51 protein-coding genes and 2 pseudogenes are annotated in these 47,660 nt (G+C 53.4%); 19 read left to right on the top strand and 34 right to left on the bottom strand.

All coding sequences use genetic code 11. From position 1 onward, the window contains the following. Window positions 1–215 (bottom strand): annotated as a pseudogene (locus ACR3FE_RS26615) (DoxX family protein); the annotation flags it as partial. A gap of 264 nt (window positions 216–479) precedes the next feature. Here ACR3FE_RS26615 and ACR3FE_RS26610 point away from each other — a divergent pair. Next, a complete protein-coding gene (locus ACR3FE_RS26610) occupies window positions 480–1,052 on the top strand; it encodes a SprT-like domain-containing protein (RefSeq protein ID WP_458210878.1) in 573 nt (190 codons plus the stop codon). A gap of 298 nt (window positions 1,053–1,350) precedes the next feature. Here the strand turns inward: ACR3FE_RS26610 and ACR3FE_RS26605 are convergent, their stop codons facing one another. After that, window positions 1,351–1,566 carry a hypothetical protein gene (locus tag ACR3FE_RS26605; RefSeq protein ID WP_458210877.1) on the bottom strand — a complete coding sequence of 72 codons (216 nt, stop codon included), beginning with the start codon at window positions 1,564–1,566 and terminating at the stop codon, window positions 1,351–1,353. 345 nt (window positions 1,567–1,911) lie between these two features. Here ACR3FE_RS26605 and ACR3FE_RS26600 point away from each other — a divergent pair, with 345 nt between their 5' ends. Further along, entirely contained in the window at window positions 1,912–2,340 is a 429-nt protein-coding gene (locus tag ACR3FE_RS26600) for a pyridoxamine 5'-phosphate oxidase family protein (RefSeq protein ID WP_458210876.1), read from the top strand. A gap of 1,336 nt (window positions 2,341–3,676) precedes the next feature. On the opposite strand, the gene ACR3FE_RS26595 is transcribed toward ACR3FE_RS26600, so the two are convergent. Together ACR3FE_RS26595 and ACR3FE_RS26590 are read right to left on the bottom strand one after the other, a co-directional pair. Beyond that, window positions 3,677–4,072 (bottom strand): toxin-antitoxin system TumE family protein, encoded by a 396-nt coding sequence (locus ACR3FE_RS26595; protein ID WP_458210875.1) that lies wholly within the window; start codon window positions 4,070–4,072, stop codon window positions 3,677–3,679. A gap of 54 nt (window positions 4,073–4,126) precedes the next feature. After that, the gene (locus ACR3FE_RS26590; protein ID WP_458210874.1) at window positions 4,127–4,624 is read right to left on the bottom strand and encodes a winged helix-turn-helix domain-containing protein; all 498 of its coding nucleotides are present in this window, start codon (window positions 4,622–4,624) and stop codon (window positions 4,127–4,129) included. Window positions 4,625–4,701: 77 nt separating this feature from the next. Here ACR3FE_RS26590 and ACR3FE_RS26585 point away from each other — a divergent pair, with 77 nt between their 5' ends. Then, the gene (locus ACR3FE_RS26585) at window positions 4,702–5,091 is read left to right on the top strand and encodes an SWIM zinc finger family protein (RefSeq protein ID WP_458210873.1); all 390 of its coding nucleotides are present in this window, start codon (window positions 4,702–4,704) and stop codon (window positions 5,089–5,091) included. Between the two features lie 63 nt (window positions 5,092–5,154). On the opposite strand, the gene ACR3FE_RS26580 is transcribed toward ACR3FE_RS26585, so the two are convergent. Further along, window positions 5,155–5,496, bottom strand: a complete 342-nt coding sequence (locus ACR3FE_RS26580) for a type II toxin-antitoxin system PemK/MazF family toxin (RefSeq protein WP_458210872.1) — start codon at window positions 5,494–5,496, stop codon at window positions 5,155–5,157. Then, on the bottom strand, window positions 5,493–5,744 hold the full coding sequence (locus tag ACR3FE_RS26575) for an AbrB/MazE/SpoVT family DNA-binding domain-containing protein (protein WP_435159182.1): 252 nt from the start codon (window positions 5,742–5,744) through the stop codon (window positions 5,493–5,495). Before ACR3FE_RS26575 ends, ACR3FE_RS26580 begins: the two co-directional genes overlap by 4 nt. Window positions 5,745–6,046: 302 nt before the next feature. Here ACR3FE_RS26575 and ACR3FE_RS26570 point away from each other — a divergent pair, with 302 nt between their 5' ends. Continuing rightward, window positions 6,047–6,283 carry a hypothetical protein gene (locus tag ACR3FE_RS26570; protein ID WP_458210882.1) on the top strand — a complete coding sequence of 79 codons (237 nt, stop codon included), beginning with the start codon at window positions 6,047–6,049 and terminating at the stop codon, window positions 6,281–6,283. A gap of 100 nt (window positions 6,284–6,383) precedes the next feature. Here the strand turns inward: ACR3FE_RS26570 and ACR3FE_RS26565 are convergent, their stop codons facing one another. Then, a complete protein-coding gene (locus ACR3FE_RS26565; protein ID WP_458210871.1) occupies window positions 6,384–6,563 on the bottom strand; it encodes a hypothetical protein in 180 nt (59 codons plus the stop codon). Window positions 6,564–7,064: 501 nt separating this feature from the next. After that, window positions 7,065–7,355, bottom strand: a complete 291-nt coding sequence (locus ACR3FE_RS26560) for a DUF378 domain-containing protein (protein WP_458210870.1) — start codon at window positions 7,353–7,355, stop codon at window positions 7,065–7,067. Window positions 7,356–7,575: 220 nt separating this feature from the next. On the opposite strand from ACR3FE_RS26560, the gene ACR3FE_RS26555 reads away from it, so the two are divergent. Both ACR3FE_RS26555 and ACR3FE_RS26550 read left to right on the top strand, forming a co-directional pair. Continuing rightward, complete coding sequence (locus ACR3FE_RS26555) at window positions 7,576–8,778, top strand: AI-2E family transporter (RefSeq protein ID WP_458210869.1); 1,203 nt, start codon at window positions 7,576–7,578, stop codon at window positions 8,776–8,778. 437 nt (window positions 8,779–9,215) lie between these two features. Continuing rightward, the gene (locus ACR3FE_RS26550; RefSeq protein WP_458210868.1) at window positions 9,216–9,932 is read left to right on the top strand and encodes a DUF2270 domain-containing protein; all 717 of its coding nucleotides are present in this window, start codon (window positions 9,216–9,218) and stop codon (window positions 9,930–9,932) included. Window positions 9,933–10,108: 176 nt separating this feature from the next. Here ACR3FE_RS26550 and ACR3FE_RS26545 read toward each other — a convergent pair whose 3' ends face one another. Both ACR3FE_RS26545 and ACR3FE_RS26540 read right to left on the bottom strand, forming a co-directional pair. Next, window positions 10,109–11,164 carry a DUF7972 family membrane protein gene (locus ACR3FE_RS26545; protein WP_458210867.1) on the bottom strand — a complete coding sequence of 352 codons (1,056 nt, stop codon included), beginning with the start codon at window positions 11,162–11,164 and terminating at the stop codon, window positions 10,109–10,111. Further along, a complete protein-coding gene (locus ACR3FE_RS26540) occupies window positions 11,161–11,373 on the bottom strand; it encodes a DUF4177 domain-containing protein (protein ID WP_458210880.1) in 213 nt (70 codons plus the stop codon). The genes ACR3FE_RS26545 and ACR3FE_RS26540 overlap by 4 nt, the downstream gene beginning before the upstream one ends. 111 nt (window positions 11,374–11,484) lie before the next feature. Here ACR3FE_RS26540 and ACR3FE_RS26535 point away from each other — a divergent pair. Together ACR3FE_RS26535 and ACR3FE_RS26530 are read left to right on the top strand one after the other, a co-directional pair. Further along, a pseudogene (locus ACR3FE_RS26535) lies at window positions 11,485–11,730 on the top strand (IS6 family transposase); the annotation flags it as partial. 245 nt (window positions 11,731–11,975) lie between these two features. Continuing rightward, on the top strand, window positions 11,976–13,220 hold the full coding sequence (locus ACR3FE_RS26530; protein ID WP_458210866.1) for an inorganic phosphate transporter: 1,245 nt from the start codon (window positions 11,976–11,978) through the stop codon (window positions 13,218–13,220). A gap of 669 nt (window positions 13,221–13,889) precedes the next feature. Here the strand turns inward: ACR3FE_RS26530 and ACR3FE_RS26525 are convergent. Then, window positions 13,890–14,132: a helix-turn-helix domain-containing protein gene (locus ACR3FE_RS26525; RefSeq protein ID WP_458210879.1), complete on the bottom strand. Its 243-nt coding sequence runs from the start codon at window positions 14,130–14,132 to the stop codon at window positions 13,890–13,892. After that, the gene (locus ACR3FE_RS26520) at window positions 14,132–14,575 is read right to left on the bottom strand and encodes a bacterio-opsin activator domain-containing protein (protein ID WP_458210865.1); all 444 of its coding nucleotides are present in this window, start codon (window positions 14,573–14,575) and stop codon (window positions 14,132–14,134) included. Before ACR3FE_RS26520 ends, ACR3FE_RS26525 begins: the two co-directional genes overlap by 1 nt. A 141-nt stretch (window positions 14,576–14,716) precedes the next feature. Here ACR3FE_RS26520 and ACR3FE_RS26515 point away from each other — a divergent pair, with 141 nt between their 5' ends. Next, window positions 14,717–14,854 carry a hypothetical protein gene (locus tag ACR3FE_RS26515; protein ID WP_458210864.1) on the top strand — a complete coding sequence of 46 codons (138 nt, stop codon included), beginning with the start codon at window positions 14,717–14,719 and terminating at the stop codon, window positions 14,852–14,854. A gap of 273 nt (window positions 14,855–15,127) precedes the next feature. On the opposite strand, the gene ACR3FE_RS26510 is transcribed toward ACR3FE_RS26515, so the two are convergent. After that, a complete protein-coding gene (locus ACR3FE_RS26510; protein ID WP_458210863.1) occupies window positions 15,128–15,457 on the bottom strand; it encodes a HalOD1 output domain-containing protein in 330 nt (109 codons plus the stop codon). Window positions 15,458–15,623: 166 nt separating this feature from the next. On the opposite strand from ACR3FE_RS26510, the gene ACR3FE_RS26505 reads away from it, so the two are divergent. Further along, entirely contained in the window at window positions 15,624–16,445 is an 822-nt protein-coding gene (locus ACR3FE_RS26505; protein WP_458210861.1) for an IS5 family transposase, read from the top strand. A 37-nt stretch (window positions 16,446–16,482) separates the two neighbouring features. Here ACR3FE_RS26505 and ACR3FE_RS26500 read toward each other — a convergent pair whose 3' ends face one another. The 3 genes from ACR3FE_RS26500 to ACR3FE_RS26490 all read right to left on the bottom strand — a co-directional run bounded on the left by ACR3FE_RS26500 (window position 16,483) and on the right by ACR3FE_RS26490 (window position 17,941). Further along, a complete protein-coding gene (locus tag ACR3FE_RS26500) occupies window positions 16,483–16,725 on the bottom strand; it encodes an amphi-Trp domain-containing protein (protein WP_458210860.1) in 243 nt (80 codons plus the stop codon). An 84-nt stretch (window positions 16,726–16,809) separates the two neighbouring features. Then, window positions 16,810–17,238, bottom strand: coding sequence for a DUF7344 domain-containing protein (locus ACR3FE_RS26495; protein ID WP_458210858.1), 429 nt, complete (start codon window positions 17,236–17,238; stop codon window positions 16,810–16,812). A gap of 37 nt (window positions 17,239–17,275) precedes the next feature. After that, a complete protein-coding gene (locus tag ACR3FE_RS26490; protein ID WP_458210856.1) occupies window positions 17,276–17,941 on the bottom strand; it encodes a helix-turn-helix domain-containing protein in 666 nt (221 codons plus the stop codon). 192 nt (window positions 17,942–18,133) lie between these two features. Between ACR3FE_RS26490 and ACR3FE_RS26485 the strand changes: the two genes are divergently transcribed. The 4 genes from ACR3FE_RS26485 to ACR3FE_RS26470 all read left to right on the top strand — a co-directional run bounded on the left by ACR3FE_RS26485 (window position 18,134) and on the right by ACR3FE_RS26470 (window position 19,741). Next, on the top strand, window positions 18,134–18,778 hold the full coding sequence (locus tag ACR3FE_RS26485; protein WP_458210854.1) for a helix-turn-helix domain-containing protein: 645 nt from the start codon (window positions 18,134–18,136) through the stop codon (window positions 18,776–18,778). An 82-nt stretch (window positions 18,779–18,860) separates the two neighbouring features. Beyond that, window positions 18,861–19,211 (top strand): HalOD1 output domain-containing protein, encoded by a 351-nt coding sequence (locus tag ACR3FE_RS26480; RefSeq protein ID WP_458210852.1) that lies wholly within the window; start codon window positions 18,861–18,863, stop codon window positions 19,209–19,211. After that, window positions 19,208–19,393 (top strand): hypothetical protein, encoded by a 186-nt coding sequence (locus ACR3FE_RS26475; protein ID WP_165161539.1) that lies wholly within the window; start codon window positions 19,208–19,210, stop codon window positions 19,391–19,393. Before ACR3FE_RS26480 ends, ACR3FE_RS26475 begins: the two co-directional genes overlap by 4 nt. Window positions 19,394–19,528: 135 nt before the next feature. Beyond that, complete coding sequence (locus ACR3FE_RS26470; protein ID WP_317176068.1) at window positions 19,529–19,741, top strand: hypothetical protein; 213 nt, start codon at window positions 19,529–19,531, stop codon at window positions 19,739–19,741. 346 nt (window positions 19,742–20,087) lie between these two features. On the opposite strand, the gene ACR3FE_RS26465 is transcribed toward ACR3FE_RS26470, so the two are convergent. Both ACR3FE_RS26465 and pdhA read right to left on the bottom strand, forming a co-directional pair. Continuing rightward, window positions 20,088–21,056 (bottom strand): alpha-ketoacid dehydrogenase subunit beta, encoded by a 969-nt coding sequence (locus ACR3FE_RS26465; protein ID WP_458210851.1) that lies wholly within the window; start codon window positions 21,054–21,056, stop codon window positions 20,088–20,090. Next, complete coding sequence (gene pdhA, locus ACR3FE_RS26460; protein WP_458210850.1) at window positions 21,046–22,122, bottom strand: pyruvate dehydrogenase (acetyl-transferring) E1 component subunit alpha; 1,077 nt, start codon at window positions 22,120–22,122, stop codon at window positions 21,046–21,048. The genes ACR3FE_RS26465 and pdhA overlap by 11 nt, the downstream gene beginning before the upstream one ends. A gap of 367 nt (window positions 22,123–22,489) precedes the next feature. On the opposite strand from pdhA, the gene ACR3FE_RS26455 reads away from it, so the two are divergent. Then, the gene (locus tag ACR3FE_RS26455) at window positions 22,490–23,677 is read left to right on the top strand and encodes a CBS domain-containing protein (protein WP_458210848.1); all 1,188 of its coding nucleotides are present in this window, start codon (window positions 22,490–22,492) and stop codon (window positions 23,675–23,677) included. A gap of 589 nt (window positions 23,678–24,266) precedes the next feature. On the opposite strand, the gene ACR3FE_RS26450 is transcribed toward ACR3FE_RS26455, so the two are convergent. The 7 genes from ACR3FE_RS26450 to ACR3FE_RS26420 form a co-directional block, all read right to left on the bottom strand. Further along, window positions 24,267–24,695: a DUF7539 family protein gene (locus ACR3FE_RS26450; protein WP_458210847.1), complete on the bottom strand. Its 429-nt coding sequence runs from the start codon at window positions 24,693–24,695 to the stop codon at window positions 24,267–24,269. Between the two features lie 106 nt (window positions 24,696–24,801). Beyond that, window positions 24,802–25,098 carry a HalOD1 output domain-containing protein gene (locus ACR3FE_RS26445; RefSeq protein ID WP_458210846.1) on the bottom strand — a complete coding sequence of 99 codons (297 nt, stop codon included), beginning with the start codon at window positions 25,096–25,098 and terminating at the stop codon, window positions 24,802–24,804. 521 nt (window positions 25,099–25,619) lie between these two features. Further along, window positions 25,620–26,687 carry a sodium:calcium antiporter gene (locus ACR3FE_RS26440; RefSeq protein ID WP_458210845.1) on the bottom strand — a complete coding sequence of 356 codons (1,068 nt, stop codon included), beginning with the start codon at window positions 26,685–26,687 and terminating at the stop codon, window positions 25,620–25,622. A 1,561-nt stretch (window positions 26,688–28,248) separates the two neighbouring features. Next, window positions 28,249–28,593 (bottom strand): transcriptional regulator TbsP domain-containing protein, encoded by a 345-nt coding sequence (locus tag ACR3FE_RS26435; protein ID WP_458210844.1) that lies wholly within the window; start codon window positions 28,591–28,593, stop codon window positions 28,249–28,251. Window positions 28,594–28,606: 13 nt separating this feature from the next. After that, window positions 28,607–29,035, bottom strand: coding sequence for a hypothetical protein (locus tag ACR3FE_RS26430; RefSeq protein ID WP_458210843.1), 429 nt, complete (start codon window positions 29,033–29,035; stop codon window positions 28,607–28,609). A 436-nt stretch (window positions 29,036–29,471) separates the two neighbouring features. After that, window positions 29,472–29,813: a DUF7344 domain-containing protein gene (locus ACR3FE_RS26425; RefSeq protein WP_458210842.1), complete on the bottom strand. Its 342-nt coding sequence runs from the start codon at window positions 29,811–29,813 to the stop codon at window positions 29,472–29,474. Window positions 29,814–30,263: 450 nt separating this feature from the next. Then, window positions 30,264–30,542, bottom strand: a complete 279-nt coding sequence (locus ACR3FE_RS26420; protein WP_458210841.1) for a hypothetical protein — start codon at window positions 30,540–30,542, stop codon at window positions 30,264–30,266. Window positions 30,543–30,776: 234 nt separating this feature from the next. On the opposite strand from ACR3FE_RS26420, the gene ACR3FE_RS26415 reads away from it, so the two are divergent. Continuing rightward, window positions 30,777–30,971 (top strand): hypothetical protein, encoded by a 195-nt coding sequence (locus tag ACR3FE_RS26415; protein WP_458210840.1) that lies wholly within the window; start codon window positions 30,777–30,779, stop codon window positions 30,969–30,971. Window positions 30,972–31,113: 142 nt separating this feature from the next. Here the strand turns inward: ACR3FE_RS26415 and ACR3FE_RS26410 are convergent, their stop codons facing one another. Next, window positions 31,114–31,368: a HalOD1 output domain-containing protein gene (locus ACR3FE_RS26410; protein ID WP_458210839.1), complete on the bottom strand. Its 255-nt coding sequence runs from the start codon at window positions 31,366–31,368 to the stop codon at window positions 31,114–31,116. A 1,708-nt stretch (window positions 31,369–33,076) separates the two neighbouring features. Here ACR3FE_RS26410 and ACR3FE_RS26405 point away from each other — a divergent pair. Further along, window positions 33,077–33,556, top strand: coding sequence for a helix-turn-helix domain-containing protein (locus ACR3FE_RS26405; protein ID WP_458210838.1), 480 nt, complete (start codon window positions 33,077–33,079; stop codon window positions 33,554–33,556). A 446-nt stretch (window positions 33,557–34,002) separates the two neighbouring features. Here ACR3FE_RS26405 and ACR3FE_RS26400 read toward each other — a convergent pair whose 3' ends face one another. The 5 genes from ACR3FE_RS26400 to ACR3FE_RS26380 form a co-directional block, all read right to left on the bottom strand. Beyond that, window positions 34,003–36,789 (bottom strand): type IV secretory system conjugative DNA transfer family protein, encoded by a 2,787-nt coding sequence (locus ACR3FE_RS26400; protein ID WP_458210837.1) that lies wholly within the window; start codon window positions 36,787–36,789, stop codon window positions 34,003–34,005. An 83-nt stretch (window positions 36,790–36,872) separates the two neighbouring features. Continuing rightward, on the bottom strand, window positions 36,873–37,925 hold the full coding sequence (locus ACR3FE_RS26395; RefSeq protein WP_458210836.1) for a DUF8128 domain-containing protein: 1,053 nt from the start codon (window positions 37,923–37,925) through the stop codon (window positions 36,873–36,875). Beyond that, window positions 37,925–41,143 carry a VirB4 family type IV secretion system protein gene (locus ACR3FE_RS26390; protein ID WP_458210835.1) on the bottom strand — a complete coding sequence of 1,073 codons (3,219 nt, stop codon included), beginning with the start codon at window positions 41,141–41,143 and terminating at the stop codon, window positions 37,925–37,927. The genes ACR3FE_RS26395 and ACR3FE_RS26390 overlap by 1 nt, the downstream gene beginning before the upstream one ends. 56 nt (window positions 41,144–41,199) lie before the next feature. Further along, on the bottom strand, window positions 41,200–42,552 hold the full coding sequence (locus tag ACR3FE_RS26385; protein ID WP_458210833.1) for a TrbL/VirB6 family protein: 1,353 nt from the start codon (window positions 42,550–42,552) through the stop codon (window positions 41,200–41,202). A 24-nt stretch (window positions 42,553–42,576) separates the two neighbouring features. Continuing rightward, window positions 42,577–43,068, bottom strand: a complete 492-nt coding sequence (locus ACR3FE_RS26380; RefSeq protein ID WP_458210881.1) for a hypothetical protein — start codon at window positions 43,066–43,068, stop codon at window positions 42,577–42,579. Here ACR3FE_RS26380 and ACR3FE_RS26375 point away from each other — a divergent pair. Together ACR3FE_RS26375 and ACR3FE_RS26370 are read left to right on the top strand one after the other, a co-directional pair. After that, a complete protein-coding gene (locus ACR3FE_RS26375; protein WP_458210832.1) occupies window positions 43,031–43,438 on the top strand; it encodes a helix-turn-helix transcriptional regulator in 408 nt (135 codons plus the stop codon). The genes ACR3FE_RS26380 and ACR3FE_RS26375 overlap by 38 nt on opposite strands. Window position 43,439: 1 nt before the next feature. After that, entirely contained in the window at window positions 43,440–43,730 is a 291-nt protein-coding gene (locus tag ACR3FE_RS26370; protein ID WP_458210831.1) for a hypothetical protein, read from the top strand. Between the two features lie 12 nt (window positions 43,731–43,742). Here ACR3FE_RS26370 and ACR3FE_RS26365 read toward each other — a convergent pair whose 3' ends face one another. The 3 genes from ACR3FE_RS26365 to ACR3FE_RS26355 all read right to left on the bottom strand — a co-directional run bounded on the left by ACR3FE_RS26365 (window position 43,743) and on the right by ACR3FE_RS26355 (window position 47,392). Further along, a complete protein-coding gene (locus ACR3FE_RS26365) occupies window positions 43,743–45,110 on the bottom strand; it encodes a hypothetical protein (RefSeq protein ID WP_458210830.1) in 1,368 nt (455 codons plus the stop codon). Window positions 45,111–45,414: 304 nt separating this feature from the next. Further along, on the bottom strand, window positions 45,415–46,125 hold the full coding sequence (locus ACR3FE_RS26360) for a phosphoglycerol geranylgeranyltransferase (protein WP_458210829.1): 711 nt from the start codon (window positions 46,123–46,125) through the stop codon (window positions 45,415–45,417). Window positions 46,126–46,360: 235 nt separating this feature from the next. After that, entirely contained in the window at window positions 46,361–47,392 is a 1,032-nt protein-coding gene (locus tag ACR3FE_RS26355) for a DUF7972 family membrane protein (RefSeq protein ID WP_458210827.1), read from the bottom strand. Between the last annotated feature and the right edge of the window lie 268 nt (window positions 47,393–47,660).

Below are 47,660 nucleotides of genomic sequence, written 5' to 3'. Positions count from 1 at the left end.
GTCGCAGCGACGTTGGTAAGGTAGCCGCCAGCACTGAATGGTTCAACTGCGACGATCTTCGTAAATCCGGAGTAGGCGAACGCCCACCCCATCATGAGCCGAAGCGCGAGGACGAACCAAGCTGAGAGGCTGTGCGCACGGGTGCCGACCGTGTAGCCACCGATGGTGCTTTCGAAGGTGTTGCGAGTATCTGGAGAGATGGTGGATGCAGTCATGGTATCGGAAGAAAAACTTCCTACCTTCTAAAACAACGTTAAAGTATATAAGTGTATTTAGATAGGCCGTGTCATGGATTTGTATTGGTTATAGAAATTATTTAGTTTCGCTATCGACTCATTTTTGTCTCGGTGAATGGCGACGAGAGCGGGCCACCAGAGGACTGCGACTGTGACGGCCTCGGTGGCTTCCCGTGCTGGCCCTGCGTGCGAACGGGACGAAAGGAACTGCCGAACTAACCACCCCTTCAGTCTTTTTTATCCATGGCACGCCAATTGACATTCACAGAGATCACCGAGCAGCGAACGCTCACAGAAAGCGCGAGCACTGCGACCGACGATATTTCCGAGACCCCGACGGTCCTCCTCGACCGAGCACGACAGCACGCAACGAATGTCGCCGCCGAGCACTTCCCTGATCTGCCGGTCGAAACGATTGAGTGGGAGGTTTCACACCGAGCCCAACGACAGGCAGGCGTCACGAAGTACAACCCGACAACAGAGGCAATCACGATTGCGCTGACCTGGACGGCCTACGAACAACACGGCTGGGAGCAATTCAGTGCAACCGTCCGGCACGAACTCATCCATGCCTGGCAGTACCACGAGTTCGGAGATGCGGATCACGGTTCGACGTTCACCCGGTGGACGGATCGCCTCGATACCTCACAGCACTGCGAACGCTTCACTGCACCCAAGTGGTGGTCGTCTGCGAGGATTGCGGCGGTCGAATTCCGCGGTATCGACGCTCGAAGACCGTTCGCAATCCTGAGCAGTACTGCTGTAGTGAGTGCGGGGGTCGATTCGCGTCGAAGAAGGCGACGGCCACTGACCTAATTCTCGCTTAAGTAGTTCTCGCGACAAGAGATAGCTACGAGGAAGATTTTCGCGGACTACCGGCTTGTGCGGTATTCTGTATCGTTTCTCTTGCAGCGAGTTCGCTGTTTACGTTGAAGTTAGTATTCTATACTAGCATCTGGATCTCCATCTTTGCATACACTCCTGGACCCATTTAGACGATGCAAAACTGGAGTACCGGTGAATAGCTGATCCTCACTCAAAAGCCACTCATAGACTGGGACGATCCCGAACACAGTGAGGCCGCCACTATTTTCCATCGACTAACGGCAGCCGTTCACCCGATTTCCACGGCGTCAAGCGTAGCCAAGTACTCAGGAAGCCGTCGTGCAGCTGGCGTTGTCATCAGTGCAACCCTCTCCGCTTCTTTTCGATAGGTGACGAGATCGCTTGCAACGAGCCGGGGAAGATGCTTGTGAACGAGGACAGTCCGTGCTTGCTGGAATTCTTGACCGAACATTTCAGAGAGGATTCGATCCTCTTCGTTTTCCATCACAGCGAGTGTGCTATTACCTGTAGTTCTGATTTCTGACCTAAATATTCATGGTTCGTATTCCACTTCGTTATCTGCAGCTGAGAAACCGTTGCTAATAGGGATTAGCAAAAGAGTCCAGACAGTCGCTCAGATAACTTCCCGATATCTGAGATACATATCGTGCAAGATATAGGAAACGGTAAGATACAGGACGCATATTCAGCAAGCATGTGTGAACCGATCCACGCTTGATGGTTTCAATAGCGCCGATTTGCCCACCCAAAGCTTGTTGAGGCTGGAAGTTGACTCGTATAGAGAGCCAAAATGTCGAGTAATCCATACGCTCAGTTCACCGGGGTTCCGATGAGTAGCGAGGACATAGATAAGCTGCTGGTGTCACAAGGCTACGGGATTGTGTCACTCTGCAGAGAAGGAGAACCGTACAGTATCCCAATCTCGTTCGGATACGACGGTGAGCACATCTACTTCGGTTTTCTTGAGGATAGCCCGAATCCAACGAAAATGGAGTATATTGACGAAGGAGTGACCGCTCGGCTCCTGGTTACAGACATTCGTGGCCGGTTCGATTGGCAAAGTATAGCTATCACTGGGTCAGTTAGGTCGCTCGATAGTGAGACCGAGGAGTGGGAACACTTCATCGACACATTAGATGATAACGGCTGGTTCATGAGAGCCTTTGAACAATCTAGCGCTATCGAATCAATCCAAGGGTGGGAACTGCAGATCGACGAACTCCAAGGGATCGAACGGAAAGAAGAAGTCTACGAATGAAGCTCTTCAGAGCTGCACCCTGGAGCTGAATTGAATCAGTCTTTGTTGCTGTAGGTACCGCTGCTGAGTACATCATCCATATTCGTCGCGGACCGAACGTCTATGAAATTGCATCACTCCTCAGATTGGTGGTCAATCACGGAGATGAATTGTTGGCTGACTGACCGTGAAGAATCACAATGCTTTCGAATCGTGACCTGACAGTAAACCACCCCGTCCTACTCGCTTCCTCTCGCCTTGCGGCGGTCGGTCACTCCTTGAGGACTGGGCTTTTCCGCACCGACATTGTGCCCCGGGACCCCATGCATGGACGCGGCCCGGCTTTCTCTTTCCGTCCTGCCACCGGCATGGGTGTGTTTTTGACACGTCCTATTCCGACCGGCGACGAGGATTGTCCCGCCGATTTAATTCCCGGTGTGGCCAGAAATCTCTGATTTCTGGCTGCTAACCAGAACGCTTTGCATTCTGGTGATGTTCTCTCGCTCTGCCCTAAAATGGGGACGGAGAGGCCAAAGGCGTCACGTTCGCGGTCGTCGTTCCGAGTATAGAGTGCGGTACTCCCGCACCACAGGTGCCAGTTTACTCATGACACCTACTTTCTCGGACTTGTGCCAAGGCAGTAGTGAATTATCATATGGTTTCGGGCGTATTAAGCCTTCTCGAACGGGTTTCCTCTCCTCCCTACTCATTTCGTTCGTTGAGGAAGGAGGCTCCACCCTACCGTGTGCTGAAATTTGCTCCGCGAATCGTCCCTGCTCGTCGCGCTCACTCGAAGTATTAGCCTACTATCCAAATAGACGCCACCGAAGACACTCAGCAGAGCTGCAAACGGCAATGGGAGTAGCTGGATCGTTATCATTGATTAAGCATATTCCCGTCAGCTCTCATCGGTTATTGAGCTGATTTAGTTGCTCTCAACCATAATATCACTCTACAAAGTATTTACTATTGACCTACAAATCGTCGGTTGCATGGTGATTAGCAGACGGAAAATGCTTGGCGGACTTGGCGTATTGGCACTTGGTGGGTTTGGGACGACCACTGTAATCACGCCGATTCAAACAGACATCGAATTCGCGACGCGGATCACGGGGCAACGTTCACCCGCTGGACGGACGATCTTGATACCTCGCAACACTGCGAACGCTTCACTACACCCAAGTGGTGGCTCGTCTGCGAGGACTGCGGCGGTCGGATTCCGCGGTATCGACGCTCGAAGACCGTCCGGAACCCCGAGCAGTACAGCTGTGGTGAGTGCAGTGGGTCACTACACGTCGAGAAGGGCGACAGTCACTGACCGAATTCTCGTTTAAGTAGCTCTCACCGAAATTGTACGTTATGGTGGATTTGGTTGCTGGAGGCGTGTAAGGTCATCAGCATCCACCGCATCCCGCCAGAGTTGGAGGACAGCGAGAGTGACAAGTCGTACTGCTGTGACCTCGATACAGGATGGAACAGTATCACCATGGGTTGCATCTGGTGGTTCGTGAAAGTGGTTTGTGGGGAGGTTTCGTCGAGGATGGAAGTCGTAGCGATAGTTGAAGTCGTCTCCTTCGGTGTAATGATAGCGGTAGTAGTGTTTGTCCGTCCACGTGATATCAAACCGGCCGCTATCTGTGGTAATACCGTCTGCGACGTAGAGATGAAGCGTCTCTGGATTCAGAGCGTTATCAAACTCAGAATCGGTAATGAGTGGTTCGTACTCTTCGGCAACTGTTCGTGCTCTCTTCATGAGATCCTGGTCTGGAGCGCCAGTATCAACATACGTCCAATCGTCCGCCATGGATCAGGCTTCCGCAAGCCGATGGGCCTCGTCTACTTGCAGCGCAGCTTTTGCAAGAGCGAGATTTTGTCTCGTTGACCGCCATCTCCCAAGATCGTTCCATCCGTCATCACCGGGTTCAAGCTCGATTGCGAGGTCCTCTGGACTCTCGACGTCGTAGGTTTCTCGAAACTCCTGCAGTGTCTCGTTCATCTCTTGGATGCCTGCAATGAGATCTCGATGCGAGTGGGTCCTGCGGAGTTCTTTAATACGGTTGTCGATGCGGTGGCCTTCATTACGCCTGTATAGTGTCGTGCGCCCATCCTGGTGAGTGCTACCAATACCTTCGTCCACGAGTTCAGTCAGGTATTTTCTAGTGGTTGGCTCACTCACCAGGGCCTGCTTTGCAATGGCACTAGCTTTTGTGTACTCCGTGGTTTCGGTGAGTATCTCTTTGACTCGCTCCCTGCCTGTTGTGGTGGCTTTCCATTCCTCTTTGACTTGCTCGTTGATATCGGTCATACGTAGTACTGCGTGCCACTACGTAAAATATCTTTCTCAAAGTCGTATTTCTTATCTACTGGTGTCGGATTTACTGAGTGCTTCTTGATAATAATGTAGTCAGTGACGCTAACGAGACGGCACAGCAACGCGCACAGACCGAACAATTCTCCTTCGACGTCGAAGCCCCCGGACAGATAGAAGTCACCAACGAGAGTCACGAGAACCCGGCAGACCACCAGTACACCGTCTTCACCGACGACGTGACCGAGAAACTGATGGCCTGCACGTGCCCGCACCACGTCCACCGCAACGCCTTTTGCAAACATATGGCCGCCGTCGAAACCGCAACCGACGACGGGACGCTCGACGCCTTCCCATCGGAGGACGACGACGATACCGAACCTGACAACTGCGACTGTGACAGCCTCGGTGGCTTCCCGTGCTGGCCGTGCGTGAGAACAGGACGGACAGAACTGCCGGACTAACCACCGCTTCAGTATTTATACTGCATATCTTGAAAATCCTATACTCAGTGTATAACGACGGTTTCAGTCTAAACCGAGACTCACTTTGATCGCCGCATCGATTTCAGCCATTTTTTCGTCACTAACCTGCCCAAAGGTTTGCTCAATACGCTTTTCAATATCAACCGTCCGTATTTGATCGAGTTGGACAGCAGAATCCTTGTCGATATCTTCATCGCTTGCACGAAGAATAACCACAAACGGATATTGTGAGAGTGTCCTTGTCATCGGGGCAACGATTGTTGTAGGCGAATACTGATTGCCAGTATCGTTTTGGATAACAACTGCTGGACGAGTCTTTTTGATTTCGGAGCCTTTTGTGGGATCAAGATTTACGAGAACAATATCACCGCGAGAGACGCTCATAGGTAGTCGTTTGCCTCTCTCGATGCCCCTTCCCATTCCTCATTTATTTCCCGTGCTTGTTCGGCGTTGTCCTTGTATGCTTTCGCGAGTTCCTCATGGTCAACGCCATTCGGCTTCCGGATCACGATTTTGCCGTCCTCACGCTCCACGATGACCTCGTCTCCCCCGTGGATATCTTCTTGCTCTCGAATCCACTTTGGGATCGTGACTTGTCCCCGGTCCCCGACGCGCCGTGTATCCTGTGACATTACACAAATTCATATGTTTTTCATATCTATAAGTGCACCGGGTGAGTTATGGAGAAACAACGAGGAGGTCGCCGATTAACCGAAGAACTACAAATAAAATCCAGATAAGAGACATTCTCATCCCCCTGTTTTGCACGTTTGGATGTCATTCGTCCAGTACGGTATCCACCATAGCTTACTATGAGTGCTATGAGCCATGCGATTCCAAGGACAACGAAGAATGAATCTGGGAATGCCATAGTGTCTATAAGAACTATGAAAAGATAAACAATTTGTTAGGTTTAATTGATACAGATAATCTATTGACATTCACAGATATCACCGACCAGCGAACGCTGACGGAAAGCGCGGATACAACGAACGAGTTCGCCGCCTCAACGGCGTTCATGACGCCGGTCGGCTACCAGACGAACCTCTTCGTCTACGGGCCTGGTGGCTACAAATTCTCGGACTTCATCCGCGTTGGTGCGCCGTTACAGTTGCTCCTGTCGGTCGTCACTGTCCTCGGCATCGCGTTCTTCTGGGGTGTCCGTGTATGAGATGTGTTCTACCTCGCTCCTGGATGGCGCAAAGGGCACTGAGAACAATTGTTTTTCGCAGCGCTCTCGTAGAGCTCACAGCATAGACTAGTGAATCAATTCACTCTTCTATGAAGTGTGGGTCCATCATTTTTACCGTATAGACGCGTTCTCTAGGGATGTACGTGTACTCATCATCACCGTGATGGATCTGCCAGTGGTTCTCTCGATAGTTCAGTTTCTCATCGTCGATCTCTTCCGAAACGGGTTCGTCCACGCCTTGATAGACAATCGTCGCCATGAAGAACAGTAGGCGGGCAACGCGCATAACGTGGCGGGTTAATCACCTCACGGACAAAGCCCTATGATGCGGCGATAGTTATCCAGAAACGTGGCTGTATCGTCCCAGGCGAGGGTGTCCCCCAGTGTTATCACCTCTCGAATGACGATGGAATTGTTAAGGTCACACTGTCACAAGATAGACACTAAATAACGAATAACCTATAAACGGAACAGACACCGGAGTTGAGAGCAAGAGACATGTCCCAAGCCAGTACCATCGGTAACATCCAGAACAAGCCAAGACGTATCGGGTAACTGATGAAGAAGCAAATATTCGTACGGCAATGACGTTATCAGCCGGTGGTTTTATTCCTCTGCTTCTCCGGCATGGCGAGCAGACTCACGAGAAGTAATACCACATTGGAAACCCTGTTTCGAAGGACATAGCTCAAATTGTGGTCACTATTTATACATTTGGTAAAGGAGATGTGCAAGACCGAGGCATAGTGACCTAATTCGGTTACTCGGATTGTTGCGGTTCCGTCTGTTGTGTCGTTTGCTGCTGTGTTCGACGGTTTGCACGACGGATTTTGTAACTGGTGTAGATGAAATATAATCCCGCTAGACCGATGAATATGTAGATCAAGTCCGCGACAATTTGCGCGACGTCGGGCAGAAATAACAGCTCCATCGTCTGCCTGACGATGTTGATTCGTGCCGCAGTCAACTCGGTCACTCCGAGAATTCCCCAGTTGAGCGCGCCGATGATGACGAGAAGCATGCTGAACCAGTCCAATCCGTTCGTTCGCATACCATCGTTCGACCTCGTGTTAGAGTTCGTAGCCATAGCGGGAGAACTAAGGAGAGCAAGCAGCATTGTTATTTGCTGATTGTATCTGGTTTGGCCCTGGTATTCCAGCGTTTCCACCTAAAACGAAAAATAATGGATAAATGTAAACCAATCGACATCACCGGTCGTATCAACAGTTGTGAGCGACAGCTATAAAATCAACAGAAAGAAACTATGATTCATGTCTCTTGAGCTATCGCCCACAATTGATCGACAACGCGTTGGGTGGTGGCTCGTTGCCGTCGTATTAGCTGGAGTCGTCGGGCTGTTTCTAGTTTCGTTCATTGGAACATTCATTTTTGGATTGTTTATCTACTACGGAGCGCGGCCAGTCAATCGGCGAATCCAACGATACGTCAACTCCCGGGGAGCGGCCGCGACAATCACACTTCTTTGTATTGTTCTCCCAACGCTAGCTCTGCTTGGATACACTGGCATCATCGCGGTTCAGGAATTCACCGCAACCATTAGCCCCGACACGATGGATTTGCTGCTGGAACACCTGCCAGGCAATCAACAGTCGTTCACTGCGGTTCTCCAAAATCTCCCACAATTTGTGAGTCGCGTTGGTCAATTTTCACAGATTCAACAGGGCCTCACGACGGTGTTAGGGGTTCTCGGAGTGATTTCAACCGGATTGCTTCACCTGACGCTGGCACTGACATTTGCCTTCTTTCTCTACAGCGATGGACACCGTCTCCAGTCCTGGTATCGTACAGAGGTCGGAGGCCGTGACACCGCCGCATACGCGTATCTTGTTGGTGTCGATACTGATCTCGAGGTCGTGTACTTTGGCAATGTCCTCACTGTCCTCGCGGTGACGATCGGCTCGATCATTATTTACAATGGGTATAACTTCCTCGCCCCAACGGTTGTCACTCTCCCATTTCCGACGTTATTGGCCATTCTCACCGGACTAGCGACGTTCATCCCGCTGATCGTAGGGAAACTTGTCTATGTGCCTGCAGTGGTATTCCTGGCATGGCAGGCAGTTCAGTCCAGTACGAGTCTCCTTATCTATCCTGTCGCATTTCTCATTGTAGCCTTTCTTTTACTCGATATTCTCCCCCAGTCAATTGTCCGGCCGTACATTTCCGGGCAAACCATGCACAAGGGCGCAGTGTTGTTCGCCTACATTCTTGGTGCGGTATTATTCGGCTGGTACGGCCTCTTTCTCGGGCCATTCCTGCTCGTGCTCGTCGTTCAATTCGCAAACATCGTTCTGAGCGACCTCATCCACGGACTACCGTTCTCTCCAATACCGACAGAGACAACGGCTATTGGGACGGATCCAACCGACGCAAAGGTCGACGCTGGCGATGAAACGAAGCACAATGATGAGGAGCCCTTCGATGATACGAATGGTAACGACGATGTCGACTAACAGGAGACACACTTCGAGTCGAAATTGACACTAGATGCAATAGGAATTAATGTACCTAAACGCATCTCAGCGAAAGAATTGTGGGACAGTTCGGGCATCCGAGTTGAAGCTGCTTTGCGATCTACCAGTGACACTGGAAACGTAACGACGATCGCTGTTATCAAAGCCTTAATCTTTGCTGGGCTAGCGATGAGAGTCATGGAAATAACAAATACAGTGTTCACTGAACTCTCAAATATAATCCAGCCAGCGTACTACGTTTTTAAGTGATTTTTACAATCTAAATTTTGACAAAGATCTCGAAGATACGCTGGCGAGTGACCCATTCACGTAGTCAGAACAAAAGAAGTCGTTCAATTTTCTCAGTATTCCTATGAATCCGTTCAGATACGCGGGCAGCGGTGTTTTACGAACGTACACTGAATTCTCTGACGATTATGAGTGACGATGACAGGGATTGGGACGAGTTTGACCCGGAAAAGCGTGAAGAACGCGAGATCGGCCGCGAGATGGTTTCAAAGAGTACGGGTCTTGGGTCGGTTGTGGCGCATTTCTATCGTGGGGAGATGAGCGTGGTCACGACATGGCGTGGCCGGCTTGATGAGACAATCAACTGGGCGGTGACGATCATCTCAGCGATCCTTATCTACGCCTTTTCGACCGAGGGCAAGCACGTGATTCTCCTCACTGGAATGGTGGTGATCGCCATGTTCTTGGGGATCGAAGCCCGGCGCTATCAGGCTTACGACGTGTATCGGGCGCGGGCACGGATGCTCCAAGAAAATCTCTTTGCGAACGCGCTTGACCCCTCTCAAGGTGTCGAGCATCGCGACTGGCGGCGTCAACTCAGTGAGGACTATCGAAACCCGACCATCAAAACACCCTATATGGAAGCACTTGCACGGCGGCTCCGCCGGATTTATCTTCCATTTTTCATGCTCATGCTCGCTGCCTGGATCTTCAAACTCACTGCCTTCTCGAACCAGTCACTACTCGAAACGGCTGCAGTGGGAACGATACCAGGAATCGTTGTACTCGGTGCCGTGGGACTGTTCTACACGATAATGGTTTCAATTGCGTTCTGGCCGCGTGAGCGGCAGTCGAAAGGCGAATTCAACGACACTGAACCCGGAGAATGGAAGAAATCAGATTAATATTTTTCTTCAGCCTGAAAGACGGACTGCTCAAGGGAATCCTCGGGATTGTTACTTCTTCGACTGCCGATGATGGATCTTATCGATACGATCGACGGCTGATTCATGATCTGATTCATGAGTGAGTGGACGCATGTACGTTCGAACTCGACAATCAGCGGCCGATACGAGATGGACTATCGCTGTGAATCTCGCAAGATTAGCGGCTCAATTGCCAGCGTTCGCTTTGCGACGGTAACGACTCGTAAGATATACGACGTGAACAGCAAAAAGGGTACCAACGTCACCGTGAACGCAGCACCGATCACCACCGCCATGTGTGCGACCCCAAACGTGGTTCCGGGGAGCGTAGACCCTTCAACGACAGTGAGCATGACGCCAGCAACAACCAGTGCTGGAATCGCTGCATACAGAATCATCTGCGAGAGGCTAACCAGTGCCCATTCGAAATACAGCGTTTTCACGTGCTCTCTCGCCGGCCCGAACAGTGCGAGGGCCGTCTTCAATTCGTCAAGGAGAGTGTTTTCTGGTTCACCGAGATCTTCTGCGTGATCGTGTGCGAGGCGCTCGACTTGGTAGATCTTCCAACCGTAGTTGTAGTTGAGTGCCGCGAAGAGCACGTCAAACGTACCGAACTTCGCACCGTTGAGTTGTTCGCGTACCGTTTCGGAGTTCCCGATCACGCTCTCGGTGAACTCGTCGACTTCCCACTGGAGTTGGTCGCTGTCGATCTTACTCAGGCCGTCACGTACCGCGTTCGCACGCTGTTCAGCGACATTGACAAGCTCACTGAGAAACATCGACGGATCGGCTGGGCTCGGCGCACCAAGCAGCTCTTCCGCATAATCGCGAAAATCCATCGAGTTCTCCATACGGTCACGTTGCTCTCCCAGTGGCCCGTTCTCTTGAGACAATACCAATTGACCGATCGTTACAACGAGAGTAACCCCAGTGATGATCGCGCCAAGCATCGCCGAGAACATTGTCTCGATCGTATCGCCCGAGCTGAGCTGTGGGACCAATGGTGGCGGAATGACAGTCACAAGCGTGACAAACATGACAAACACTGCAAGTGCCAACACTGCAGTAACATATAGACGGTTCGCAGCGAGCAACAGCCAAATCTTAAGTCGGCTCTCCCCAGCGCGCTCACGCATCGTATTCGCTGTGCTGACATCGATATCGGTGTCGACGTTCGTATTTGTGTCGCCATCAATCGGTTCGGGACTCATGGCGGGTCCCGTTCAGCGTCGTTTTCCCGGAGAGGTCGCTCGAACACGAGATATTTGGTCCCACCACCGGTATAGGCGATCGTCTCGACGAATCGCCACCCATCGGCGGCGAGTTCGTTTAACTCTGCTTTCGGATCCTCTGCTTCTTTTTTCGTTTCCCCGCGAGGCGGTCTGAGTGTCTCGTATTCCCAACGGTCGTTCTGATTCATCATCAGTTCTTCACCTTGTGATTGGATAACAGTATCCATTATTGGAGATCGTCCGTTTCAAGCGATTACGTGCCGTTGTAGGCCATCTTGCCCAGATTCCGGACAAATCTTGGCTACGGCTATCGGACTGCCCTCTTTCGAATTGGATTGAGCGGTCAGCTCGACTATACAGAGCGAAACCTGATCGAAAAGTGGTTTCATACGCTCAAACAGCGGATCGACCGCTTTCATACCTCGTGGGTGGGCAGTCGGCCCAGCGTCCAGCAGTGGCTTGAACAGTTTGCACACTGCTGTATCCAGCAGAGGCCGCACCAATCGCTCGACGACCGAACGCCTGTCGAGGAGGAGCTAAACTAGACAGCCAATGGAGAGTAGAAATCAGATATCGAATCATGAAATCCCGACGTTCCGATGCCAGAAGAACAGATCGAGGCATGCAATCGAGACATTCAGCAACGGAATGACCATGTGCATACCTCGGAGTATGGACGAAGAAAGATTGAGGATAGAACAGTGGCTGTCTGTAAGTTGGTCAGAATCATCTCAGAGCTGGCTGCAGGGAATTATATAGGTATCAGCAACGTTGGGTTAGAGAGAAACCAATGGTATCAGTGCTAACCGTCGCCGGGATAGTCGTCGCCGTCTTCGTTGGATTCAATATTGGTGGCTCATCGACGGGTGTAGCGTTCGGTCCAGCAGTCGGCTCACGTCTCCTTCGGAAGGCGACCGCAGCAGTCCTGTTCGTCGGCTTCGGTTTTCTCGGAGCATGGACCGTCGGCCGGAACGTCATCGCGACGATGAGCAGCAGTATCGTGCCGGCAACCCAATTCACGCCTGCCGCAAGCGTCGCCGTCTTGTTCTTCACAGGAGCGTCGCTCCTCATTTCAAATCTCTACGGCGTTCCAGCTTCGACTTCAATGACGGCTGTTGGCGCCATCGTTGGACTTGGCCTCGCGTCGAACACACTCAATCAGGCACTGATGTTTACGATCGTCTCAGCATGGATCGTCGCGCCGCTGATCAGCCTCGGCATCGGAATCGTGGTCGGGCGTTACTTCTACCCGTATCTGGATCGCTATGTCGCGTTCACGAAGTTTGATCTCCACTTCATCCAACTCGACCGCTCTGGGACGATTCCCCGCCTTTACCTGAATCCGAACGCGACACGGCAGGATATCCTTGGATCACTCTCGGTGGTCATCATCGCGTGCTATATGGCGTTTTCGGCGGGGGCGTCAAACGCGGCAAACGCTGTGGCCCCCCTCGTCGGCGAAGGGGGGTCGCTCACCGTCAATCAGGGTGTCATACTCGCGGTGGTGGCCTTCGGTCTAGGCAGTTTTACCATCGCCCGTCGCACGCTGGAGACGGTCGGAGACGATATTACGGAACTACCGATTCTCGCTTCACTGATCGTCTCGATAGTTGGTGGCACAGTCATCACGATTCTGTCCTACCTCGGAATCCCGGCGAGTCTCGCAGTAAGTACGACATCGGCGATTATTGGACTCGGATGGGGTCGAGCAAGCCGAGCAGCGACACTCGTGGAGTTTGCGACGCCGGAACGTGAACATCCGGATTTAGAGGTCGCGACAGGAGCGCTGGTCACCTCCCGTGCTGAGGATATGCCTGCAAGTCCAACGATCGGCGATATTGCCCGTCACGAGGAACCGGCAGAAAAACCGGAGGAACTGCCAGACGTGCCTGACGTTGGTACGGAGGGGCCGGCGGATCTCGATCAGCGGAGCCTGTTCGACTCAGCGGCGGCCAAACGTATCGTTACAATGTGGGTGTTGACGCCCTCGCTAGCGGTTGTTGCCTCCTATCCGGTATTTGTATTTCTGCTCTGAACGTTGCTTAACTGATCTCACGTAAACGAGATAGTGTATTCATTCTCCCTCTGGAATCCATTAGATGACCACCTACGGATTCAACTTCCCCGTTCTAGCTCACCTTGCTCATGAAGCCCCTGGAGTCGCTGCTGTACTGGCCGCTGGTTCATCCCAATCGTATCTGCAACCCAGCGAGCGGTCACAGCCGGAAACTTGGACTCACGAATCACTCGAAGAACATCGTCATCAGTAATCCGAACTAGTAGCCCCTTTCAACTATTCTGCCACTGTTCTTTTGTAGTATTCCATCGGAACGCCTCCTGCAAACATATGGCCACCTCGAAACTGCGACCGACGACGGGACGCTTGACGCATTCCCGTCGGAGGACGACAACGAGCGTGTCAGTGGCCCGTACACTGGGTACGACAAATACGGACATGCCGATCACACCGACTGGTAGTGTGAGGACTGTGGCGCGGAAGCTACTCGGAAGGATGCACTCACCGACTGCTGCTAACCCGCTCACTTCTATTTATCTAACGCCAAACGAAGTTCTCCGATGTTGCCCAGCGAACGCTCACCGAGTGCCTAGAGACGACCGAACGTGAGGATGACACAGTACTGATGTCGTCAACTAGAATTGAAGCGTACACGGCTTGCCAGTTGATGTGCCGAAATTCGAGCAGTCATTCATTTTGTGCTGGTTCAGTATTCAACAAAGATCCCAATGATTGTTCGATGATCTTCTTATTTGCTCGACGGATTCGTTCTGAGGCAGCTTGGTGACTGACATCGAGAAGAGTACCGATCTCTTCTTGATCAATCCCTCGCGGAATCTCATAATAGCCGTGGTTGTATGCAATCCGGATTGCATCCAATTGCTCTGATGTAAGATTGAAGTACGAACTTCCTGGCGGGGATACATCCATCATTCTGTCGAGAGTAAAGTTGATATTGTGATCAGTGCAGTAAGTGTCAACAGAGAGAGGTCTTCTTGTGTGGCGAATCGAAGGCGTAACATCCACTCACCATGTTCACCATACCCCTCAACAATTGTTCCTCCCGTGTGTAGCATCCCATCCAGTAAGCTTACATCCGTAGGCTGCCAGTGGAGACGATATAACCGCTTTTCCGTCACAGTGGTCAACAATTCGAATTCCGTGATATCCGGACTCTCGGTGAAGGCCTCTTCTATCGCTTCTGGGTTCGGTGCTGCTTCTGTGGCTTCCACCCATACGAACGGGAGATATTCGTCTTCACGTCCCATCGGAACGATGCGATCGAACTCGATCCGCAAGGCGGACATTGTTTGGAATATCTGCCCGAAAGCGAACTCATTTGCAGCGAGACGAATGTCGATCTCGACGGTCATACTCCGAGATACGCCGTTGATAGCACTGTTCTTTTCGCCCCGTTGTAGGTTCTGTTTCTTTCAGGAGTTATTCGACGCACCGATAGTAGAAATACCAACGAGAACCCCGCATCTCACCAGGACACCGTTGCCATCGACGACGTGACTGACGACGGCACACTTGACGCCTTCTCGTCGGAGGACAACGATACCGAACCCGACAACTGCGACTGTGAGGGCCTCGGTGACTTCCCGTGCTCGCCATGCGTGCGAACGGGACGGAAAGAACTGCCGAACTAACCACCACTTCAGCTGTTTTTATCCATGGCACGCCAATTGACGCTCAACTGTCTATATTTCACTTGGTCTAAGTAAACGAAGTGACGCTATCGATTCTTTATATTTTGGTTAGTAATCACGGTCAACGATTCGTTTACTGAGCGCGTCAAAAGACACCCTGGGTAAACGATATCCAGAATCGTTTTACCGGTAGTGATCACTCTGATGTCTATAGGGTGGCAACCGATGAATAACGCTTCTACCCTTCTATGTCACGCACTTGCGCCACTAAATTCAGCTGTCCTCATTTGACTTGTGGGAGGAGAGATGGATCGTTCCCCCGCTGTCGACCGTGACGTGATACGCGTCATAGGCGAATTCCACCCGACCGCTGGTTCCACGCAGTGTGCCATCCTCTCGTGGTCGAAAGAGTGCATCAAGCGCTTCTGGATCGATGAAATCCGCAAGAAGTGGTAACTCGACGGGATCTGCGTCGTTGAGTCTTGCGACAGCCTTGATGAGTTCCTCGCTGGCGCTATCTGTACTGGGATCGAACTCCGTACGATGGGTGTCAGTAGTCCCTAGTTCCCCATTCTCGTTGTCCAGCGATGTGTTATCACTCATAATGAGTACGGAAGCATAGTTTGTAGTAATCTCTATAAACAAGACACCGGTTATATTCGGAAACGAGAAGCGAAGAAGTCCAGTCGTGGGTTGGTCCGGCAAAGCGACTTATCTGGCTCTGTTGAAATCCTTGAGAAGATACACGTTTGGCCAGTAGTGTGACCGAATGCAGACTCTCCCGAAGTCACGACTGCTCCGGTTTGTCGAGGAAGCATGTCAGTTAGCCCAACGTGCTGTAGCTCGATACTCCTCGAAATTCTCGAAACAACGCTACACGCTCCATCAGCACATCGTTCTCCTCTGTCTCAAGGTTCGGAAGAACACAACGTATCGTACACTTCTCGACGAACTCATCGAGATGCCCCGCATTCGAAGTGCGATCAACCTTACCGAACTCCCTGCGCCGTCTACGCTATGCAAGGCGTTCGACAGGCTCGATATGGCTGTCTGGCGAGTGCTTCTCGATCTCTCTGTTTCACTGCTCCCGACTAACGGTGTTACGGGGATCGACGCCTCGGGGTTTGACCGCGGTCACACCTCGAAGCATTACACGAAACGGGAGAAGCTGACGATTCAGCAGCTGAAAGTCACGCTCTTAGTCGATACCAAAGCGAACGCTATCCTCGATCTCCACATTACAACGACCCGCAAACACGATACGCAGATCGCCCCATCACTCATCAACCGAAACGCATCTGAAATCGGAGTTTTGCTTGGAGACAAGGAATACGACGATCAGCAGATTCGAGCGATGGCCCGCGAGAACGGGGTTCGTCTACTCGTCAAACACCGTGAGTTTTCCTCACTCCAGAAAGCGTGGAACGCTCGGTTGGATACTGAACTCAACGGCCAACGGAGCCAGAGCGAAACGGTAAACTCTCGACTCAAGCGAAAATACGGTGCGTTCGTCCGTTCACGACGCTGGTGGAAGCAGTTCCGTGAACTCGCCCTTGCGTGTATCGTCCACAATCTTGATCGATCCATCTAACGACCAGTACAGAGGGTGGATGCAGCATATCAACGGGCTAATTCGTCCACCTAATCTCGTATTCGAGTTCGTACCGTTGTTCGCCGGTTTCTGAATCCGTAAGTCGTTCGGGTTCGATTTCGAATCGAGGACGTTCCGGCACAGTCACGGTTTGTTCTTCTGCGTCGCTCACTAACGTGACATCGCCGGATTCGATCTGATCTGCAGCATCGCGTAACGCTTCAGCAACCTCGGTTCTTGGAACCTCTTCCTCGGTTTTGAATAGCTCTTCTTCGGGCATCAGTTCTCACTACCCCCTCGACGGCAATAAGAATACGAAATGAGTTTGAAGCTGAAGCTACTCATCCTCAATCACACCCATCTCTCACACGTGGACGTCGTACGGCTGGATCAGCGTCAGGAGATCTCGTTCCAGTTCGCCGCCAACAAACTGGACGTGCCCCGTTTCAGCCTCATAGTCGATTATCCGAGCCTCGTCCAATTTTGGAAGATGGGTATGGTGAAGTGCGATCCGGACGCGTTGTCGGTGTTCGGCTGACTCTAGGTTCGCATCTTCGTCCCGAACCCGGTCTGCAACGCGATCTACGAGCACATCGTATTCCAGTGTCTTCTCGGAAGCGTTGTCCAACGCGTTGAGGGTGGCGCGTCGGTGTTCGTTCGCTACTGCCGACAGAATCGTATCGGGGGAGATCGATCTCTCACGCCCCGAAGAACCGGTACCCTCATCAATTGACTGTATATCACGTGTCCCCAGCTCTCGACTCTCATCCATACTCACATAGCGTAGTCCCATCTGCCTGGCTCTGTCCCATGGTGCATAATGGAAACAGTCAGTCCATTTCCGCTGCTGACTCGGGCGTGAGAAGTGCGTACTTCCCGAACGTCCCAATGGCACGACGCAGTCGCTCCGTCACTGCTTGATCGGAAATTCCGAGTTCGTCAGCTAGCTCTGCGGTCGTACACCCTCGTGGAATGTCGTAGTATCCCCTTCGAATGGCAAGCGTCAACGCTTCTCGTTGGGGCTCACTCAGGCCGTACCACGGACCGGCCTCAGGGTCCGTCGGATTATATATGCGGGTTAGCTCCAGAGAGATGTGCGCGGCCTCACAGCAGTCCTGGCACTGACTCAATGCCTCGCGGTCTGAGAACCGTATCTCGAAATTCCACCCTTCCGACGATCCAGTCGCACCCAGTATCTGCCCGTCGTGTTCCAAGATGCACTGAAAAAGGTGGTCCTGGCTCGCATCCCAGTCGAGCCTGATTAGCGTCCTGTCGTCGAACACGTCCACCTCTGTGACGCTGTTGACAGTTGGATAGCGTTCGACGGCCTCGAGAAAGCCGTTTTCGACCGGTTCGTAGACCCAGAAGAGCGGCACGGTCACGTCCCCACTCGGGACGAGCGTTTCCAGTTCGATGGCCGAGGCTTGCTCTAGACTGAGGATTTGCCCGAGTTCAAAATCATCGGATGGGATGCGAACCTCCGTTATCACACTCATAATCGCTTGTAAGACTAGATTGTCCGGTTGCACAAAAGGAGATAGCTTGGTGCACCATGGCCATCCGGGTGCCAGAGGTACACCCCCGCTCGCAGCATACACTATCCCGGCCAACAACTGTGCGTTGGCTCGTCTCGAAGCCATGATACACCACCCATGCCGGTTATTTGTCTGCTAGACGAAGGGTTCCGCATGGCGACTGTGATGGAGTTTACGAGTCCGACAGCGGAGTTCCCACTGGGGAGTGTGTTCAAAAACTTGCCGGGTGTGACCGTTGAACTGGAGCGATTGATTCCACACAAGACGCTGATTGTCCCGTATTTCTGGGTGCGCGATGTAGAAACGGAGGATATCGAAGCTGCGTTCGAGGTACATTCCGGCGTGAGCAACATTCGAGTGGTCGATAGCGTCGAAGACGAGTATCTCATGCGTGCCGAATGGGAACCAGAGTACTTCGGCGTCCTGAGTGCGTTGGCCAAGGCCAACGTCGTCGTGCTCTCCGGAATCGGTACGAAAGACGAGTGGCGATTCGAGGTGCGCGGCGAAAGTCAGGAGACAATCGCCGAGTTTCGAGAATACTGCCAGGGAAACGACATTCCGATAACAATCACCGCCGTCCACGCAATGCTTCCGATCCAGGGAGAGGGCTACGAGTTGACCGAGACCCAACGCGAGGCGCTGGTACTAGCCTACGAACGGGGCTACTTCGACTCCCCACGCGAGGCGTCGCTCGAAGAGATTGCCGACGAGCTCGGTATCACCCAGCAGTCACTATCGTCACGACTCCGTCGGGGACATCGACGCCTCATTGGAGCGACACTCAGCAGTTCGTCGTGACCGTTCGGATAGTCCGTCTTTTAAACCTGCTGTATTATCAGTATCCCTGTTGAACCGACTCAGACGGCTAGAATCAGGCCAGATGGGCACAACGATATCTGGGGTTGGAGTAGAAGCGGTTGAGTACGCTCAGGAATCTGGGACTGTTCGCACGCAGTTTGATCAGGAGAAGACACCAGCGAGCATGGCTGTTGTCGCAACGCTGGCGGACGTAATGGATACTGATCCTGTAGAACTCGACCCGCTCCATTCCACTGTTGACACCGAGGAATTAGATGCGCTCGTCCGCGTTCGCAACGGGACAAACGGGGATACCCACGCTGCATTCACGCACGAGGGGCACGCAATAACCGTACACAGCTACGGTGTGATCACTATCACACCAGAACACGAACTCACAGTGGAGAAACACGAAAGGGAGGCGGGAAGATGACATCTGAGGAGACCTCGCTTGCGTCGAAGGAAGAATTAAACGCGGAGCTGAAAGCCCTCCTTCGCAGGGCCTACGAGAGTGGAATCGATGTGGAAGGCGGATTCGAATGTCGGAATGGGGTCGAACATCCTGACTGGGACGTGATCGTCACCGAAGTCGAAAAGAACGAGCATTCGGAGTGAACGACTTCGAGCGTGGCCGGATCGGTAGCAACTACTTGACCTGTGAGTGACGAACGCTGTAACCAAGATCGCATCAAACGGGTACTCTCAGCGCAACAGCGGCGAGTATTACGTGCGCTCCTCGACGAGAGTTCGATGTCTGCTGACCCGATTCTTCGTAAGGGAGAGACTCTCAACTCCGGGGAGTACCTCACGATTTGTTACGAACTCCATCACGTCCTACTTCCCGAATTATCGGATGAGGGGTTCGTCGAGTTCGACAGGTTCGAAGACAAGGTACGGCGAGGAATGAAATTCGACGAGGTACGTCGGTTTCTTGAACAGATCGATGACGATCATGACGAGTAACCTGATCCTGTAATCGATTTGCTGCTGAATGCGCGCTTTGGCTTGCACGACTACTTGAACAACTATCAGAACTGGCAGAATCCTCAGCGATCGATACGCACGTGTAGTGTGCAGTATATTCACGTGAATAAGTCTCTAAAGAAGAGGACTTCAACAGAGCCACTTATCTGTACTCGTGAAGGAGATGGCAACGAGTGGATGGCCTACTCACAACCACGTAGTGAGCTTGGGGCACCGACTCGAGTACAGTTAACCGATAGCCCTGTCCAACTGAAGCAGATACTCTCGATAGCGTTCGAGTATATGGTGCGAGTTAGTGAACCAAAATAGTGAGACGATACGCCGGTCATTCTGCTAAAGCTCGCTCAATGCCCTCTTGAATACGAAGTGTATCCGGAAGGTAGTCGTCCTCACGAGCAAACAATGGATAGGGGACATCATACCCAGTCACTCGTTGCACAGGTGCTTCGAGGTAGTAGAGGGCCTGTTCATTGATACGGGCGATGATTTCGGCAGCCATGCCTGCAGTTTGAGGTGCCTCGTGAACCACGACGCAACGACCAGTCTTTCGCACTGAATCGAGAAGCGTCTCTGTATCAAATGGAACGATACTCCGTGGATCGATTATCTCAATACTCCCATCAATTGTGTCGGCAGCTTTGACCGCCTGCTGACGCATTGCACCCCACGCGACCACCGTGATGTCTGTTCCCTCTCTGACTACATCTGCCTCTCCAAGTGGGATGAGATACTCGCCCTCCGGTACGTCTTCACGGAACGATCGGTAGAGGCGTGTTGGCTCGAAGAAGATCACTGGGTCGGGGTCTCTGATCGACGTTGTGAGTAACCCCTTCGCATCAGCGGGAGTGGAAGGAACAACGATTTTTAAACCAGGTATCTGTGCATACCCTGCCTCGAAGCTCTCGGAGTGATGTTCGAGTGCACGGATACCACCACCATATGGCGCACGGATTGTCATCGGACAATTGAACTCTCCGCGTGTCCGGCTGCGGAGTCGAGCAACATGCTGTTGGATTTGGTGAAACCCCTGCACCATGAACCCAGAAAATTCGATTTCAGGAACGGGTGTGAATCCATACGCTGCAAGACCAACGCCGAGACCAATGATACCCGCTTCGGCGACAGGAGCATCGTAGACACGATTCGGATATTCGTCAATCAATCCTTCCGTTGCACGGAACACACCGCCATCGACCCCGACGTCTTCTCCATATACCACAATCGAATCGTCGCGACCCATCTCTTCGAACAGGGTAGTTCGGATGGCTTCGACTAGTCGCTGTTTAGTGGTCATGGTGTTCACCTCGGAAGGCAGCACGTTGTCGTCTGAGTTCAGGCGTCAGCGACGCAAACGTGTATTTGAACATATCTTCTGGATCGATGGTAGTTTGCCCCTCTTTCGCGCGTTCAATTGCTTTAGCGAGATCAGCTTCGATGGCGTTTTCAATGTCAGCGATGCGCTCGTCATCGAGAATGTCTCGATCACGGAGGTACGTCTCAAATCGGACAATCGGATCCCGCAGTGCCCACTCTTCTTCTTCCGTCTCCATCCGATAGACCGACGGATCATCGGCGGTCGTGTGAACTGATCGTCGATAGGTGATCGCCTCAATGAAAACGGGATCTCCTTCACGGGCGCTCTCCAGTGCGTCCTGGACGACAGCATACGTTCCAAGGACATCATTTCCATCGACCTGTACACCCTCGATGCCAGCTGCAATCGCCTTTTGTGCCAGTGTTTCCGCGCGAGTTTGGTTCGCTCGAGGAACAGAAATCGCGTACTGGTTATTTTGGCAGAGAAAGACGGTATGCGATCGAAATACACCGCCGAGATTGCACGCTTCGTAGACGTCGCCTTCGGACGTTGCACCGTCACCGAAGTACCCAAGTGTCGCAGCGTCCTCCCCAGCAATCTCTTGAGCCCATCCGATCCCCGCTGCATGTAACGCCTGTGAACCGACCGGTACGGATGGAGCCATCATATGGTTGTTACGCGGAACCGCTGCGCCCTCTTCCATTCCCATTGCGTACCAGAGCAGCATGTGCGGTTGTGTATCCCGCACAAGGTATGCAGGTTGTTCTCTAAATGATGGCACCATCCAATCTGTGCCTGTAAGCGCCATCGCGCTCCCAACTTGTGCGGCTTCTTGCCCGATTGCTGGAGCATATGTCCCCAGTTCGCCTCGTCGTTGTAAGGCAATGGCTCGTTCGTCGAGACGCCGGGAGAGTTTCATTACTCCATACATATCGAGCAGACGGTCCTCATCGAGACTGGGATCGAGATCGGCGTCTACCGAACCGTCAGCGGCCAATACTTGGACATAATCGATTGTGAATTCGATGACGTGGTTGCGCGGCATGAGACATGAAGTGTATGCTAGCCATCTACTTAGGTGCCAGTTCAACATCAGCGAGACCATCATTCACTCCTCGACACCAGGAGACGATACTGGAGCCACAGTAGAGGTGTAGTCGGATGAGTACCCCCCATCACGTCGGGAGTGTCCAATGTGCTTGATTCGACATCTTGACCAACTATCTGGCGAGATGGATGCGAGCCCACGAAGCCAACGCGGAGATCACAAACGGAGGTCAATGTTCTCTCGGGTGGTGTAACGATACGTCTCCTCACATCCGAATGAGTACCGCTACAAATGAGCGGCATCGTGTCACCAAAAGATGGGGCAAGCATAACCGTCCGCGGACCCTCCTAGTAGTGAGTACACAATGGACATTTCTGAGATAGTTTCAACAAAGTTTACCGAGTTCGATATCGGGGCACCCCTTTCGAAGGTCGCCGGTGCGTTCGAGAATCAAGAACTCGACGCCGTCGTCGTTACGGACGGTGACGAGTATCGTGGCGTCGTCAGCCGCAGACAACTGGCCTCGTCATCCAATCAACCCTCCGCGAAGGTCGGCTCACGGGTGCAACACGTCCCGACCGTCGACCGAACCGAGGATGTCCGTGAGGTCGCACGACTCATGATCGGGAGTAACGCCAAGACGCTCCCAGTGCTGGACAAAGACCGCGTCTTTGGCGTGGTGACCGCAGATGCCGTTCTGGAGGCCGTGAGCCCGTTTCTCGACGCGGTGACTGTCGACGATGCGTACACGACAACGCTGATCAGTGTCTCCCCAACGACTACGATGGGCAAAGCCCTCAACACGCTTCGGGAAGCACGTATCGCACACCTTCCAGTCATCGACAATGACGAACTCGTAGGCATACTGAGTCTGTACGATGTCATCGACTTCACGACACGCGGCGGGAACAAGAGCCAGGGTGGCTCGTCAGACGAGCTCAGTGGCCGCGGCGGCTTCGGTGAACGTGACGGTTCGTCCGATAGAATGCTTGACCTACCGGTGCGGAACCTGATGTCCGATGTAGCTGCGACGGTTCAGCGAGGCACACCGCTCGATGCGGTGGTCGAAACGATGTTCGATCGGGAGATTTCCTCACTTGTCGTCACGGCTAACGAGACGGACGAGCCGGTCGGAATCATCACGAAGACGGACGTCATCGAGGCGCTCACCTGGGAACAAGAAGAACGGCGTCCCGTGCAGGTGTTCGGTCTCGAGTTGCTCGATGAAATGGACTACGATGACGTTTCTGCGTTGATCAACAGCGTGACCTCGAAGTATGGCGAGATGAGCGTGATCAAGGCCAGTATCGAACTGCACGAGCACAAAGAAAAGAGCCGAGGAGTGCCACTGGTGCTTGCACGGATTCGGCTCGTCACCGACCGTGGTTACTTCACGGCCGACGGAGAGGGCTACGGGGCCACCCACGCACTTCGTCTCGCCGCGAACGCGATCGAACGCCAACTTCTCAAGGGCAAAACCTACGGCCAATCGAAGAAGCATCCGGACACCGAGGAGCAAGAACAACTGTACGGCTGGTGGCTCGGCGGATAACGTTCTCGACTTTCAGTACAAGGTGACCACACGCACCGGGGAGGATGTCAACAGTCGCTTGCGATCAAATAGGGCTGAACCTGGCGCTCTGAACCTCTAAAGGACAAGCGGATGAAATGCGTTGATACGTGAGCTCACCGTATAGACGAGTGATGCCGAAATACCGTCATGGAACGAAATCATTCATCGACTTCATGCGAACATATCTACAGGATCATCCCAAACGCTGTTCGGTGTGTGGGAACGAAGCACGAGCTCGATCGGAGTGGCGAATCGAAAAACGCGATGAGGACGGCCTCCACTTCGTGCATGCTTGTCCAGAGTGTGGTGCTGAAGACGACGTGTTTCTCAACCTCACGCCAGAACACGAGCGATCCAAACGTAACTGAATCCAACAGGGACCCGAGTACCGGTGATCGAAGATGCAAGTGTATTTGTCTCAGTGGCGATCGACCCACGAGCAGGGAAGATGAGCGGTGTCGTACTGATTGTCGTCGTTTCTCGTCTCGTTTGCGACGGTATTGGCTGGGAAGGCCATTCCAGTTGCCGATGAACCGATCAAGTTCAGGAAACGGAATTAAACACGAAGCTAACTCTGTGTTTGGCGGATGAACTCGTCGAGCCGTTCTTCGATGAGTGTCGCAACCCGTTCGCTATATTGCCAGAGTGCTGCGTTGAAGTTCTCCTCGGTCTCGTCATCGATACCGTCGTCTCCCTGAAGGACGGAATCTTTGGTAATTTGGGGATGGTACACACAGACAATTCCGATCGAACTGTCCGAACTCGTGGTCCCTCCTGTGTGGATTCCGTACTGATCGGTGCCCCACACGCCATCGCCACCGTGCCGTTCCATTACAGAATCGAGCGCATCGAGCCGTTGCAATTCCTCGGGGGTGAGGAGTGGAGCATCGCCTTCGAACAATTCACTGTATGCTCGTATCCGGGCATTGTTCGTCCATCGTTCCAACTGGGAACGCACTCTCAGTACGAGTTCTCTCTCGTCTGGAAATTCAGCCATGCAATCTAGAGGTGTGGCACACCAATCAACGTTTGTACAGCGTCTCCGACTTCTGTGGATATTCGATACCGGGACCGATCGAGGTAAAGGAGGATTGATACTATCTTCACGATTTGATTGGGGTCAATTCGACAGTACCCGAACCATCGACCACGACCTGGTAGCCAGCGTACAAGAAGGTCACTTCCCCGCCAGAGCGCACGTCTCCATGATACGTTGGTGAATACAGACGATCCAACGCATCTGGATCAATGGCATCATACAGTGGGTCGAGCTCCTCGACCGGGCAGTCCGTAGCATCGGATACAGCGTTAATAATCTGGATACTGGGTGGGGGCCGTGATGTGACACGGTTTGTTGTACGAGTGCGAACGTCACCATCTTCTGATTCTCCATTATTCATAACACAGAGAGACAGGCTACCAACATACATAAGAGGTGTGTGAGAAACTGGGTGACAACCGATACTTCACCAGTGCGATTCCCATCTCAAAACCTCCGCACGCTCACCCCCAAAAAGTGGATCGGTTACGTTCACTGCTTGTTTCGGCTGCGAGGTCATCGAACAGAAGTGGTTGGAAAGCTCAATAGTGACGAGGAAAATTCCAACACACGCAATCGAAACGGCCGACCGAATCACATCGGGCATCGCCATGATCCCAACGATAGCCAGCTGGATGTCTCCACTCGGGTAGGCTATCGCGTTACTACGAATACTAGTTCGAGCGCATCGAAAGCAAAGGTCGTAATTGTCTGTCCTGAGTGAGGAGGGAAACTCGAACGCATTGGGTTTGAGCACCAAATCTAGCGATCTGCACCTGTTTGCGTCATCCGCAATTCTGGAGATGGTCATCAAATAAAAGTAGTGCTACCAGCAAAAAAACGGTCTACTTACAAGTAGTTGCCTTGGCACACAATCCATTCTCAATAGTTAATCGCGACAAGGCCAACAATCCCAAGACAGTAGAGTATCAGGACCAAAAACGAGTCAATACCCATTCGGAGAATCTGGCGCCGTGGCCGAACGAGAAGACCAATAATGTAGATCGTCGTGAGGAGAATACCGAGTGCAGTGAGGTAGATAGTACTTGAGACCATGTTAGCGAGGACAGACTTCCCAGAGAGGATGGATGCCAAGATGAAAAGGGTCGGTAAAAACCCGTTGCCTCCGAAGATGTCGCTTATTGCGAGTTCATAGTCACCGAGCTTGATCGCGGCCATCCCTGTAGAAACTTCCGGAAGTGAGGTGATGGAGGCCAATACTGTCGCACCGAAAATTGCCCCACTTATATTGAGACGATTCGCAATCATGCCGCTCGTGCGTTCGAGCAGCACGCCACCGACAAGTGTTGCGATGGCAGCGAGAAAAAAGATAACGACGATGTACTGTGTCGTTTTTCCTTTCTCCTTCAATTGTTGATGTTTCTTCTTTTTAGCAGTTCCAAGTGGTACTTGCTGACCACCTGGCGCCGCATCTTGTTCTACCCACGGTAGTCCAGAACGCGCTTTCACAATTACCCAGATGCCACCCATCCAGAGCAGTCCAATCACTACCTCCGGAGGAGTCAAACGGAAGAGGAGGAGTGCTGGTACGAGTTGGCTACCCATCACAGTCACAGACAGCACCGCAACTACGATGCTGGCCTCCAAGACTAACTGAATCGAAGATGCCCAGTACGTTAGTCCGTCCGATTGACCAACCCCAAAGGCATCGAAGAGGACAAGTACGACTGTTTGAATCGCAATTCCCCCGAGAATATTTCCGATGGCTATATCCAGATTGTTAGTGAGTGCTGCACTTGTCGTGATGACGAATTCGGGGAGGTTCGTGACAATCGCTAACAGGATGACACCACTCAGTGCTTGCCCCAGGCCCAACCGTACCGAAAGAACGTCGGTCATGTTAGAGACATAGACACCAGCGACGTACACAACTGTAGCAGCGACAGCAAAAATCACGACAAGAACGAACAATGACGTCTCTTCAAACATTCGTGTTAGTCAATCCTGCTGTTGTCGTTGGTTGGACGAAGATCAACGAGTGGATGAATATTGAGTGAAACACTGATGGATGGTGAATTGAATAATGAAACGGGAAAAACGATTCTCGCATCAAACTCCCAGTCACGAATGATGCGTCTATTCAGCATTTTGTGAGGTTACAATCACTACCGGTATAGTCGTTCGGTCACATCTTGAGCCACATTCTCTCAGGCCGACACAGTTTGACACTACAACTAGATGATGATTTACTTGGCCCTGTCTAGTTAAGCCAGTTTGAGAAGCGAGCAGTTCGTCTCTTAGGACGATGTTCTGCTTTGTCGCAATGTCTTTTGGCACACGGCGCACAAGCCGTTTGTTCTCTTCGATGTCTGCCATTGTATCCCCCACCTTCCTGCAAGGAGGGAATCCGACAACCCCCACACTAACCACGTTCTAACGCTCTACCCCCACTGCCAGCGACGACTGACTGGCATTCCCACCGTGTGGAAAGCCCCGTCGTTTACGACGGGGAGGATGTCACAGCGGCCATTGCTACGACTTCCCTTCATGCTACGCTTCAGCGTAAGGATCGCGAGGTGCGTTCTCATTCAGTAACGATAGCCGTTATGGACCCGTCTCGTTAAACAATTCTTCGACGCGAGATTGAGAAGAGGTGACTTTGCGTCGGGAGTCCGGAGAGTACTCCATCGCAATGTATGAGTAAGTGTGTTTGACCCCATCTATACGTAGGATACCGAACGCAACGGTTTCCCGAACGTCCGCTGGTTTCTCAACGACGACTTTTGCGATATATCGATGTCGCCAGCAACGATATGGGCCTCCTCAAGTGCACCTATAGAAGAGCAATTTACATAGCGTTAATATCAGTTGCGCAGACTATGGCCACGGTGCTGTTTGGTGAGGCCGTGGATATCTATGATAATTAGGGGGGTGCTCGAATGTTCGTGATTACACCACGGGGAATCCAATCGTCATCACCGGTTTGATACCGTCGCACTCGAATTGGCTCCCATTTTCCAGATTCATAATGAGAGAGAAGCTCATACCGTGTAGATGGATCGTCGACCGATTCAACTTCCACCCGAAGGTGGTCAGCTGGGGTATAATCAATCGGACTCGCTCTTCCTTCGATTGTGGTTCCATCACTAAGCGTTCCACGAACAGAGTCACCAAGGCCAAGATTCCCGAGTGAATCTACAGCTTCATCGATCGTGGTCTGTGAGATTTCCCCTAATCGATCTATATCTTTAAAGAACCCAGTTGATGAAACAGGGTCAATGCCTTCGGTCTCGAGTCGTCGATTTTCCTGCTTCACACGCATTCCCAACAATCGTTGAATCTCGCGAAGTCGAAAGCCTATCGTCCGCAACTCATCACGTGTATCCGATGGTGCCCCGATTGACCCTTCTTCATTTGAATTCGAATTCCCCACCATACCTAATGGTGCAGCTTGCAAACTATTAAATATGAGCAACTGAGTGCTCTTTGAGCACCGTTGAGGATTACTCGTCCAAGAGGCTGGCCACAATCGTCTAACCTTCACACCAAACTATGCAGTCACCTGCTCGGCAAGATTATCGACGTCCTCCAGATCATCTCCGACCAAGAGTAATCGGTGTTGCGGACGACCAACCTCAATTGGAACCTCATCGAGCTCGTTATCATCGCCTGTAATCGTATCGACCGATTCGAGTATCACCATAAAGTCCTCTTCGACGTCATCTCCGAAGTCCTCGTTGAGCGTTTCTTGGACACGCGAAAGTGGTGGCGCTCGCAAGCTAAATGCCTCGCTATCCGCCCTATCATCAAGAAATGTTGTCCGTACGTTCTCAACGAATTCATCATCCGTCGAACAAAGACCCATCAACTCGTCGTCTACTGGTACTACTGTCACGACGAAGGTTTACTCAGTGATACCGTTGTTCAACTTCGAGAGTCTTGTGTACAGCGTCGTCGAAGCGGTTCCGTAACTCGTCGCTGAAGTTCTGGATGTCGGTATCCTCTTGGACCACCTCGAGTGAGTCCCAGTCTCTCGACTCGGTTGCAGCATACAGCTGTGTGAATTTCTCTCCGTTGTTCCCGTACGCAATTACGATCACATACGGTTTTTCCTCCTCGACACCCTCGACTGCATGTCTATCGCTCCATTCCTCGATTTCAGTCACGCTTACACGTTCGAAGGTCGTCAGTTCTGCACTGAATTCACGAGCACCGAGACGGTGTATCAACTGTTCTCTATCCCATTCCCGGGTCTCACCAGTCTCGGTATCTGTCCCCGTAACAGTCTCTGTTGTAATTGACTCGATGTTCCAGTTTGTGAGTAGTGGCCCAGCCATTTCCGAAGTCGTGCGTGTGCTAACGTCGCCCTCTTGAATGCGGTCTCCTTCTTGAACACGAATGTACCGCGGATTCGTTGCTGGAAGATCGATGAAAATCTCACCAGGGTCCGTGTTGACCAGTGCATCGACCCCATCGATCGTCCGGCGTTCCACCGTTTGCTTGTCATTTTCTCTTGTCATGGTGTTGGTTTGGGTATTTTGGACGCCGAGAGTAGCAAGGCAGTACGTACGCTCCCGACTGAGAGGTCACCTGATAGTCGATACAAGTCATGATTACAGCAGTTACAGCCTTTCTTCACTCCCGAGTTCGGCCAGCAGTCTCCCCCCTCGTTTAGCATACTCTGGCTAGAGGGTTCACTCTGTCGTCTACTAGTGTCTCACAACTTGGAATCCCCGCCTCACACCTCCTGTTCCGTAGAAAAACTATCTCGAATCAGGGCCAACCGCCAGGCAACTCATCCGCATGGTTGTTCATCAACGTGAGCAGTGGTTCAATCTCATCGAAGTTCGCCCCCCGACGAATCGTTTCGGTATGGGGATTCCACTCGATGTAGCCCTTGTCGGCTAGTTTTGGCAGGTGGACGTGATGGGGCTGTGTTCTAATCACTTCGAGTTGGTCTGCATCTGCTGCATCTGGCGCGATTGTTTTGTCAGCAAGTTCGTCTTCGTCGCGTGAATTGTCGTTTAGCACTGCCAGTAGGATGCGGCGGCGGTGTGAGTGACCTAGCATGTCGAGGCTAGCGTCAAGTGACGTGGAGGTGGCTTGTTGTCTCATGGTCGTGTGACTCTGGTTGCGGAACGTGTTTACTAGAATGCGTTCCGCGTGCCGTCCACGCGAAGAGAACGAGGGAGTAACCCTGCACGGCCGGATGTACTTGGCGGTTGGAGTGCAAGTGAAGGTGTGTTTCCACTTGGCCGGTCGAAGGTTGCATTCCTCATGTTCGCTCAAGTTTAGAGCGGTGCAACTCGCAGCCGGTGAGCGTGTTTAGCTGAATCGCAGGCGCTGTATCCCCCTCCTGCTTGCGTCATTCGGCGCTCCCTGAGAAATGGGGCTTAGCGCCTGCAATTCAGTTAAGGGGACTCGTTTGTCATTTACTTTCAGAATGTGGCCAGTCGATACTTTAGACAGGCCCCCGTCAGCAGTTAGCAAATGCGTTTGGTGTATCGGCTCACATTCCCCGCCAAGGAGATCGCCCTCATTAGTCCTTACCTCCATGAGTCGGATTCATATCTCGAATTCGCCACCCTCGGCGAGGTCTCTACTGAACTCTTTGCCCATTTTTGGGCATATGGTCCTGACCGCGAACTGCTCGGCGATCGCCTCGCTACTGACCGAGTAGTAACAGAGATTTCTCAACTCGCTCGGTGTTCCGACCGCATACGCTACTGGGTAGAATGGGATATGAACGCCGATGCAGTCGCTTCGCTCGAAGAGCTTGCAACGGCACTCCACAACCAAGATGTAATGGTGCTGTTCGGGCGGGTTACACCCACAGAGTGGCACTGTTTCCTCCAATTTCCATCTCGAGAGTCGGTGATCCATTTCTATACTGAATCCCCAATTTCACAGTCCAGACTTGATCAACAGACGGATCTCGAATTGAAGAATCACCAGTCCTAAGTTCTAGAGGAGGGGCGGAGTCGGGCTCTTTTTCCTGTAACTTTGGTGTTCATCGTTAAGCAGGAAAGTCAACTCCCTATCGATACTCTCATACAGGCACACCATATTTGCTAACATATGGCAGAGTTTGTGGTTCAGTTGGAAAAACAACCGGAACTTGAGCTCGACCATCTCGATGTCGGTGTCGAAGAAGACGTCATCGCCTTCGACATTACAGGCACGATTCGAGACATCGACGACGAGCTCCTTGCTGAGCTGACCGACACAGCACTCCAACCAACCGAGATTCACTTCGCAACAACCGAAAAATAGCGCTACGATCGAGTTCTACCCGTCGTAATCGAACACAAATTCGAAGCCTCATGAGCGAGGTGTACTGCGCCAGGTATCTGAACACAGAAGACGTGTTGATTCCGACGCTCGTTCCGTACTGAGCGACCGTCGACGTCGTTTATCAGTCAGAAACAGTGACCGTTCGGTCAGGATGGATCGTCACTGTCTGACCCGCATACTCAAAGCTCACTTCTGGTGAACCATGCTGATAGAGATCCTCAAGGGCATCTGGGTCAATCACCTCGTAGAGGGGCGTCACAGGCTTCGCGCCATTCGCTTCAGTCACTGCCGTCACCACGGCAGCAGTGATCGACTCGGTGTCTGGACGTGTCGTTCGCATCGATGGCTCTGGCTGCGATGATGACGTGTTCTCCATACGCTCTGCTCAAGCAAGGTGTGCTAATAGGTTTTAGGGGCTACTCGGTAACATATCGCACGCCTTTTGAACACTCTCACTGAGTCGAATCTCCTCTCTTCGATAACCGCCCCCGCCCACACCAACCACCAACCTACTAGCCCATCACCCCTAACAAGCTCTCCTACCAGGTGGACAGTTGGCCGGCAGAAACGGTACCAAACTGGTGTGAACCACCCCGTGTTTCAAGTGAATTCAGCTGTGCAGACAGTCCACATCAGCTACCCTGACAGTCCACTACTAGCAAACCATATTTCCGGAGTAAATCAGCTATACGCTACCGGAAGACGCCTTGCCCTCATTGACAGTCTCATTTACTCACTCCCACTGACAGTCCGGCTGCTGATTCACAGAGGACAGTCCGGTGGCCTCAACCGGTCCACTTCAAACTCGTTGTAGCACACTGGACAGTCTCCCTGCCGTCGCCGGATATGACCATCATCCGCTGGTGCCGGGATGACAGTCCCACGGGTTGTAACACTCCAGCGTCTATTCTGCTGTCGGTAACGGACTGTCAAAAGTCCATCAGTCCCCCTCAAGGTTGGCTGTGCTCATCTCTCGTGGAAAGTCTCGCAGTGCTTGACTGCTAATCACTCGTTCATTGAAACTGCGGTGTCTCTCCTAGTGGCACCCCCAGTATAGCACCCGTGTTGGCACCCAAATCTGCGTGAAGCCAGTGGGCACCCCAATCAGTACTGCCACTGGCACCCCTCTCTCGTCGCGCATCGGATTTTGTCGTCCTGCCCCAGTAAAGGACTGTCAGAACTCGTCGCTCTTGGTGACTGTCCTGTGCTGTCTCACAGCCTTTGTGTCTCGCACTTCGTCACTCGGTGTTTGGGGTGGATCGTTTCTCGAGATCCTCTCGTCCTGGTGGCTATCGTCTTCTCGTAACGCTGCACTTCCTTACTGTCGGTACTGTCACCTAGCTCGCTCACTCCTCGTTACACTGCTCATCCCTTGTTTCAGTTCCCTTTTCGCTCCCGCTACACTGTTCGTCGCTGTCTCGCTCTCAATGACTGTCCACTATTCTCGGTGTGGCTGTCGCTCTACCTTCTGTTGTCAGCACCACCTTTGGGAAGCTAAGCCAGCCTCGGTTTCAGTCTTCTATCCGCATTGTCGGACTGTCCCATCTCGCGTTGTCCTCTGTTCAGTGGCTACTGTTTCTGCATGGGGACTGTCCTTCTATTCTCGCCCTGGTCCGTCGTGGTTTGTCTCTAGTGGACTGTCCCTCGTCTCGTTGTGATGCCTGTCGTTGCGTCGCTCTTGGTGGACTGTCCGGGTGCTTCTCCATGGTGCTTCCGTCGCTTTTCGTCACATCATTTGGATCCTGTTGGATCTCTTCTGGGGTGCCCATTTTCTCGCTCATTGTGGGGTGCTGTTTTCACTTCGTCTCCGGGGTGCCAGCCGGGCGCGCTTCACCTGTTTCCTCTATCTCTGCTGGTTGATATTTTTGGGGTGCCACCACTCATGTCACAGCTGGTTTCCGCTCTTGCTCTCGGCAGAGTTTCTCCCGTTGTTCCTCTATGTGTATCTTCTGTTAATTTCTCGCAGGCCTGGTTTTCCTCTATTTCTTCGTCCCCCTTGTTTGGTAGGTGCTTTACCGTCGGGGTGATGTAGTCACGCCATATAAGGGGCTATATTTATGGCCTCACAGGGAAAATAACGCTTCATGAGCAATGGTTCAATCACTGAGGAGTCAGATGGTGCGGTGCCTACCTTCGAGGAGATGCAAGACCGCCTCGGCCATCCCCGACGCAACATCCTCCAAGTGTTATTGTCCGCTGATAATACTGCAGTGAACACCTCGGAACTACGGGAACACGCTGGCATTCCCACTGGCAGCATGACCCACCACATGGACCTACTGGAACGGTGGGAGTTAGTCGAAGAAATTGATCGGGTTCACATCGGCCAAGGATCGCGGGCAATCGTGTGGCAGTTGACGGAACGGGGTGAGCAGTTCTGCGAGGACAGGTTGGAACTCGCCGCCCGAGATCTTGCCCATCCCAATGATGTGGAAGCACTCTGGGAGCGGATCGAGGAGCTAGAGAAGGAAGTTGAGACGCTGCGCACGAAGCACGACGATGATATTGAAGACCTGCGTTCACGCACGAAAAAGGCAATTCGGAAGCTCAAAGACAATTTGTAACTCGTAAACAACATTGGCGGCTTCCGTTAGCCCCCCCGTAGGATACAGGGTTCAAATTCACCGCATGAATGACGTGCCAACCGCGAAGAGAATCCCCACAAGGGAAAGCACAATTGAGACCATTCTCGCCAGTCGTTCAATCTGGTATTGACCACGGAGTGTCGGATGAGCGGCAAACGCAGGACCACTCGGCATCGGGCTGCTGGTCAAGACCAGCCCAATACCCCCCACCATGAGGAGTGTCCAGCCGACGTATCGCCCTACTTGTAGGGAATCCATGATACCACCATGTGACAGGCGATTATGGTCTTTGTGCCATTTCGTGGTGGCTTCCATGTTGTTCATACGCTCTAAGAAGCCTGGGTACGTCTTTGCAAGACCAACCCTCTGTCTCGAATGATGAAGAATACAGACCGATCATCCAGCAAGGGTTCCAATGAAGCCACCTAGAGGAACTCTGCTGCTTCCTCAATCACGTCCTCCTTTGCGTTGTCGGCTTGCCGCTTTTCCGCCTGCGTCGGTGTCTTGTCGGACACATTTGTCTCTATGCTGGCTGTCGCGGGAGTCGCACCATCTTCTTCATCTTTTGTATCGTCGATGAGGTTCGGGAGGTGAATGTTCGACGCGCCTTCCTGATAGAGCATGATGTCCATCGGTGTCTCTGTTTCCGACGGAACCACAATCACGTCCCACTCGACGGTACTGAGGTCACCATCCATCACGTACTCGGGAATCACCGGCGGCTTGATATTCTTCGTGCCACTGTCAGGGTACGCACTGGCATCGGTAAAGATGTCCGCCGCCGACGTGAATCGAGCATGTACTTCCCCCTCTCCATCTCGAAGCACGTACTTACCGGTCTGCTCGTCATGTACCCAGACGTTCTCGCGTCCGCCGGGACGTGTCATTGTCTCGCCGTCAATCGTCAGCGTCTGCGTGCCCGTATAGAACCGACGCTCGTTCGTCACACCATGGTTGCTTCGACAGCAGAACGGCTCGTGTGCAACCGTATCGTACACCTTCTCAGCCACCTCCTCGCGGGCAAAGAACAAGCACCGATTCCCGTCGTTGTGTGCTTGTGCAAGATTCTTCACCGTCTGCGACGGTTGCGTACTGCCGGTCGTATGTTCGCTTTCGATATAGGCGTCATTCGTCCCGGCAAGGCGATTCAAGAGCGGGTGGTCCTCCCGGTAGCTGTTGATCGTATCCGCGACTGTCTCCGGGTCGTCGTCCGACCCAATTGCTAGCACGTCGTCCAGTCGTGCAAGACCGTCCGGCATCGCCTCCCCGGTCTGCTCGGGGATTTCGAAGATGAACCCGAGTTGGGTCATTGGGACGTAAGCGTCGGCCATCGGTGCCCAATGCTCGGCCTTCCCATCGTTCTCCGAGTCACCGAGATTCAAAAACCCGGTATCAAGCGGCTTCACTTCCATCTCGTCCTCGACCTCGCGATGGTCCAAGTGCGTATCCGGTACTCGCTGGAGGACTTTGCGCCATGCTTTCCCAGCATCGGTCACGTCGTTACCAGGCAGATACCGGTTTAGCCGCTCAACACACGCCGCGATTTGCACCCACCCACCAGGATCACCCTGTCGAATGCTCTCGTCGTAGACCGCTTTGAGCGTCTGATTCCGCAAGTGTTCGTCTGTTCCGACCGGGAGGTCTGCCGGATCGTCTGCCGTAGTGCCCTCGTTCAATTCGCCATACGGCAGTTCACGCTGAATCTCTGCGTCGGTAATAGGCGGACTGCCATACTGTTCTAGACTCCGGTAAATCACGTCCTCGGCGTCTTCCTCCGACCGAAGTGGCGGATACGGCGCAAACGTGTGAATTTTGAGTGGGTCAGAGTACTGCATCCCGCCCTTAATCGGAATTCGCGTCCACACCTGGAAGTTCTCGGTCTCCATCAAATCTTCCTCGTTGTACCCTTTGAACAGCTTCGCAACTGGTCGTGCGTCTTCGTCGTTTGGAAGACGGAAGATTACCGGGTTGTTGCAGTTCGCTTTGACGGCACTCAGCACGCCCGCTTCTTTGAGTTGTTCGGGGTACTGGCAAGCAATCGTCACTGACAGTCGCATCGAGCGGGCTCGGGCGAGCATGTTCTTGACATCGAGATTCTGACTCGCGATGGCATCGAACTCGTCGAAAATCGCAAAGAAGGGTTCGTTCTCCCCGTCCTCAAAGGAGCGGTTCTGGACAGCACTCCAAATCGGACGCATCACGCCAAGGGTGATCATCTGTTTGACGTCCTGGTTCGACACCGGCGTACGGACAATTACGATTTTATTCTCGTCGATGATGTCCTGGAAGTCAATCGAGCTCTCACGTTGGGCGATAATCCGGCGAATGACACCGTTCTCGACCCAGTTTTTCACCCGTGACAGGAGCGGGCGAACGGCATCATCGTCCATCTCGGCAATCTCGTTCACGAACTCCTTGATGTAGGGGTCCTCGACTTCCTCGGCGAACTGTTCGCGACGTTCCTGATTCAGGAGCACGAAGTAGAAATCGATCACCGAGTAGTCCTTCTCGGATTTCATCATCGCTCGGCCCATACTCTCGGTGATCGCCCGCATGCGCGGCCCCCAATAGTCGTCGTTATCGAGAATTGCTTTCAGATTCTCGAGGCGGTCTTCTATTTCGCGCTCTTGCTCAACTTGACTGTCCGTCTCGGGGATTTCGAGGAAATTGATCCCAACGTCTCGGTCAAAGTCTTCGTCGCCGGGTTCTATCCAAATCACGTCGTCGAGGCGGTCCTCTGGGAGTAGTTGGAGGAGTTCTTTCGAATCCCGTGCCTTCGGGTCGAAGTAGACGAACCCATGACCGGCGTATGCTAGCTGAACCATCCAGTTCAGGAGTTCCGTCGTCTTCCCCGCACCCGTCGTTCCACAGACCCAGTTATGCTGAAAGAGTGAACCGAACTCAATCGGTACTTCGCGAAAGCCCTCTTGAGCACTGTCGTTGTAACCTGTCCAGAGCGGCCCTTCGGGGCGCGTCCGTGAGCCTTCGAGCAACCGACGCACCTTTGGCCCGGCGACGACGCCATGCTCTTCGGTGTGGGTGAGTACTTCGGCACCGCCGATGCGGTCGTTCTTCGTCGGCGTTATCTGATACGGTTCGCCGGTTGGTGCCCGAAGCTCATCGGGGACCTCATCGGCGTCCTGCTCGTCGCGATCGGCCTCTATTGACTCGGTATCAGGGGTGTCGTTGTTGCCGAATAGATTGTCGAACATCGTGTGTCACCAAAGCCCCGGTGTCGGACTTGCACCGACGTGGCGGCGTGGACCATCCGGGAAGCCAGGGAGTTCCGTCGCTGTTACTCTTCTCGCTGGCTATCGGCCGGAACTTCACCGCCGCGTTGGGAGTAACGCCAGTCGATTTTCGGCGTCTCAATCTCCTTGTTCGGGATGTGTGCAGCACCGGCGAGTTCACTCACCGAGAGGATCATCTCACGGTCCTCCCACTTGCGAGCGTGAAGTTTCTCGATGAGCTCGTCGCGGTCGCTGGCAGGGACAGGATCATCAGTAAATCCCTGCTCGGTCATGGTGTTGTAGTAGCGAGTGAACATGCCTGCCACGCCTCGGGCCCGTGATTCGGCTTCGTACTTATTGGGCGACGCAGCAAGAATCCGCATGTTAGTGTGAAAGCCGTACTGTCCCCGTTGCATCTCGACGATGTCTGCCGCTTCGCGGTCTTTCTTACTCGCATCACGAGTACGAGGATTCAGCCACCCAACGACGCGGTCTGATCGAAGCCCTTCGGCGACGTCGTCCACACTCTCACCCCGAGAGAGGAGCCCACCATCGCCTTCCGTCCAATCGTTTTTCGCGGGCCGGAAGACGACCTGCACCACAACCCGTGTTTCCGGCGTCGAGAGCATTTCACTCGTTACTTCGCCGTAGGGATCGCGCTCGAAACCGTCGCCCTGGTGGTTCCGAATCGGGTAGTAATAGTGACGGTTCAAATCGAGTTCCGCACCCGCTACGTAATCGTCAGCGTTGATCTGTGGGAACGCGTCGCCGCCCTCTACTCGGAACACTTGGGTATTCGAGTAGCTGTTCGCGACGCGCCGGCGGAACTTGTTTGCGGCACTCTCGTCGGCAGCGTGCATGTAGAACTTCAGCTTCTCCTCATCGAACCAGAGTTCGAACGTGTGATGTTGGCTGATGTTCCTATCTCGGAGCCCTTTCGTCCGCACGTCGTGGAGCGATTGGAGCATCGACGCACCATCGACGATGCCCTGATTGTCTTTGTAAGGACGAATCCCGAGCAATACACCCGGCGTTTCGTCCACTGCTTGAGTGTACGACTCGTTGAGTTGTGTCGCAGTGTAGCTTCCGTGCGTCTCGTCACTGCCGAACAGCCCCATCAGATCTCACCCCATTCGTCGGTGATGAACTCCTCGAAGGGACCGTGCTCGCTGGCTTTGTAGCTATAGATGATATTCTCGAACGGCGAAGCCCGAACTTGTGCGTGCATCCACCCCTCGACGTCCGCATAATCGACGAGATAGTCAGTGTACCCAAGGCCCTGCTCACCGCGTTTGGCGTGCTGAGTGATGAACTGCAGTTGCTCGTCGTTCATCCCGAAGCGCTCCTTTGCGTCTTGCTCTTCCAGTTTGTCCGTGTAGAAGAATTCTGTCGTCGGGATTTGCCCGAGGATGGCGCGTTTGTACTCTTGCATGTCCGTGTCGTCAGCACTCGCGAAGTCTCCCGGTCGGTGGGAAAGGAACCACAGTCCGGCGTTAAAGTGTCGCCAGTGACGGGCTGACTGTTGAAGCCACGCCAGAATCTCCTTCGATTGGAAAAGATAGTGCGCTTCGTCGACCACGAACAGCGTCTCGTCGGGTGCCCGTTTGACCGCCTGATAGACCTGCCCGAGCATTAATTGAAGCATCGTCGCTTTGTCCGCCGCAGCACCGAGTCCCTGAATCTGCTGAAGATCGAGATATGACACCTGTCCCGGACGGATATGGGCTTCTGATTCCCCGACGAGTGCATCGTGTTCCCCGCCGTCTTTGAAGCCACTGAGCCGCCGGAGAAGCGGGCCAGCGTTCTCTTTTATCTGTGCCTTCTCCAACTCGGAATCGACGTAGTCGCCTGGATTCTCGCCCATGTCGTTGACGATAGTACGGAAATTCGCCATCGTCGGGCTATTCTCCGGTTTGTGTGTACTGACGTCGTCCTTCAGAATTCCCGCCTGTTCGTAGGTAGCGTTCAGTGCATCGGACACGAGCGGAGCAAAGTCGCCGTTGGCGTCGCCGATCATGTCGAGAATGAAGTTTCGGGCTTCGGTGAATTTCATATCGTAGGGATCCAGGTTCCCCGACGCACGAAGCACATCCTCTGGTGTCTCCTCGATGTGGAGCGGGTTGATGGTTTGGGACCCGTCCACCGTGATATGCTGGCCGTTCATGAGTTCGACGAGCCCACCGAACTCGCCCATCGTATCGCACAGGATAAGCGTGCGGTCCTCACCAGCCAGATACCAGCGCGTCGCTTGCTTGCCGACGTGGTAGGACTTTCCACTGCCGGAACTCCCGATCGTCAGCCGGTGACCGGGAGCAACCGAGAACTGATTCTTTATTATTTCACTGCCATTCTGCACGTTCCGGCCCTGCTCGACACCGTTCTCTTGGTCGATGTATGCCGACACCGGTGGGAACGTCGCAGCAATTGTCCCCGACAGCGTCAGTGAATAGCGCTCGCGTGTGGAAACATCGGCGAACGCGTCTCGGCCGTTTGGTGAACAGGATTCGAATAGTTCGGCCTGCCGTTGCTCGGGTGCCAGAACCGTGAGATGGGCGGGAGCACTTTCGAGCGTTCCTCGCACTTTCTCGCAGGTGCTTTCGAGTGCGCGGTGCTTCGCGATATCCAGCGTCAACTCATCTTCACTCGCTAGCCCTTCCTCGATTCGTTCCTCAGCTTCGTCAAGTGCTTGTCTCGTCCCAGCACGCACGGTAACGTAGCCGCTCAAGTCCCATGGCTGGGCTTGCGTGTGGTGGAGGAGCTTGTACATCTTCACGTATGGATCGAGGTCGTCCTCGACGAGAATCGCCGAGACATCGCTCACATCTTTGCGTTCGTCGATGTTCGCGTCGATTTCCCCGATTGTATCCTTCAGTTCGAGTTCTGTTGCTCGCTTGTCCCGCGCTCGCACGTCTAAGCAGACATCGACATCCACCCCTCGCATGGTGTAGATCTCCTCAAGGAACTTCTCGCGTGGTTCGACGGGCCAGTCGGCAATCCAGTAAGTTCGACAGTACTGCTGGCCGGTGCGAACGTAGCCATCGCGAGCGTCGAACGTTTGCGGGGCCAGGAGTTCCTGTACCCGATCGTGGGCTAGGCCGGTGCCTTCGTCGCCATCATCAGTGAGCGGGGCGAGCAAGCCTTCGCGGACCTGTGCAAGGAACGACGCATCTTCGTTGGCGTCCTCGTCGGCATGCGTGCTCGTCGCGACCGGTTGCGAGATGGTGCCGCCGTCAGTCGTTGCCTCAACTGTCGCGACGTCGGCGACTCCTGTTTGTGGTGTACCCGTCGCATCCACCGCTTCGGGGCGTGGACTGTCGCCGTCCTCGGCGCTATGCGGCCACACCGCTGCATCGATATCCTTCGTCACACTGCTGGCGTCAAAGGAGTGTTCGGTGCCACTCCAGTACCGGCCCAAAAGGAGCGCGTGTTCGGCAGGACCAACGCGAGTGGTCTCACAGCCATCGGTACTTCCGAATGCACGGGAGAGCCGCGAAAGCCGACTCTTCACTTCCCGTTGCATTCGTCGGCGTTTGGCGTCCCACTGTTCACCGTCACTCCCGAACAGCAGCGAGCGAATCTCACTCTCGTCGGTCATGTCTGGCATAGCCACTTCATCCGGGCGAACCTCGACGACGAGATAGTGCTGCCACTCGCGGGCGTCGAACCGCGGAAAATCGGTGTTCTCGGTCCACGTGATGACGCTCCGAAGGAGCTCTCGCGCTAGCTTCCATTCCTCGCCAGCGTACTCCGAGGAGTAGAGTTTCGTCCGATACTTCTCGGTCACATCACGGGGATCAATCTCGAGCGCCGTACTGAACAGTCGGAAATTAAAATCGCTCACGTGTTGATCGAGTTCACCACGAATCCGGCCGATCATCTCGCGGGCATCACTTGTCTCTTGCATCGTCGTATTTCGACCCGAGATCCGCGCCATCGCGACGAGCCGCCCGTCGTCCATCTCGGCTGTGCCGTCAGCGTGGATCCGTTTCACACCGTGTACAGTCGCCGCTTCATCGCCTGATTTTGGGAACCCACGTTTGGCATTCGCGTAGGCGAGCGGGGTTTTGATTCGGTCAAGTCCCGTCGAGTACTCACCCGATGAGACGGCCAGTCCAATACTAACGAGTCCGCCGAGCACGCCAATACCGGCACCCATCACGGAGGGCCCAAGCGGAGCACCGAATAGGGCGGCGAGGCCACTCGCTCCAACCACCCCGGCGCCAGGCGTGCCATAGAGCAGGTCGTTCACTTTGAACCCGTGATAGTCGAGCCCGGAATCGACGAATGGCGGGACGAGCTGACTCGGGTCCTTTGGTGCGTCTGCGTTGTCTGTCATGGGTAAGGCCCGTCCCCAGCCTTGCACCAGGATGTCGGCGTGAACCGAAACGGGGGTTAGTCGTATCGCTGGAGTATCTCACGACCTTGATTCAGCTCGTAGTCAGCACGCTCCTGCTCTTCTCGCACATCCTGGGCGTCGATACCGCCGTCTGCGTTCAGCGCGTTGTTTACTGACCCGTAGTTCACAGTCTCCTCTCTTGCCGACGTGCCGGTGTTAAACGTCGAATTATCCGACTGCTCCCAGCTCGAATCGTCGCTGCGATAGTCCTGAACTTTCTCGTGAACTTCGTGGCCGACGCGCTCGCCCGCTTTGTCGACGTATTTCCCTGCTTTCCGCTGATTCGATGCAGACGTCCCGAGGGCGATCGAGGCAGCATCATTCGCGTGGGCTAACATCTCCTTTGGGAGAACGAGCAAGGCGAAGACGAGCCCGCCAACGACGAGGGTGAATGTCTCTAGTACGCCGAGTGCGCCTGATGTCCAGGGCAAATCGGCGAGTAATCGAAGGACGAGTGCCTGAAAGAGCTTCGTGACGATCACGACGCCAAAGAGGTAGACGAAGGTGTCACCGATGCTCTTGAGAAAGCCCGAATACGCACGACAGGCCCAAGAGAGCGGCCACAGAAACACGCACACATAGATGAGGGCCCGCTCGAGACCAAGGATGAGAACCCCGACGGCAATCGTCCCCGATTGGAGAATACCAAGAATGGCACCGAGGCCGATTCCAACGCCGAGTTTCGCGAGCTTTGAGTTCGTCTGAATGAACTCAGCACCGTCGGGTGCAACCGAGATCGCGGTTTCGTTCGCCAAGTGGAGCAAGAGCGGTGGGATAATCCAGGTCGTTGCGACCATGACCAGTGCGATGCCGACACGCTTCCATGCTTGGCGCTTCTCGTACGGATCCGACCGATAGAACGACATCCCGAAGGCTGCCATCAGCACAACGCTCGCGAGACCGGCTGTCCACGCCGAGGCTTTGTACACGCCGGGCCACAGACCGTTGTGAGGATTGACCCACGTACTCGGTTTGTCCGGTTGACCGGGCGCAGGCACTGCAGCGACGCTATCGCGAACCGTATTCGCGATGCCCTTCCCAACACCGAGGAAAATCCCAGCAATCGCTTTGAGCTGTCCTTTCGCCATGTCGACTGGGTTGATTGACGGGACAAGTCCACCACCAAGCCCGCCAAGAACACCGTCGTCGTTGCCACCGTTTGCGCCGCTCGTCGAATTATTCGATGGTGCTGTCGTCTGGCCGCCGTTAGGACTGCCGATCCAGTGATTCTGGGACGTCGTTGAGTTGTTCACACTGGCTGATTGTGCTGCGACTGGAGCAGCAAGCGACGCGACTAACACGACGAGAAAGAGCGCCAGTAGCCAGCTTCTTCGTCTGTTCTGTATCATGGTCAGAAAGGGAATTCGAGAGGCTCACATTATGTTCGCAAAGTTTACGCACGAGAGCGTGCTCACACCGGCCTTGTCGAGCACGACGGCGAATAATGGGAAGAACCACGCACCACAAAACGTAATCACTGCCCCACGGGCGGCATCACGACCCTCTTTCTTCTTGTCTGAACGGGCACTCCCCATCTTCAGCCAGGCCATTGCACCGCGGAATGCAGCGAGCAGGAACATCCCGATCGTAATCATCCCGAACGCGAGCGTAACAACAGGACCGAGCCCAGACGAGCACATTACGTCGCTTGCCTCTTGCGTAGCTTGGGCTGCCACTGGCACTGAGAACGCCGCGGTTGTGGCGACGATGCCGATGCTGCGACGAATGAATCGAGTGGGAATCGCTTCATACTTCTCGGTCACCAAGTCCGCCAGTGCGTGATATTTCTGGGCCGAATCCTCCGTTAGTCGGTGAAATCGGTCAGAGATGCGTCTCTGGGCCGATTTCGGCTGTTGTGCATCCATTGTACTCACTTTCACATCTAGAGGGCTAGATAAATACCTTACGCACACACTGAGATGCCGTCTACTACCGGATACAGTCAGTGTGTCCGTAATCTATTTATGTCACACCCTAGGGCTGTACTACATGATCACACACAATTCCAATCGAACGATCTCTCTCACCACTGTCGACAAAGAAATTCTCGAAATACTCCGAGGTGGGCGGGCAACCCAATCATACATCGTCGACGAAACCGGCCGTTCACGCCAATACGTCCATAACCGACTCGGAATACTCACTGCTGCCGGGTATCTCGAGAACATTCATACGAAAACAGCATTGTACGAGTTAGTCGGCGATCCGCTTGCTAACGAGGAGAATGGAGGATGAGATGATGCGAATACCACCGTTGTCGATCGAAGCGCCGAACGAAACTGCACGAGAGACACTCCGCCGACATTTCGCGATACTGATCGGCCTTGGAAAAATCGTTCTCGTCGGCAGCATCATCCAGATTGTTGTCCTGGGAACGACGGGCGTGATCGCGATGTACGTGCTCGGTTTAGAGGGAGCGAATGCTGGCTGGCTAGTAATCCTCTCGTGGTTCGTCGCCGCGTACTTCATCAAACTCTACGGGCGGAGTATTTTCCCAGTGAATGCCGACCAATTCACTCGAATCTAAAAACCAGCTCTCTCACGCGATTTGCTCGCCATCGAGATAGACGTTTTTGAGTGTCGCTCCACCGTTGCGAATGACTTGCGCTTTCGATGCATCCCACCCTGGCGTGTTAATTACGAAGTCTTGCACAGTCGCTTGACTAACACCATCGTCAACGACGAGCGCTGTCATCGGCGTATTCTTGATCGTCACCTTCACATTCTTCACCACAGCCTTCTCAACAGCGTGCATCACCGTCAACGACCACCCAGTCGGCTTCGTCTGAATGATTTTCGTATTCGAGACGGTACACGTGCCGTCATCAACACGGATCGGGCGCTGCTCGGAGTAGAACTCCTCGCCAAACGAGCGATCGGTCACCACCACACAGTTGTGGATTCGTGAATTGTCGCCACCGATACGGATATTCGATGCTTGGCTGTTCGCTGCCACACAGTTCACGACCTCGACTGTCCCGTCACCGGTTCCAGGATGGCCGCCGATTACGTAGATCCCGTTGTCCGGCCACCCACCGAACAGCGAGTTCTCGACGCGGAGATAGCCCTGTGTCGTCGGATGCATCGTAATCCCTGAGGTAGCCCATGAACGACCAGCATTTGGACCGCCGTCGTAGGTGTCTCGCGTGTTGATCGTCTTCTGGTAGGTGAGCCCACCAAAGCGAAAATCGACGTTATTCACGCGGGCTCGTGCTTCTTCTGTGGCGGGATTCACCCGAAGCGGGCCCTGGCACCCGAGTGAATGCATCCCGACTTGGCGAATGGACCGAATTTCGGATGTTCCCGCCGTGTGGTGGTTCAGTACTTGCATCCCTTGGTTCTTCCCGCGCCAATCGAGCGTGAACCCGCCGAACACGAATTTCCCTCGATGCGGGTTGTCTGGAATCCCGATCTTGAAGTGTTGGGCGGGACCATGGAACTCGCCCGCCGAGACATCGAAACCTTTGATCGCGTCGACGCGGCCGTGAACGAGCGTTGCGTTCTGGCCGATGATGCCGATGTTTCGAAGCCCAACGCGTCGAACCTGGCTGTTCATCTTGTAGCGACCGGACGGGAAGTAGAGCAGTGTGTCACTCCCGATTTCGCGCTGGATGATAGGCGAGACGTCTTCCTCACCGGTCGGATCCGCACCGGCCTTCACCATATTCACGACGTTCTGGAACTCTCCACGCCACTGTTGGGGGTCGATCGCTCGAAAGTTACCGCTCGTTGCGTTTGTGCTGTTGTTCGTCGGCCCTGCTGGCGGGACACCTCCCCCACTCGTGCTAACCGGGAGGAGACAGCCAGCGAGCGCCGTCACTCCAGCACTTGCACCAGCTGTGAGAAACGTGCGTCTTTGTGTCGATACGTCATTGGAACCTTGCGTACTGTTCTCGCAGTCGTGCATTGTAGCTCACCCCGTGAGGGCCCAGCACCGGGCGTTTATACGAACCAGCGATTCGTTGTACTGCTCTAAATCGTCTTGAGTGCGGTTCATATCTAGAAAATAATACTAGATATGACTAGATAGTATTTATGGACAATCTAGAAAACCAATATAGAAGTTAAAAATGAGACACCGGTCACTCGAAACGAGTAGCTGCAAAGCCGAGAGGGAGTAGTGTTAGTTTGTTATACTAACCCAGAAGCGACCGCTTGCAGGCTCACACTTTCGATCTTCTCAACCACTTCTTGGATCGTAAGGTAGACTATTATGACTCCTGCTTCGCATCCTTTGCTCCGCGAACAGTTTCCTCGACAGCCTCGATACCAGCGTCGTGAAGTACATCACCGATGATAACCGTGTCAGCCACTTTCGCCATCTCATAAGCTGAATCGTAGTCGTGAATCCCGCCGCCATAGAAGAGCTGTGCTGACGAGAGTGCATCTCGTGCGGCAGCCACGACAGCTGAATCACCAAGAGCACCGGAATACTCGAGATAGACGATCTGCTGACCGAGGACCTGTTCTGCGAGTTCAGCATAGGCAACGACGTCATCAATATCGAGGTCACAGTCCGCCTGCGTGTACGTCGCGACCGTTGACCGTGGATTGAGGACGATATAGGCTTCTGGGTGGACGTAGTCCCACTCAAGATCGGATGAGCGAAGCCATTCGTGGTGCGCTCCTGTGATCCACATCGTGTCACCCGCATTCAGAACGATCGGAAGCAGGTATCCAGAGAGTACCTCGGTCTGAGATAACGACGGACGGTAGGTCGGCTCGACGAATATGGGAATCTCGGTAGAAGCGAGTGAATCGAGAATTGACTGAACGCTGGACTCAGTGACGTTCGTGGTGCCACCGAGAATGATTGCATCTGTTCCTGTGCCCGCGATGCCAGCGTAGGTATCCCCGTCGTGGAGTGCTTTGTCTGGGTCAATTTTGGTCACGTGTTCCCAGTTCGCCCACGAAGTCACCATAGCTCACCGTAGTGCAATCATAGACAAACCGCTTTCTTTCGGTGAATCCCAATTCGTGGAGCAGTTGGCCCACCGGGGGTCGCGATCAACGAATAAATCAGAACATACAGGCCGTATCATCCTCAAGTAGACAGCCGAAGTTCGCGGTGGAGATTCAGATTCAGGGAGTGTACCACCATATTACCTGAATGAATCGTATAAAGCTCTATTTCAGCGGATTCGTTGAAATGAGTGATTAATTCTCTAAGTCGATATCATCGCCACGGTCCGATTCGTGCAGAATGAACGGTCCGATCGCACTCGTCCGCTTCGCAATCGTCGCGATTCGCAGGACGATAGAGGTCAACACAAAAAATGGGACGATAGAGATAGCTGAGGACGCACTAACAATCCAGATGATATTTGCGACGCCGAAAGTCACGCCTGGAAAAGAGGTCGGTGCCAGATAGAGTAGTGTTGCAATCGCGACGGCCAATGCAGGAAATGCGGTAATCAGAATCGACCGGATGAGGCGGACGAGTTCCCACTGAAAGTAGAGTGCTTTGAAATGCTCGCGTGTCGGGCCGAAAAACATGAGCACGTCGATTAATTCATCGAATGCACTCCGCTCCTCATTGTCGAGGCTGTCTTCGTACTCCGATCGGAGCCATAGGGCACCGTACAGCTTCCACGAATGGTTATAGTTCATGGCTGTGCGTAAAAGATTGAATTCACCGAACTCGGCGTCCGCTAGCTGCTCTTCGACCTCGGTAGCGTTTTCGATGAGAACCGCAACGAATTGATCGACTTGGTCGCGTAGTTCGTCATCGCTGTTCTCTGCAAGAACGTCTTCAAGCGCCTCGGCACGGTCTTTGCTTGTCAGAATAAGCTGGCGGAGAAATGCCGCGGGATCGGGAAGCCCGATGGTCCCGAGCAGACCATTTACATCTTGGCGGAACTCTACGGTTGCTTTCATTCGTTCCCGTTGGCTTTTTAGCGACCCGAGTTCCTGTGAGAGGACTAGTTGGCCGATGGTGACGACGAGCGTCACACCGGTGATGAGCGACGCAATGAATGCCTGAAACGCGATACCGACTTGATTTGTGTTGCTCATGACCGAGCGAAACGATGAGGGGCCGACTGTCCCAGCAACGACGAGAATTACGAACAGACCGAGCGTGAGCATGCCAGTAATCACCCACCGATCCCCATCGAGGAGAAACCAAAATCGGATTCGGGACTCATCCATTCGCCCGACCATTGATTCGTCCTCGTCTGCGTCGCTCATGCTGACACATATGTCATCTACAGTGAAAAAGACGCCTGCTGAAACATAACCTCCCCACTTTCATTTCCGGTTATTGAAGCAAGCGATAGCAAACTTGGTCCTCTTGTACATGAGAGGTGAATTTGTCGAAATCCGTTGTACCACTGCTCCATGTTGCACTAAGCGGGTGTGGACACAATCAATCTCGAATGAAAAATAATAGCTGCAACCTATTTTTGAATTGAAAATGGGAAGTACACAATATATCCAATATCTGTTGAATGAGTGC

Source organism: Haladaptatus rarus, assembly GCF_054177585.1.
This window is presented reverse-complemented; position numbering and strand designations above follow the sequence as displayed.

Coding starts and splice junctions, on each gene's coding strand:
- ACR3FE_RS26575 (WP_435159182.1), bottom strand. CDS start 5,744: ATGTCACAGGATACACGGCGCGTCGGGGACCGGGGACAAGTCACGATC.
- ACR3FE_RS26430 (WP_458210843.1), bottom strand. CDS start 29,035: ATGGCTGGGCCACTACTCACAAACTGGAACATCGAGTCAATTACAACA.
- ACR3FE_RS26405 (WP_458210838.1), top strand. CDS start 33,077: ATGAGCAATGGTTCAATCACTGAGGAGTCAGATGGTGCGGTGCCTACC.
- ACR3FE_RS26605 (WP_458210877.1), bottom strand. CDS start 1,566: ATGGAAAACGAAGAGGATCGAATCCTCTCTGAAATGTTCGGTCAAGAA.
- ACR3FE_RS26455 (WP_458210848.1), top strand. CDS start 22,490: ATGGACATTTCTGAGATAGTTTCAACAAAGTTTACCGAGTTCGATATC.
- ACR3FE_RS26475 (WP_165161539.1), top strand. CDS start 19,208: ATGACATCTGAGGAGACCTCGCTTGCGTCGAAGGAAGAATTAAACGCG.
- ACR3FE_RS26400 (WP_458210837.1), bottom strand. CDS start 36,789: ATGTTCGACAATCTATTCGGCAACAACGACACCCCTGATACCGAGTCA.
- ACR3FE_RS26590 (WP_458210874.1), bottom strand. CDS start 4,624: ATGACCGATATCAACGAGCAAGTCAAAGAGGAATGGAAAGCCACCACA.
- ACR3FE_RS26550 (WP_458210868.1), top strand. CDS start 9,216: ATGAGTGACGATGACAGGGATTGGGACGAGTTTGACCCGGAAAAGCGT.
- ACR3FE_RS26480 (WP_458210852.1), top strand. CDS start 18,861: ATGGGCACAACGATATCTGGGGTTGGAGTAGAAGCGGTTGAGTACGCT.
- ACR3FE_RS26540 (WP_458210880.1), bottom strand. CDS start 11,373: ATGAATCAGAACGACCGTTGGGAATACGAGACACTCAGACCGCCTCGC.
- ACR3FE_RS26385 (WP_458210833.1), bottom strand. CDS start 42,552: ATGATACAGAACAGACGAAGAAGCTGGCTACTGGCGCTCTTTCTCGTC.
- ACR3FE_RS26600 (WP_458210876.1), top strand. CDS start 1,912: ATGAGTAGCGAGGACATAGATAAGCTGCTGGTGTCACAAGGCTACGGG.
- ACR3FE_RS26425 (WP_458210842.1), bottom strand. CDS start 29,813: ATGAGACAACAAGCCACCTCCACGTCACTTGACGCTAGCCTCGACATG.
- ACR3FE_RS26500 (WP_458210860.1), bottom strand. CDS start 16,725: ATGCCCGAAGAAGAGCTATTCAAAACCGAGGAAGAGGTTCCAAGAACC.
- ACR3FE_RS26390 (WP_458210835.1), bottom strand. CDS start 41,143: ATGACAGACAACGCAGACGCACCAAAGGACCCGAGTCAGCTCGTCCCG.
- ACR3FE_RS26545 (WP_458210867.1), bottom strand. CDS start 11,164: ATGAGTCCCGAACCGATTGATGGCGACACAAATACGAACGTCGACACC.
- ACR3FE_RS26485 (WP_458210854.1), top strand. CDS start 18,134: ATGGCGACTGTGATGGAGTTTACGAGTCCGACAGCGGAGTTCCCACTG.
- ACR3FE_RS26360 (WP_458210829.1), bottom strand. CDS start 46,125: ATGGTGACTTCGTGGGCGAACTGGGAACACGTGACCAAAATTGACCCA.
- ACR3FE_RS26525 (WP_458210879.1), bottom strand. CDS start 14,132: ATGGATGTATCCCCGCCAGGAAGTTCGTACTTCAATCTTACATCAGAG.
- ACR3FE_RS26495 (WP_458210858.1), bottom strand. CDS start 17,238: ATGGGACTACGCTATGTGAGTATGGATGAGAGTCGAGAGCTGGGGACA.
- ACR3FE_RS26370 (WP_458210831.1), top strand. CDS start 43,440: ATGATGCGAATACCACCGTTGTCGATCGAAGCGCCGAACGAAACTGCA.
- ACR3FE_RS26450 (WP_458210847.1), bottom strand. CDS start 24,695: ATGGCTGAATTTCCAGACGAGAGAGAACTCGTACTGAGAGTGCGTTCC.
- ACR3FE_RS26410 (WP_458210839.1), bottom strand. CDS start 31,368: ATGGAGAACACGTCATCATCGCAGCCAGAGCCATCGATGCGAACGACA.
- ACR3FE_RS26510 (WP_458210863.1), bottom strand. CDS start 15,457: ATGAGTGATAACACATCGCTGGACAACGAGAATGGGGAACTAGGGACT.
- ACR3FE_RS26445 (WP_458210846.1), bottom strand. CDS start 25,098: ATGAATAATGGAGAATCAGAAGATGGTGACGTTCGCACTCGTACAACA.
- ACR3FE_RS26440 (WP_458210845.1), bottom strand. CDS start 26,687: ATGTTTGAAGAGACGTCATTGTTCGTTCTTGTCGTGATTTTTGCTGTC.
- ACR3FE_RS26470 (WP_317176068.1), top strand. CDS start 19,529: ATGTCTGCTGACCCGATTCTTCGTAAGGGAGAGACTCTCAACTCCGGG.
- ACR3FE_RS26380 (WP_458210881.1), bottom strand. CDS start 43,068: ATGGATGCACAACAGCCGAAATCGGCCCAGAGACGCATCTCTGACCGA.
- ACR3FE_RS26555 (WP_458210869.1), top strand. CDS start 7,576: ATGTCTCTTGAGCTATCGCCCACAATTGATCGACAACGCGTTGGGTGG.
- ACR3FE_RS26560 (WP_458210870.1), bottom strand. CDS start 7,355: ATGCGAACGAACGGATTGGACTGGTTCAGCATGCTTCTCGTCATCATC.
- ACR3FE_RS26580 (WP_458210872.1), bottom strand. CDS start 5,496: ATGAGCGTCTCTCGCGGTGATATTGTTCTCGTAAATCTTGATCCCACA.
- ACR3FE_RS26490 (WP_458210856.1), bottom strand. CDS start 17,941: ATGAGTGTGATAACGGAGGTTCGCATCCCATCCGATGATTTTGAACTC.
- ACR3FE_RS26520 (WP_458210865.1), bottom strand. CDS start 14,575: ATGACCGTCGAGATCGACATTCGTCTCGCTGCAAATGAGTTCGCTTTC.
- ACR3FE_RS26375 (WP_458210832.1), top strand. CDS start 43,031: ATGCGTCTCTGGGCCGATTTCGGCTGTTGTGCATCCATTGTACTCACT.
- ACR3FE_RS26565 (WP_458210871.1), bottom strand. CDS start 6,563: ATGGCGACGATTGTCTATCAAGGCGTGGACGAACCCGTTTCGGAAGAG.
- ACR3FE_RS26355 (WP_458210827.1), bottom strand. CDS start 47,392: ATGAGCGACGCAGACGAGGACGAATCAATGGTCGGGCGAATGGATGAG.
- ACR3FE_RS26395 (WP_458210836.1), bottom strand. CDS start 37,925: ATGGGGCTGTTCGGCAGTGACGAGACGCACGGAAGCTACACTGCGACA.
- ACR3FE_RS26415 (WP_458210840.1), top strand. CDS start 30,777: ATGGCAGAGTTTGTGGTTCAGTTGGAAAAACAACCGGAACTTGAGCTC.
- ACR3FE_RS26465 (WP_458210851.1), bottom strand. CDS start 21,056: ATGACCACTAAACAGCGACTAGTCGAAGCCATCCGAACTACCCTGTTC.
- ACR3FE_RS26505 (WP_458210861.1), top strand. CDS start 15,624: ATGCAGACTCTCCCGAAGTCACGACTGCTCCGGTTTGTCGAGGAAGCA.
- ACR3FE_RS26530 (WP_458210866.1), top strand. CDS start 11,976: ATGGTATCAGTGCTAACCGTCGCCGGGATAGTCGTCGCCGTCTTCGTT.
- pdhA (WP_458210850.1), bottom strand. CDS start 22,122: ATGCCGCGCAACCACGTCATCGAATTCACAATCGATTATGTCCAAGTA.
- ACR3FE_RS26595 (WP_458210875.1), bottom strand. CDS start 4,072: ATGAAGAGAGCACGAACAGTTGCCGAAGAGTACGAACCACTCATTACC.
- ACR3FE_RS26610 (WP_458210878.1), top strand. CDS start 480: ATGGCACGCCAATTGACATTCACAGAGATCACCGAGCAGCGAACGCTC.
- ACR3FE_RS26365 (WP_458210830.1), bottom strand. CDS start 45,110: ATGCACGACTGCGAGAACAGTACGCAAGGTTCCAATGACGTATCGACA.